Source organism: Pedobacter sp. Leaf216 (assembly GCF_001421515.1).
Classification (GTDB): domain Bacteria; phylum Bacteroidota; class Bacteroidia; order Sphingobacteriales; family Sphingobacteriaceae; genus Pedobacter.
This window is the reverse complement of the sequence record NZ_LMKM01000019.1, coordinates 1-49,114: the sequence shown is the minus strand read 5'-3', so window position 1 is coordinate 49,114 and position 49,114 is coordinate 1. Positions and strand designations below refer to the sequence as shown.

Annotated in this window: 37 protein-coding genes and 1 tRNA gene; 17 read left to right on the top strand and 21 right to left on the bottom strand. The window is 38.8% G+C overall.

Features of this window, described 5'->3' with window-relative positions; translation table 11 throughout:
* Window positions 1-397: 397 nt before the first annotated feature.
* The 6 genes from nhaA to ASE74_RS14885 all read right to left on the bottom strand — a co-directional run bounded on the left by nhaA (window position 398) and on the right by ASE74_RS14885 (window position 12,621).
* Window positions 398-1,558, bottom strand: a complete 1,161-nt coding sequence (gene nhaA, locus ASE74_RS14920; protein WP_055910745.1) for a Na+/H+ antiporter NhaA — start codon at window positions 1,556-1,558, stop codon at window positions 398-400.
* A gap of 587 nt (window positions 1,559-2,145) precedes the next feature.
* Window positions 2,146-2,385, bottom strand: a complete 240-nt coding sequence (locus tag ASE74_RS24755; RefSeq protein ID WP_157255436.1) for a hypothetical protein — start codon at window positions 2,383-2,385, stop codon at window positions 2,146-2,148.
* 828 nt (window positions 2,386-3,213) lie between these two features.
* Entirely contained in the window at window positions 3,214-4,134 is a 921-nt protein-coding gene (locus ASE74_RS14910; protein ID WP_055910741.1) for a type IX secretion system membrane protein PorP/SprF, read from the bottom strand.
* 8 nt (window positions 4,135-4,142) lie between these two features.
* Window positions 4,143-9,917: a CehA/McbA family metallohydrolase gene (locus tag ASE74_RS14905; protein ID WP_055910739.1), complete on the bottom strand. Its 5,775-nt coding sequence runs from the start codon at window positions 9,915-9,917 to the stop codon at window positions 4,143-4,145.
* A gap of 591 nt (window positions 9,918-10,508) precedes the next feature.
* Window positions 10,509-10,694, bottom strand: coding sequence for a hypothetical protein (locus tag ASE74_RS25165; RefSeq protein WP_235526104.1), 186 nt, complete (start codon window positions 10,692-10,694; stop codon window positions 10,509-10,511).
* A 1,306-nt stretch (window positions 10,695-12,000) separates the two neighbouring features.
* A complete protein-coding gene (locus ASE74_RS14885; protein ID WP_055910747.1) occupies window positions 12,001-12,621 on the bottom strand; it encodes an L-threonylcarbamoyladenylate synthase in 621 nt (206 codons plus the stop codon).
* Window positions 12,622-12,746: 125 nt separating this feature from the next.
* Between ASE74_RS14885 and ASE74_RS14880 the strand changes: the two genes are divergently transcribed.
* From ASE74_RS14880 to ASE74_RS14870, 3 genes are read left to right on the top strand one after another with little or no spacing between them, the layout of a single operon-like run.
* Window positions 12,747-13,004: a type II toxin-antitoxin system Phd/YefM family antitoxin gene (locus ASE74_RS14880; RefSeq protein WP_055910731.1), complete on the top strand. Its 258-nt coding sequence runs from the start codon at window positions 12,747-12,749 to the stop codon at window positions 13,002-13,004.
* Window positions 12,997-13,251, top strand: a complete 255-nt coding sequence (locus ASE74_RS14875) for a Txe/YoeB family addiction module toxin (protein ID WP_055910729.1) — start codon at window positions 12,997-12,999, stop codon at window positions 13,249-13,251. The genes ASE74_RS14880 and ASE74_RS14875 overlap by 8 nt, the downstream gene beginning before the upstream one ends.
* A 10-nt stretch (window positions 13,252-13,261) precedes the next feature.
* Entirely contained in the window at window positions 13,262-14,923 is a 1,662-nt protein-coding gene (locus ASE74_RS14870; RefSeq protein WP_055910727.1) for an FMN-binding glutamate synthase family protein, read from the top strand.
* Window positions 14,924-15,483: 560 nt separating this feature from the next.
* Here ASE74_RS14870 and asnS read toward each other — a convergent pair.
* Entirely contained in the window at window positions 15,484-16,932 is a 1,449-nt protein-coding gene (asnS, locus tag ASE74_RS14860) for an asparagine--tRNA ligase (protein ID WP_055910722.1), read from the bottom strand.
* Between the two features lie 378 nt (window positions 16,933-17,310).
* Between asnS and ASE74_RS14855 the strand changes: the two genes are divergently transcribed.
* Entirely contained in the window at window positions 17,311-18,009 is a 699-nt protein-coding gene (locus ASE74_RS14855) for a hypothetical protein (RefSeq protein ID WP_235526103.1), read from the top strand.
* The gene (locus ASE74_RS14850; protein ID WP_055910718.1) at window positions 17,985-18,518 is read left to right on the top strand and encodes a hypothetical protein; all 534 of its coding nucleotides are present in this window, start codon (window positions 17,985-17,987) and stop codon (window positions 18,516-18,518) included. The genes ASE74_RS14855 and ASE74_RS14850 overlap by 25 nt, the downstream gene beginning before the upstream one ends.
* A 90-nt stretch (window positions 18,519-18,608) precedes the next feature.
* On the opposite strand, the gene ASE74_RS14845 is transcribed toward ASE74_RS14850, so the two are convergent.
* From ASE74_RS14845 to lpdA, 8 genes are all read right to left on the bottom strand, one after another.
* Window positions 18,609-19,604, bottom strand: a complete 996-nt coding sequence (locus tag ASE74_RS14845) for a transglutaminase family protein (RefSeq protein ID WP_055910716.1) — start codon at window positions 19,602-19,604, stop codon at window positions 18,609-18,611.
* A gap of 108 nt (window positions 19,605-19,712) precedes the next feature.
* Window positions 19,713-20,648, bottom strand: coding sequence for an alpha-E domain-containing protein (locus ASE74_RS14840; RefSeq protein ID WP_055910714.1), 936 nt, complete (start codon window positions 20,646-20,648; stop codon window positions 19,713-19,715).
* A 10-nt stretch (window positions 20,649-20,658) separates the two neighbouring features.
* Window positions 20,659-22,107 (bottom strand): circularly permuted type 2 ATP-grasp protein, encoded by a 1,449-nt coding sequence (locus ASE74_RS14835; protein ID WP_055910711.1) that lies wholly within the window; start codon window positions 22,105-22,107, stop codon window positions 20,659-20,661.
* Window positions 22,108-22,851: 744 nt separating this feature from the next.
* A complete protein-coding gene (locus ASE74_RS14830) occupies window positions 22,852-23,379 on the bottom strand; it encodes a ferritin (protein WP_055910709.1) in 528 nt (175 codons plus the stop codon).
* Between the two features lie 357 nt (window positions 23,380-23,736).
* Window positions 23,737-24,096: a hypothetical protein gene (locus ASE74_RS14825; protein ID WP_055910707.1), complete on the bottom strand. Its 360-nt coding sequence runs from the start codon at window positions 24,094-24,096 to the stop codon at window positions 23,737-23,739.
* Between the two features lie 105 nt (window positions 24,097-24,201).
* Entirely contained in the window at window positions 24,202-24,771 is a 570-nt protein-coding gene (locus ASE74_RS14820) for a GNAT family N-acetyltransferase (protein ID WP_055910705.1), read from the bottom strand.
* Entirely contained in the window at window positions 24,771-25,610 is an 840-nt protein-coding gene (locus ASE74_RS14815; RefSeq protein WP_055910703.1) for an MBL fold metallo-hydrolase, read from the bottom strand. Before ASE74_RS14815 ends, ASE74_RS14820 begins: the two co-directional genes overlap by 1 nt.
* A gap of 134 nt (window positions 25,611-25,744) precedes the next feature.
* The gene (gene lpdA, locus ASE74_RS14810; RefSeq protein WP_055910700.1) at window positions 25,745-27,133 is read right to left on the bottom strand and encodes a dihydrolipoyl dehydrogenase; all 1,389 of its coding nucleotides are present in this window, start codon (window positions 27,131-27,133) and stop codon (window positions 25,745-25,747) included.
* 694 nt (window positions 27,134-27,827) lie between these two features.
* Between lpdA and ASE74_RS14805 the strand changes: the two genes are divergently transcribed.
* The 3 genes from ASE74_RS14805 to ASE74_RS14795 all read left to right on the top strand — a co-directional run bounded on the left by ASE74_RS14805 (window position 27,828) and on the right by ASE74_RS14795 (window position 32,226).
* The gene (locus ASE74_RS14805) at window positions 27,828-31,184 is read left to right on the top strand and encodes a TonB-dependent receptor (protein WP_055910697.1); all 3,357 of its coding nucleotides are present in this window, start codon (window positions 27,828-27,830) and stop codon (window positions 31,182-31,184) included.
* A gap of 26 nt (window positions 31,185-31,210) precedes the next feature.
* A complete protein-coding gene (locus ASE74_RS14800) occupies window positions 31,211-31,798 on the top strand; it encodes a hypothetical protein (RefSeq protein ID WP_055910693.1) in 588 nt (195 codons plus the stop codon).
* Window positions 31,799-31,914: 116 nt separating this feature from the next.
* Window positions 31,915-32,226 carry a hypothetical protein gene (locus ASE74_RS14795; RefSeq protein WP_157255435.1) on the top strand — a complete coding sequence of 104 codons (312 nt, stop codon included), beginning with the start codon at window positions 31,915-31,917 and terminating at the stop codon, window positions 32,224-32,226.
* Between the two features lie 97 nt (window positions 32,227-32,323).
* Here the strand turns inward: ASE74_RS14795 and ASE74_RS14790 are convergent, their stop codons facing one another.
* The gene (locus tag ASE74_RS14790) at window positions 32,324-32,959 is read right to left on the bottom strand and encodes an acetyltransferase (RefSeq protein ID WP_055910686.1); all 636 of its coding nucleotides are present in this window, start codon (window positions 32,957-32,959) and stop codon (window positions 32,324-32,326) included.
* 215 nt (window positions 32,960-33,174) lie between these two features.
* Between ASE74_RS14790 and ASE74_RS14785 the strand changes: the two genes are divergently transcribed.
* A complete protein-coding gene (locus tag ASE74_RS14785; RefSeq protein WP_055910683.1) occupies window positions 33,175-33,456 on the top strand; it encodes a hypothetical protein in 282 nt (93 codons plus the stop codon).
* 63 nt (window positions 33,457-33,519) lie between these two features.
* Here the strand turns inward: ASE74_RS14785 and ASE74_RS14780 are convergent, their stop codons facing one another.
* Together ASE74_RS14780 and ASE74_RS14775 are read right to left on the bottom strand one after the other, a co-directional pair.
* Window positions 33,520-34,701 (bottom strand): AIR synthase-related protein, encoded by a 1,182-nt coding sequence (locus ASE74_RS14780; RefSeq protein WP_055910681.1) that lies wholly within the window; start codon window positions 34,699-34,701, stop codon window positions 33,520-33,522.
* 697 nt (window positions 34,702-35,398) lie between these two features.
* On the bottom strand, window positions 35,399-37,573 hold the full coding sequence (locus ASE74_RS14775) for a glutamine synthetase III (RefSeq protein WP_055910677.1): 2,175 nt from the start codon (window positions 37,571-37,573) through the stop codon (window positions 35,399-35,401).
* A 202-nt stretch (window positions 37,574-37,775) separates the two neighbouring features.
* On the opposite strand from ASE74_RS14775, the gene ASE74_RS14770 reads away from it, so the two are divergent.
* Window positions 37,776-38,621, top strand: a complete 846-nt coding sequence (locus tag ASE74_RS14770; protein ID WP_055910673.1) for an energy transducer TonB — start codon at window positions 37,776-37,778, stop codon at window positions 38,619-38,621.
* 11 nt (window positions 38,622-38,632) lie between these two features.
* Window positions 38,633-38,983, top strand: a complete 351-nt coding sequence (locus ASE74_RS14765) for a hypothetical protein (RefSeq protein ID WP_055910670.1) — start codon at window positions 38,633-38,635, stop codon at window positions 38,981-38,983.
* Between the two features lie 452 nt (window positions 38,984-39,435).
* Here ASE74_RS14765 and purL read toward each other — a convergent pair whose 3' ends face one another.
* A complete protein-coding gene (gene purL, locus ASE74_RS14760) occupies window positions 39,436-43,134 on the bottom strand; it encodes a phosphoribosylformylglycinamidine synthase (RefSeq protein WP_255352044.1) in 3,699 nt (1,232 codons plus the stop codon).
* Window positions 43,135-43,365: 231 nt separating this feature from the next.
* Between purL and ASE74_RS14755 the strand changes: the two genes are divergently transcribed.
* From ASE74_RS14755 to fbp, 5 genes are all read left to right on the top strand, one after another.
* Window positions 43,366-43,746 carry a VOC family protein gene (locus ASE74_RS14755; protein ID WP_055910664.1) on the top strand — a complete coding sequence of 127 codons (381 nt, stop codon included), beginning with the start codon at window positions 43,366-43,368 and terminating at the stop codon, window positions 43,744-43,746.
* Window positions 43,747-44,448 (top strand): tRNA1(Val) (adenine(37)-N6)-methyltransferase, encoded by a 702-nt coding sequence (locus tag ASE74_RS14750; protein ID WP_055910661.1) that lies wholly within the window; start codon window positions 43,747-43,749, stop codon window positions 44,446-44,448.
* Between the two features lie 83 nt (window positions 44,449-44,531).
* The gene (locus ASE74_RS14745) at window positions 44,532-46,343 is read left to right on the top strand and encodes a serine hydrolase (protein WP_055910658.1); all 1,812 of its coding nucleotides are present in this window, start codon (window positions 44,532-44,534) and stop codon (window positions 46,341-46,343) included.
* A 233-nt stretch (window positions 46,344-46,576) separates the two neighbouring features.
* Window positions 46,577-47,068, top strand: a complete 492-nt coding sequence (locus ASE74_RS14740) for a metallophosphoesterase (protein ID WP_055910655.1) — start codon at window positions 46,577-46,579, stop codon at window positions 47,066-47,068.
* Window positions 47,069-47,087: 19 nt separating this feature from the next.
* Window positions 47,088-48,167, top strand: a complete 1,080-nt coding sequence (fbp, locus tag ASE74_RS14735) for a class 1 fructose-bisphosphatase (protein WP_055910652.1) — start codon at window positions 47,088-47,090, stop codon at window positions 48,165-48,167.
* Here the strand turns inward: fbp and rnhA are convergent.
* Complete coding sequence (rnhA, locus tag ASE74_RS14730) at window positions 48,164-48,634, bottom strand: ribonuclease HI (RefSeq protein ID WP_055910649.1); 471 nt, start codon at window positions 48,632-48,634, stop codon at window positions 48,164-48,166. The two genes, fbp and rnhA, sit on opposite strands and share 4 nt — an antisense overlap.
* 174 nt (window positions 48,635-48,808) lie before the next feature.
* Between rnhA and ASE74_RS14725 the strand changes: the two genes are divergently transcribed.
* Window positions 48,809-48,882 (top strand) — tRNA-His (locus tag ASE74_RS14725).
* A gap of 120 nt (window positions 48,883-49,002) precedes the next feature.
* Here ASE74_RS14725 and ASE74_RS14720 read toward each other — a convergent pair.
* A partial coding sequence (locus tag ASE74_RS14720) for a transposase (protein ID WP_162235815.1) occupies window positions 49,003-49,114 on the bottom strand: 112 nt, incomplete at its 5' end.

The window sequence follows — 49,114 nt, the reverse complement described above, 5'->3', positions numbered from 1 at the left end:
GGCATAACTGAAAGGCTTGGAACTGATGTCGGATAAATTCGTTAAAGCTTTTTGGTCGCCAGCACAAGTTCCGCCGAAGGGGGCGGAAAGTGTGTGCTGCCTTAATGCAGCGATGGAGGGAAAGGTAATGATAAAGCTTTAACGTTTTCTCCTTCCATCATTTCCTATGCCGGATGAGCAGGGAGGAGATAGCGAGGTTCAAATAGCGAGGTGCAGGGAATACGCTAAATTCGTCATTGCGAGGCAGGGAATGAGCGAGCTGAAGCAATCTTTTTAGTAAGTTTCTAATACTGTCGTCATTCTCACGCATGCGGGAATCGTAATGCGGTTGCTGTTTTCGCTCCGCTCGGGCTTGCCTCGGTTCGCCGCATAAAATCGGTAAAGATCAGCCGCCATACTATTGTGAAACCTTCCTCACCGATTTCAGAAACACAAAACCCACTACTCCCGAAAGGATTGAAGCGGTTAAAATGGCAAACTTCGCTTCCGAAACATGCAATGAATCACTAAAAGAAAGCAGGGCTATAAAAATCGACATGGTGAAACCGATTCCAGCGAGGATGCCTAAACCTAAAACATGTTTCCAGCCTGCGCCTGTAGGGAGGTTGGCCCATTTCAATTTTACGGCTAACCAACTAAAAAGGGTTACGCCAATGGTTTTACCTGCAAATAAACCTATAATAATGCCCAGGCCAAGTGGAGAAACAAGCCCGGTAAGCATTTCTTTTTGGAAAGTGATATTGGTGTTTGCCAGTGCGAAAACAGGCATAATGATGTAGTTTACGGGAGTGGTTAAAAAATGTTCGAGTTTTTCTAATGGCGATTCTACATCTGTTTCGTTAGTAGGAATAGTGAATGCCAGTAGTACCCCTGCAATGGTGGCATGGATGCCGGAGTGGTGGATGAAATACCAAAGGAAAGCACCAGGGATAAGGTAGAACACTAGTTTTTTTACGCCGAAATAATTCATCAGGCTTAACAAGATTAAGATCCCTCCGGCCATGGCAAGGTACTCGAAATGAATTTGTTTGGTATAGAAAATGGCGATGACTAAAATGGCACCTAAATCATCCACAATAGCCAAAGCAGCAAGGAATATTTTTAAACTGGTTGGCACGCTTTTACCTAACATCGCAATTATAGCGAGGGCAAAGGCGATATCGGTAGCCATGGGGATGCCCCAGCCTCCGGCGGTTTCGTAACCTTTATTAAACAGGGAATAAATAATTGCTGGTACAAGCATTCCGCCCAGGGCGGCAATTACAGGGAGTGCAGCACTTTTTATGGATGACAGCTCTCCTTCTATAAGTTCGCGTTTAATTTCTAAGCCGACAAGGAGGAAGAATATGGCCATTAGGGCGTCGTTTATCCAGGCGAGGATGCTGTAATTAAGGGAGTCAAATCCTAATCTGGTTTCTAAAAAGGCTTCGAAACTTTCTTTTGAAGCGGTATTTGCAATGAGTAGGGAGATGGCAACGCAAATGAGCAATAGGAAACCGCCCACTTGTCCGGAGCGGAAGAAACGTTGAAATACTTCTAAATTAATGATTTTAGGCATAATGGTAAAAATAGTAAAATGAAGGGGGATAGAGGGGATGTTTTTTGTTTTTTTTGAAGAGGAGAGTGGGGTTGTGAGGGATGGGGAGTTGTAATGCCATCGCTTTATTTTCGCTTCGCTCAGTCTTGCCTCGGTTAGCCGCCACCGAGGGGGCTCTTACCTTTTTCTTGATAAAAAGGTAACCAAAAATCAAGGCTTGGAACTGATGTCGGATAAATTCGTTAAAGCTTTTTGGTCGTCAGCACAAGTTCCGCCGAAGGGGGCGGAAAGTGTGTGCTGCCTCAATGCAACGATGGAAGGAAAGATAACGATAAAGCTTTAACGTTTTATCCTTCCATCATTTCCTATGCCGGATGAGCAGGGAGGAGATAGCATAATTCAAACAGCGAGGTGCAAATAGAATGATGCAGGTAATGCGTTAAATCCGTCATTGCGAGGCTGGGGAGAGCGAGCCGAAGCAATCTTTGTTGTAAATCCCTATTACGGTCGTCATTCTCCCGCATTCTGAAATCGTAATGCGGTCGCTTCGCTCGGGCTTGCCTCGGTTACCGATATGAAATCGGTACAGGTTAGCCACCGAAGGGCTTTTACTTTTGGCTTGGCCCAAAAGTAACAAACCTGAGCGCAGCGAAAGCATGACTACCTATAAAAACAACAAACAATAAGGCATAACTGAAAGGCTTGGAACTGATGTCGGATAAATTCGTTAAAGCTTTTTGGTCGTCAGCACAAGTTCCGCCGAAGGGGGCGGAAAGTGTCTGCTGCCTTAATTCAGTGATGAAAGAAAAAGGTAACGATAAAGCTTTAACGTTTTCTCCTTCCATCATTTCCTATGCCGGATTGCAGGGAGGAGATAGCGAGGTGCAAATAGAATGATGCAGGGAATGCGTTAAATTCGTCATTGCGAGGCTGGGGAGAGCGAGCCGAAGCAATCTTTTTAGTTTTAACACACGGTCATCATTCTCGCGCATGCGGGAATCGTAATGCGGTTGCTGTGTTTTCGCTTCGCTCAGTCTTGCCTCGGTTCGCCGCCACCGAGGGGCTCTTACCTTTTTCTTGATAAAAAGGTAACGAAAAATCAAGGCTTGGAACTGATGTCGGATAAATTCGTTAAAGCTTTTTAGTCGTCAGCACAAGTTCCGCCGAAGGGGGCGGAAAGTGTGTGCTGCCTTAATGTAGTGATAGAGGAAAAGGTAACGATAAAGCTTTAACGTTTTCTCCTTCCATCATTTCCTATGCCGGATAGCAGGGAGGAGATAGCGAGAAGCAAATAGCGGGATGCAGGGAATGTGTTAAATCCGTCATTGCTGAGGCTGGGGAAGAGCGAGCGGAAGCAATCTTTGTAGTAAGTTTAACACGGCCGTCATTCTCGCGCATGCGGGAATCTTAATGCGGTCGCTATGTTTTACAAATATGTTTGCCCTACGCTTAAAGAGGTCGTCATGCTGATCCGATAAGCTATCGGATTCAGTCCAGTATCTTTCATGCAATTTAAAACGCTCAGGGGCCAACTAGTATCATCACCGATTTACGAAAAGCTTTTATAGGCATTGAGCGAGGAAATGCGGAAGGTAAAAACTCATCCAAAACAAAAAGCCATCCCGATATTAGATTCGGGATGGCTTTAATACGCCAGGATGACGTAAGAGGAATATTTATGGTTTCTTACCAATATTTACCCTGATGTTTACTTCAAAATCGCCATCGGTATAACCACTAATTGCAGAGGTTGCGGTATTGTAATAAGCCATGAAATATAGGGTAGATTTATAGTTCATCCCGAAACCTACAGTGGCGTTTTGTGTATTGTGGTACATCGCCATCAGGTATAATTTATCGTTGGCAAAGTTGGCATTTAAACCGGCATCCCATAGGTTATCGAAGTTTTTAATGCCCCTGAATACGCCTTTAGGTTCGATACTGATTCCGTTGATGCCTGAGCCTAAAGCAAATTTGTAGCTTACTGCTGAATAAAAAGTAGGCTTGTCGGCATAATTTAAATCATCTTTTCTGAAAACGGAACGCATATTCGGCACGGCTCCTTCAACAGTTAATCCCCTGGATGTATAGGAAATTCCGAAATCGCCATCAAGATAATAGCCCCTGTCGTTAAAACGGGCAATTGATGGATCGTTGATGTCGCTGTTTCTTACACTGCTTAAATCGAGTTTATCCTGACTTGCACCAAAAGAGATTCCGAAATTTAATTTCTGGTCTTCGTTGCTCAAGGGCAGGTGGTAGGCAAAGGTTCCTACGGCTTTGGTACGCTGGATACCGCCCGATTTCTCGTTGTAAATGTTTATTCCCCAGCCTACTTTGTTTGCCTGCTGATCTAAAGTTACGCTTTGTGTGATGGGGGCACCGGGAATGTTAGACCATTGCTTGCGGAAACTTCCGTTGATGTTAAAACCTTCGTTTATACCGGCCATTGATGGGTTAACGAGGTAACGGTTTTGGAAATATTGTGCATTTAGTGGAAGGATCTGCGCTTTTACCGAACCTAAAAATAATGTGCTTGCAGCAAATAGAAACGTTACGCGACGCATTTGCTTTATGTTTTTTGTAATTGCTCTCATGTCTGTAATTAGTCTCTAATGATGTTGATGTAACCTTTAAAATTGCCGATACCATTACCTAAATCAATAATGTAATAGTAGGTGCCTTCGCTTAACGGACTACCATTTATGGTTCCGTCCCAATCGTTGGCATAAGTGTGTTTGGTGTACAGCATCCGGCCGGCCTTATCGAATATTTTTAAGGTATTGTTTGGGTAATAATCGATGTTTTTCACAATAAACTTATCGTTGTATCCATCTCCATTAGGGGTAACTACGGTACTGGCTTCCAGTTTATAATCATCTATTACGGTAACCGCAATGGTTTGATCGCTCACACAACCGCTTGCATTGGTAACGGTTACCCTGTACGATCCACTTTGTTTCGGGCGGATGGTTAATGCTGAAGTGCTTTGTCCGCTGATGATTTCTGAGCCCGACCAGCTGTACTGCGTACCGCCTGTTGCTGTTAAAATGATGGCATCTCCTTTGGAAATTGATAATCCTTTATTGCTGCTGATGGAAACCACTGGTAAAGCATTTACGGTTACTGTTGCTGTTCCGGTTTGTAACTGGCTGGCATAAGCATCGGCCACGCTTACCAATGTATAAGTAAAGGTGCCTGTAGTATTGGTGGGCACGCTAAGGGTAGCAATGGTTGTGTTTGTGGTTACTGTACGGTTAGCACCTCCGTTAATGGCGTAGGTAAAAGTGTAAGGTGCTGTACCTACTGCGCCTGTAAAGGTGATGTTTGGGGTATTGCCAAAATTACATACGGATGTGCTGCCAGATATGGTTGCCACTGGTAAAGGGCGGATTAATACTGTTGCGGTACCGGTTTGTGGCTGGCTACAGTTTACATCGGCCACGCTTACTAAGTTATAAGTAAATGTACCCACTGTTGTTGTAGGTGCTGTAACGGTTGCAGTATTACCGGTAGAGGTTACTGTTCGGTTTGTACCATTATTAATGTTGTAGGTAAAGGTGTATGGTGCGGTTCCGTTGGCTCCGGTAAAGGTAATGGTTGGTGCGGGTGCCAGGTTTGGTACTGCTGTAGTGCCTGCAATGCTTGCGGTTGCCAGTGTGCGTACGGTTACGGTAGCTGTACCACTTTGGTTTTGGGCTGCATTTACATCGGCAACACTTACGAGGTTGTAATTAAAGGTGCCCGCAACGTTGGCTGGTGCCGATACCGTTACTGTGGTATTGGTACCTGTAGTGCTGATGGTTTTATTTGCCCCGCCATTAATGTTATAGGTAAATACGTAAGGCCCTGTGCCGTTACCGCCTGTAAATGTAATGTTTGGTGCGGTACCGTTTAAGCACAATGCGGTAGTGCCCGAAATACTGGCTACCGGAATCGGGTTAATTTTAACTGTTGTTGAAACATTTTGTGCCTGTGTACTGTAAGCATCGGTAATGCTGGTAACGGTATATACAAAGGTACCCACCACATTTGTTGGCACATTTACCGTGGCTGTATTGGTGTTTGTGGTTAGGGTTTGGTTTGCGCCGCCATTAATGTTGTATGTAAAGGTAAAAGGGGCATTGCCTGTAGTTGCTGTAAAGGTTATTACAGGGGCTATTGTATTTACTGGCACAGCGATGTTGCCGCTTATTGCAGCAACAGGTTTTGGATAAATACGGAGGTTTGCTGGCGTGTAATTAATGGTGTAGTTGGTATTTAAAGCCAATGTGCCTTGTTGAATGGCATAATCGCCAGCGGTTTCGCCCGGCAAGCGGGTTAAGCTGCCTGTAAAAACATCGGTGCCGATTAAGGCCGGAGCAGATACGTATGTTAATGCAGGTTCGGTTGTTGCTTCTACCTTGGTTTTGGCATCGGCTTTTACGGCAATGGTTTTTGGCGCAATGGTTAATAGCTGTTGTTTAGCAACTGCGGGATTAAAAAAAGTATCGCCAGCCTGATTGGCGGTAATGGTAACGGTACCTGCTTTAACAATATGGATGTCGTTATTGCTGATGGTGGCAATATTGGTATCACTACTGGTATATTCGATATTGATGGTGTTGTTATCGCTTGTGGCACCTGCAACCAGGTCGGGATCGCCATAGGTAGCGGTTCTTGTTGCTGTGAAAGTGATGTTCTGGTCTTTTTTTACCGTGGCATCATCCCGTGTATACCAAATGGGTGATGTAATGATGCGGCTGCCATCTGTTTCTAAAATATCGGCATAATAATACCCTGTGGCTAAATTTGCCAATCCATTATCGGTATAGGTTAAACCTGGTGTTGCGCTTGTTGTTAACTCAACCGGGTTGGTGCCGCTTCCTGGTGTGCCGAATAAAATTTTAATACTCGCTATGGCACTGGTTGTAATGGAACTTACCGAAATCTGCGGTGCTCCGGCTGTTTTAAATATGCTGCCTACGGGCTGTTTGTTAATGGTAAAAATTACTTTGGCAGCCGAATCTTCTGAGGCATAAAACCGCATTTTTTTAATGGCATCCAATAAATCATTTTCGGTAAGGGCAGGGGCCAATACCACTAAACGGGCACGGGTATGTTTACCAAAGGTTAAATTGTGGTTATCGTGGTCGATGGTTGCACCCAGGTGATACCCTTTGGCGAGCATGCGGTTATAGTAACTTAAATAACTCATTGAGCTGGCAGGATCGGAATAGGTTACATTTGTAGAAAAGGCGGGGCCGCTTTCTAAAGCTGATCCTACTATGGCACTATCGGCACTTAAATCGTAAGTTGCAGAGATGTTGTTGTAATCGGTTGTGTTGGGGTGGGCCAAGGTTGCAATGGCATTTAATCCATGTCTGTTTATAATTCTAAATAAACCTGCAGGCCCTGTATAGGTGCTTTTTGGTACATAGATCTGGTTTTCGCCTGATTCCCATCCGATCAGTGAATCGATACCATATACGATTACGTGTCCGCCGCCACTAATTACGCCCCACTCCATGCCGTGCAAGGCAACAAAATTGGAAGTGGTTGCTTTTTTAGCGGCATCGATGCCTGGCTGCCAGTTGGCTAGCGACATGCCGGCCTGGGTATGGTTGTGTTCTGATATGCCCAGGAAATCCAGATTCATTGCTGTTTTGGCAAATGCATAATCATCTTCGGGTTTTTTGGTTAAATCATCTTTGTTACCGTCTGAATAACTGCTGTGGCTGTGTAAGTTGCCGTAGTAAAAGTTCAGTTTGTTTACATCGAGGATTCCTGTTTTAAAGTTTCCTAAAAGGGGTTGTGCAGTTAAGTATAACGGGCCACCGCTACATGCACTGTTTAGCGCGTAGGTAAAGAAATAGTAATTGGTGTTCTGTGTTAATCCATTTCTGATAAATGATGTTCCGGTTCCTCTTTTTACCACGATACCACCACCAAGCTGATCGCCAACATTGTAAACGGTTTGGTTTACGGGTGCTGCGGTTAGGGTGTTGCTGGTGCTCATTACCACCAAATATTCGTCGGCCGCATTTGGTGCTGTAAAACTTGCCTGTATAAAATTGTAGTTAGATGAGGTTACACTAAAGTTTGTGGGTTGTGCGGTTGGGGTTGCACAGGGCAATAAGGTTTTAGTGGTTTGTGCTGCAGTTAAAATATTGGTGGTTAAATATTTGGGGCCGCCCGTGCATGAAAGGTTATTTAAAGGAACAATAAAATAGTTGTAGGTGGTAGAACTGCTTAAAGCATTATCGGTAAAGGTATTGCTTACAATTTTGTTGATTACTGTACCACCTCCAAAAGCAGAACCAATGGCGTATGCTGTACCATCAACTGGTAATGTGCTTAATGTAGCACTTTTGCTCCTGATGATGAGGTATTCGTTTGCATCAGCCGATTTGGTGAAGGTTGCGGTAATGCTTCCGGTAGTTACCGAGCTGAATGTTAGTGCTGTTGCAGGGCTGGTTGGCGCTGCACAGGTTGGTAGGTTTGGTGGGAAATGTACGCCCAAACGGTCGGCATCATCATCATCAATGGCGTTTTGAACGGTAGCCAGTGGTGTTCTGGTCCAATCATCAGCTATAAAAGTTGGACTTGGTGCGGTTACATTGAGGCTTCTTACATAAGAAACGTCTTTAGCGTTCACCCCTTGTCCGAATGCATCGATAATGTTGTTGTTGGCATCTAAAAGTGCTACTCCATCGTTACCATTAAAGTTGATAACGGTATTGCTGATGAGTATGGCATTTGCCTGTGTTAGGTAAGGAACTTCGGTGGTATTGCCTGAGTTGCCCAAAAGTACCGACCCCAATGCTGGAATGGTGAAATTTAAGTTTACCGTTTGTGAGGGTGCTCCGGTTATGTTGATGTTACCTGCATCGCCCGAGATATTGTATAAAGCTAATTTTAATTGTGGTGATGCGGTATTGATAGGGGCATTGGTGAGGTTGGTTAATTCGATCCATTTGTTTACCGATGCGCCTTCGTAATATTGACTGATGATTACTGGCGAACTCACCAACGGAGGGTTAGCTGTGGTGGCATCAACCGTGGCCACAGTGTTTTGCAGGTTGCCGGCATTATCTTGTGCCACTACATATAAGGTGTAAGCGGTGCCGATGTTTAACCCTGAAATTGTTGTGCTTGCATCGGTATTGGCCGTGTTGGTAAATGAGCCTGATTTTAAGGCTGCAGAGCCACTGCCATCTTGTGCAGCTTTAATTTGTGCAGGTGTTGGGGCTGTTCCTCCCGTAAGAGATAACACATAATAGGTGGCGCCTGCCTCGTTTATGTTGTTTGCAAATGCTACTGAAGTTGTGGTAACGGTTGTTGTTTTTGGGTAGGTTGCTGCGGTAATGGGTGGGGTTACATCGCCAGCAACGCCTGTACCACTTACGGCAACATTGATGGTAGTTGCGCCAGTGCTGGTAATTTGAACATTGCTTGCCGATGGGCCCGCAACTGTTGGGCTATACCTTACATAAACGGTTGGCGCTGCTGTAACTTCGGCAACACTATAAACAATAGCTGTACTAAAGGTGCTATTATCTTTCGATATTGTGAATGGTGATGTGGTGGTAACGTTGGTACTTGCTGTGGTATTACTGCCGCTAAGTGTAAAACTCTGTGCTGTTGAATTTGTTGCTATACTTTGGTTGCCAAATGCCAAACTGGTTGGTGATGCTGCCAATGCAGGGGTGGCAGAGCCACCGCCAGAGATAAAGCTTAAGTTGAAATTATCAATAGCGGTTGATGGCCTGTTGCCTGAACCTGTTGTGGTATTTAAAGATACTATGCGGATCCAAATGGTATTTGCATTGTTATCTAATGCATTTCCGAAATCTACATTTACCACATTATTTGTAAATAAATTGTTTCCGGTTGTTAATGTGCCTGTAGTGGTTGCTGCTGTAAAGGTTGATGGTGCAGCACCTATCCCATAATCAATACGCCAGGTTGCCGTACGTGGAGAGGTAGCATCAACAGATTGTAGGTTGAAACTTAACTTAAAACCTGTTTTCCCTGTGGTATTGGCCAATTGAAAAACAAATGCTCCACTGCCATCTCCAAGCGCAGCGGTTTGTCTTAAGCCTAAAGCCCTGTCGGTTGCAGCAGTTTGTGCTACTGGTGTTGCTGTGGCCCCTGCAGTAGCCGATGCAAAATTTTTAAATGCACCTGTACCATTGTTCCATGCGGTAGCTGTATTTGTAAATGGAGAAATTGTACCCAGTGCTGTGGCTGTGGCATTAACTCTGGTAGAAAAACCAGCTGGTAAAGCTGTTCCGATACCATCGAAGGTTTCTACATATGGAGAAATGCCAAGCGTAACTTGCGCCAGTAATCTGCCTGTTATGAGAAATAATAGGGAAAAGAGTAAAAGTTTTTTCATATAAGTTTTTTAGGGATATGAAATGATGAATGATTTTTATAATAAGTTGTTTAAGCGGGTGTAGGGTAATTGCTTAAGGTTGTTGGGAACGATGCCGAAAGGATGTAAATAACTAGGAGTAACGTTTTACCATAAGTGGATAATAAGGATATTGATTGGAGAATTTTGATTATTCGGTAAAAGTAATGCACTCAAAAATAATATATACAGTATACCAAACTGCCTGAAGGAACAAATTTGCCCTACAAATGCTTTTTTTAACTGAAATGCAGTTTTATTGGAGTAATTGTAGCGCCATATTAGATGATTAGGTTACGAAAATAAGTGCTGGGTATTAATTTAATATTATAGTTGTATTAATTTTACTTGTTGTTCGGTTAAAAGCTTGGGCAATAAACTTTTAATGTTATAAAAGTATGTATTTCTTTGGTATTTAGATTGGATGTTGATAAAATTCGTTGTTGTGAAGTGGTGAGAGTGAGTTGAAGCAATATTTTTAATTTTTAACACACGGTCGTCATTTTCGAGAATGCGGGAATCGTAATGTTTTCGCTTAGCTCGGGCTTGCCTCGGTTAGCCACCGAAGGGCTCTTACTTTTGGCTTGGCCCAAAAGTAACAAAAGTCCAAGGCTTGGAACTGATGTTGGATAAATTCGTTAAAGCTTTTTTGTCGTCAGCACAAGTTCCGCCGAAGGGGGCGGAAAGTTTGTGCTGCCTCAATGCAGCGATAGAGGAAAAAGGTAACGATAAAGCTTCAACGTTTTCTCCTTCCATCATTTCCTATGCCGGAGAGCAGGGAGGAAATAGCATAATTCAAATAGCGAGATACAAATAGCATGATGCACGGAATGCGTTAAATTCGTCATTGCGAAGCTGGGGGAGAGCGAGCTGAAGCAATCTTTCTGGTAATGTTTCTAACACGGTCGTCATTCTCGCGCATGCGGGGATCGTAATGCTGTCGCTATGTTTTCGCTCCGCTCGGGCTTGCCTCGGTTACCGATATGAAATCGGTACAGGTCAGCCACCGAAGGGCTCTTACTTTTGGCTTGGCCCAAAAGTAACAAAAGCCCAAGGCTTGGAACTGATGTCGGATAAATTCGTTAAAGCTTTTTTGTCGTCAGCACAAGTTCCGCCGAAGGGGGCGGAAAGTGTGTGCTGCCTCAATTCAGTTATAGAGGAAAAGGTAACGATAAAGCTTTAACGTTTTATCCTTCCAAGGGGGCGGAAAGTGTGTGCTGCCTCAATTCAGTTATAGAGGAAAAGGTAACGATAAAGCTTTAACGTTTTATCCTTCCATCATTTCCTATGCCGGAGAGCAGGGAGGAGATAGCATAATTCAAATAGCGAGATACAAATAGCATGGTGCACGGAATGCGTTAAATCCGTCATTGCGAAGCTGGGGGAGAGCGAGCTGAAGCAATCTTTCTGGTAATGTTTCTAATACTGTCGTCATTCTCGCGCATGCGGGAATCGTAATGCTTTCGCTCCGCTCGGGCTTGCCTCGGTTCACCGCCACCGAGGAGGCTCTTACCTTTTTCTTGATAAAAAGGTAACCAAAAATCAAGGCTTGCATCCTTTCTTGTAAAAACCTATGGAAATCTTAATTGCGGCAGTATCTAGGCTCTCCCCCCACTTTTCCATACGCACCTGCTTGATCCTGCCTTGGTTTGTGTGAAGGGAATGGAAGTGCAAAGATTTCCATGGTTTTTCCTGCGAAAATCTGCTATGCCAGATAGCAGGGCGTAAATGGCGAAGCGCAGATTCTAGCATCCGTAAATTAATTCTTTTTAAACTATGAGGGAACGCATAAAATCGTCATCTCGACCGTAGTGGAGAGATCTTTGGATTTGCTATCACCATAAATTCGTTATTGCTGGGGAAGAGAGAGCCGAATCAATCTTTTTAGTAGGGATTTTTAACCCGGCCGTCATACTCGTGCATGCAGGAACCGCGTAGTGTTTAGCGTAGCTAATTTTAATGTGGTCGCTTAAATTTAAACTAAATCTTTTAATTTGGCCTGTTTCAAGCATTAACAGATAAAATGATAGCGCGATTGCGAAGCTATAATCACCCTAAACGACAACTACAAATATTCTTCTATATTTCCTTTTCCTTCACGGATGATGTCGAATTCTCCGGTAGTACAATCGATAACTGTAGAAGCCTCATTATCACCATAACCCCCATCAATGACTAAGTCTACCAAATCTTCATATTTTTCATGTATCAATTCAGGATCGGTAGAATATTCGATCACATCATCATCATCTTTTATTGAGGTAGAGAGTATAGGGTTGCCTAATTCTTTTACAATACAACGTGCAATGTTATTGTCGGGCACACGGATACCCACTGTTTTTTTGTTCGAACTTAATAATTTGGGTACATTGTTGTTCGCATTAAAAATAAAGGTAAACGGCCCTGGTAAGGCTTTTTTTAATACCCTAAATGTGGTATTATCAATAGGTTTAATGTAATCGGAAATGTGCTTTAAATCATGGCATATAAAAGAGAAGTTTGCTTTTTCTGGCTTGATGCCTCTTATACGGCAGATTTTTTCGATTGCTTTAGGGTTCGTAATGTCGCAGCCCAAACCATAAATGGTATCCGTAGGGTAAATGATTAAACCACCCTTTTTTAGCACTTCAACAACTTGTTCAATGGCTCTTTCGTTGGGGTTTTCTGGATAAATCTTAATAAGCATAGCGTAAAAATAACAAATTAATGCGTTTGTTGTTTGAATAACATTAATCATAAACATTCTAAATGTGTACAAATAATTGTACAGCTTTTTTATTATCTTTAATTTTGAAGATTATTAACAAGTAAATGGAAATCACAAATTATACCTCATTCAGGCAGAGCTTAAAGTCTTATTTAGATAAGGTTTTTACGAACCACACTCCCTTATTTGTTACCCGGGCAAAAGGAGAAGATGTTGTTGTGCTATCTAAAGCAGATTATGATAGTATGCAGGAAACTTTTTATTTGCTAAAAAGCCCAAAGAATGCAATTAGGCTTGAGCAGGGACTAAAAGATTATGAGAATGGTTTAGCCAAAAAGCAAGACTTGATCGATAATGATTAAATTGTTTCTTAATGGTGCTTGGGAGGATTATCTCCACTGGAAATCGGTGAATAAATCGATCCTCAAGAAAATAAATGCACTGGTAAAAGAAATCGAACACACACCTTTTGAAGGTACCGGAAAACCCGAACCACTAAAACATACATATTCTGGATGGTGGTCGAGGAGGATTAATTTAGAACATAGACTTGTTTACAAAGTAGAAGATAACAAAATTATCCTCTTACAGTGCAGGTATCATACTTAACAATAACAACATGAGAAAAGCTTTCGTAGCAATTGCTGCATTTCTAATTGCCCTAACCATTATGTTAGGCTTATATCACCCTTTTTTATGGTGGACATTCATTTTTACAGGTCCTTTTGTAATCCTTGGGGTTTACGATTTATATCAACCCAAACACAGTATAGTAAGAAATTATCCTGTTTTTGGTAGGTTAAGGTACTTTATGGAAGAATTAAGGCCCAAAGTTTACCAATATTTTGTAGAAAGTGATACCAACGGAACGCCTTATAACAGGTTAAACCGTTCGCTTATTTATCAACGTGCTAAAAAAGACAATGATACCATCCCTTTCGGAACGCAGTTAAATGTTTACGATAATGGGTATGAATGGTTAAGTCATAGTATTGCAGCCATTTCGCACCACGAATTAAATCTTGATCCTCGTGTTACAGTAGGTGGTCCTGATTGTAAAAAACCTTATTCTGCCAGTATTTATAATATTTCGGCAATGAGTTTTGGTTCATTAAGTCAGAATGCCATTTTAGCTTTAAATGGTGGGGCTAAATTGGGCAATTTTGCTCACAATACGGGTGAAGGTGGAATCAGCGATTATCACCGTCAGCCGGGTGGCGATTTAATCTGGCAAATTGGTACCGGTTATTTCGGTTGCCGTAATGCGGATGGTACTTTCAATTATGATGCTTATGCAGAAAGGGCTCAAACTGATCAGGTGAAAATGATCGAAATTAAACTTTCACAAGGTGCAAAACCAGGTCATGGGGGAATGTTGCCAGCTAAAAAGGTAACGCCAGAAGTGGCCAGAATCCGTTTGGTACCCGAAGGTAAAGATGTATTGTCGCCACCTGCACACTCTGCCTTTAACACCCCTATCGGTTTAATCGAATTTGTTAAAAAGCTAAGGGATTTATCGGGTGGCAAGCCCGTAGGATTTAAATTGTGTATCGGGAGAAAGAGCGAGTTTTATGCCATCTGTAAAGCCATGGTAGAAACCGGAATTTATCCTGATTTTATTACCGTTGATGGTGGTGAGGGTGGTACAGGTGCAGCACCACAGGAGTTTTCCAATTCAGTTGGTATGCCGCTGCGCGAAGGTGTGGCTTTTGTATATGATGTTTTAAACGGTTTCGATTTAAAGAAACACATTAAAATTATCGCATCAGGAAAAGTAGCAACAGGTTTTGATCTGGTTAAAAATATAGCATTGGGTGCCGATATGTGTAATGCCGCCCGTGGAATGATGTTTGCCCTGGGCTGTATCCAGGCTTTGGAATGTAATAGCAATACTTGCCCAACAGGTGTGGCCACACAAGATCAGAGTTTAATGAAAGGGCTTGTGGTTGAAGATAAAACCGTTCGTGTTAAAAATTTCCATAACCTTACCGTAGCCAGTGCTGTGGAGTTGTTGGGTGCTGCGGGTTTAAGAGAAACGCATCAGCTAAGCAGGGCTTATATCAATAGGAGGGTGAGTCCGAGTGTTATGCAAAGTTATTTAGAGAGTTTTCCATACATTCCTGCAGGGAGTTTGTTGCAAACGCCTTATCCTACCCGATACGAATTGGGCATGGCTTTGAGTACTTCGGCCAGCTTTGCGCCAACAGATTATAAAGTTTCGGCAGTTGATTATGCACATGCCAATCCATATAGCGATACCATGCATGATGATGGGCGTTAAGGGGACTTCCGAAGTTTGAAAGGCTTAAGCGTAGGCAGAACTTCGTAAGTTTAGCGCATGGCTAAATCAATAGTTTTTTGGAAAGCGGGGTTAGTGGTGCTTGGGGTTGTTCAGTCCTGCTTTCATTACAAGTCCGCTCACGATGAAAAATCGTGATTGCGTGCTTTTCATTCCAATCAGGTTTAGTTGGCAGAGATAGGAAAACTATTAATGGGTTTAAACACCAAACGTTCCTACGGAACGAAACCGCTAATTTTGCAATTGGCGGTTCTACCCATGAGGCGTCCCGATGGGACGATTGGTGATTTTAAAATTTTCCTTTGCCGTCCCATCGGGACGTTTCGTGGGTAGAAAAAAAAATGGAATGTTTTTTTTTCGTTCCGTAGGGATGTTTGGTGTTTTTTGCAACAATAAAGGATTCCTTCAGAAATATTTGCATAAAAAAAAAGAAGTCAAGTTTTTAAAACTTGACTTCTTTGATATAGGGCTATTTGTTTACCCTAAACCCTAAACCCTAAACCCTAAACCCTAAACCCTAAACCCTAAACCCTAAACCTCTTCTAAAACTCTGCGTTTTTAGGGAATCTTGGGAAAGCAATTACATCACGGATGTTGGTCATTCCGGTTACAAACAATACTAAACGTTCGAAACCTAAACCAAACCCTGCATGTGGAGCAGATCCAAAACGGCGGGTATCTAAATACCACCAAAGCTCATCTTGCGGAATATTTAAATCTTCCATGCGTTTGGTTAATCGGTCTAAACGCTCTTCACGTTGCGATCCGCCAATCATTTCGCCAATGCCCGGAAACAAGATATCCATAGCAGCAACAGTTTGTCTGCCTTCAGCATCTGGCTCATTTTGGCGCATGTAGAATGATTTAATATCTGCAGGGTAATCAGTTAAAATTACCGGTTTTTTAAAGTGTTTTTCTACCAGGTAACGTTCGTGCTCGCTTTGTAAATCAGCACCCCATTCATCAATCAGGTATTTAAACTGTTTCTTTTGGTTCGGCTTAGAAGATTTTAAAATCCTGATCGCCTCTGTATACGTTAAACGCTCAAAATCGTTTGCAAGGCAGAAATCCAATTTCTCCAATAAGGTAAATTCGCTGCGCTCGTTCTGCGGTTTTTGCTTATCCTCTTCTGCTAAACGGGTGTTCAAAAATTCCAGTTCATCCTTGCAGTTGTCTAAAGCATATTTAATTACATACTTCATCATATCCTCTGCAAGTTGCATGTTGTCTTCTAAATCTGCAAAAGCAACTTCAGGCTCAATCATCCAGAATTCTGCCAAATGGCGTGTGGTATTCGAGTTTTCTGCCCTGAAGGTTGGTCCGAAAGTATAAATCTGTCCGAATGCCATTGCCGCTAACTCACCTTCCAACTGGCCCGATACCGTTAAATTGGTAGCACGGGCAAAGAAATCCTGCGAAAAATCTACTTTACCATCTTCTGTACGTGGTGTATTGTCGAAATCTAAAGTGGTAACCTTAAACATTTCTCCGGCACCTTCTGCATCGCTTGCTGTAATTACAGGGGTATGCATGTATACAAAACCACGTTCGTTATAAAACTGGTGGATTGCAAAAGCGAGTGCATGGCGCACCTTGAAAACAGCATTAAAAGTATTGGTGCGGAAACGCAGGTGTGCAATTTCGCGTAAAAACTCTAAACTGTGTTTTTTGGGTTGTAATGGAAACTTTTCAGGATCACTATCGCCCAATATTTCTACGCTTGTTGCTTTAATTTCAACGGATTGACCTTTACCTAACGATTCGATCAGTTTTCCTGTTGCAGAAATTGCCGCGCCTGTTGTTATTCTTTTTAACAGCTCATCAGGTAAATTATTAAAATCGATCACTACTTGGATATTGCCCATGCAAGATCCATCATTTAATGCAATAAACTGATTATTACGGAAAGTTCTAACCCATCCCATAACCGTTACTTCTGTGTCAAATGCTGTCGACTTTAATAAATCTTTAATTTGCTGTCTCTTAATCATATTGTTATTTGTAAAAGGCGCAAATTTAGAAAAAAAAACGTATCAGTCAGCAGTTTTCAATGTACAGTTTTCAGTTTTTTAAGTTATAACTGTATTCCCAACTGCGAACTTAAAACCAACAACGCCAAACTACTGCTGTTGTTTGATGTTAATTCTAATCTTTAACAGATTTTAATATTAAATTAATTTTGCCATAATAAAGTTATATTTAACTTAATTTTTAGTTGATTATTGTTTTAACGCCTGATATCCCTCATGAATACATTTGATATAGATAAACAAACTTTAGCAGACCTGAATATATTTGAGGCATATGGTGTAAATAAAAGTATTTTCTCTTTATTCAATTTCACTTCAACGATTAAAGGCAACGATAAATTGATCGAAATTTTTAAATCAGCCACCACTGATATTAAGATCCTTAATGAACGGCAGGAATTGATAAAATATCTGTCTAATTATTCGGGTGCATTAAATTTTGACCGTACCAATATGGATTTTGTTGAGAGCTATCTGTTACAAAATTCTAAAATCAAATCTTACTCCAGGATATCGGCATTAACTAAAGCTGCTAACTATTTTTTTTATCCAAATCAGGCGTACTACCTAAAAGAGAAAGGTGTTGGGGAGATTGTATTTTTACTTAAAAAGCTCGCTGAAATGTTTGCTGGCCTGAGTGATGAAGTTAAGCCTGCATTGGTTAAAGCATTTGATGAGGTTATATGTACATTATTTAAGCATCAACTGGTTAAAGAAGTTGTTGAGCGTAGTGAAAGTAAGATTACAATATTCGAACTAGAGCAACTGGATCTTATATTAAGAGGCATTGAATTAAAAACCGTTAAGCTGTTTTTAGATTTAACCTATCAGGTAGATGCGTATTTTGCGGTAGTAAAAGCGGCTCGGAAATACAACTTCACGCTGCCTCATCTAAACTTAAAAGAACGTAATCTCATTATTAAAGGGGTATTCCATCCTTTTTTAAATCAACCTACGCGAATGATATTGAATTTGAAGTGGAAAAGAACGTATGCTTTCTTACAGGAAGTAATATGGCTGGGAAATCGACCTTTCTGAAATCAGTTGGCATTTCCATCTATCTGGCGCATTTAGGACTTCCTGTTCCTGCAGAATATATGGAGACCGGCATATGGCAGGGGTTGGTGTCGACAATAAACCTGCCCGATAACTTAAACGAAGGCTACAGTCATTTTTACAATGAAGTTTTAAGGGTAAAACATGTTGCAGAGAAAATTAAAGTCTCGAAAAATATTTTTGTGATTTTTGATGAACTCTTTAGGGGTACAAATGTAAAGGATGCATATGATGGATCTTTATCTATCATTAAATCATTTTCCAAAATAAATGACTGTTGTTTTATGATTTCAACGCATATTATAGAAGTTGCCGAAATGTTAAAAGAAAACAAAAACATCATGTTCAAATACCTGTTTACCAAAATGATAAACAATAAACCAACCTTTACATACCAGCTTATGGATGGAATTACCGATGAGCGTATAGGAATGTGGATTATTGAAAATGAAGGAATTGCTGAAATCCTAAACAGCAGAGATTTGAATTAGATCTCTACTGTTTTATTCTGAACTGTAAATTACCAACTGTATACTGAAAATTGTTAACTGAAAATTGTCAACTCTTAACTGGACAACTGCCTACTGCTGTTGTTGTTGCTGTTGCTGATGAATGGCCTCCATATACTGCTGATAGCTGTTTTTTGTTCTGGTGGTGGTTATCGTTCCCGAAGGTTTAGGATAGTTTACTTCTTTGGGTTGGAAATAAGTTTCATTATCATTAAAATCTTCATCGTTGTAGCCTACCGATACATTAACTTCCATAATATGTTCGAAACCGCCTTTGTAAACGCCTTTTACTGGCGAGCAATCGGTAAAATTCCGGCCTACGGCTAAGCGTACATGGTTTTCATTGGCTATACAATTGTTCGTAGGGTCCAGACCAAGCCAGCCATATTCGGGCAAATAGGCTTCGGCCCATGCATGGGTTGCGCCTTCTCCACGCATGCCATCTCTATTCGGACAAATGTATCCACTTACATACCTTGCAGGAATACCTGTTAAACGCAACATCGCTGTTAATACGTGTGCAAAATCCTGACAAACGCCGGCCCTTAGTTTCAAAATCTCGTCAATAGTGGTATCTACAGCGGTTACACCTTTAATGTACTCGAAATTACTAAAAACATCTGAACAATATTTTATTGCAGTTTGGTATGGCGTATCTTCCTGCTGTTTGATATTTAATGCGGTTTCTTTAAGCTGGATAATGCCTTCGAAACTTTCCTGACGTAAATAATCAATATAGGGTACTTCGTATTTAAGGGCATTCAGGCTGTTCCATTGTTCGCTGCTAAACATATCATCCTGGGGCAGTGGTTTTGCAAAGGTTTCTACACTTACTTTAGAAAAGATTTTAAGTTGGGTATGCGGTTCGTTTTGCGTAAACGTGCCTACTTCATTGCCGTAATAATCGATAAAGATTTCAATTTCCGGACTTCCGGAGATATTCAGGTCATGTTTTATCACTTTTTGATAATCATCTTTAATTGGAAATAAAATGATCTGGTTGGCACTATCACGTACCGGCAGTTCGTATTTGTAATTAGTGATATGTTTGATTTTGAAAATTGGCATAAGGCTATTGTTATGTTTAACCGCAGATAAAATGGATGCGTACAGATTTTTAAGTATAAGGGATATCTGTGTTAATCAGCGTTCATCTGCGGTTAATATTTATAATTTTTATGAGTTTGCGAAATAGTATTCGTTCAACAGATTTCCGATACCAAAAAGTTCTGCCCTTATTTCTGTAAGGTAATGGTGCAGCTGCTCTTCGTCCATAGTGTTTACCGAACTATAGGTAATCATACTTTTTAGCCTACCTATTTTAAACGATAGGTTATTGTAGTGGTCGATATTGCTTTCGCTTTTTAGGCGGTTAAAATACCTTTCAATATTGTGCATGGCATACAATGCCGACCTTGGAAAATCGTTATTGAGCATTACCAGTTCGATGATGTTTTTTGCATCGAAACCCTGCCGGTATGTTTTTAAATACAATTCGTAACCACCTAATGAGAGTAGCAGGTGTTTCCAGTAGGCAATATCTGTGAGCAGATCCGGGTTGCTGCTAATGGAACTGAATTTAATATCTAAAATGTCTATCGATTGTATACTCCTTTCCAGGTGCTTGCCGATTTTCATAAAACTTCTGCTTTCGCCACGTTCCATTACGCTATCTGCTGTACCATGGTATAACATTACCTGCTTAATTAAAACATCCAATGCGGTAATCGGGTCGTCCTGTTGTACATACCAGAGTAATTTTTCGTCTTTTACTGCATGGTAATATTCATTTAAACATTGCCATAAATCTTTTGGAATATGTTCCTGAACGCTTCTGGCATTTTCGCGGGCAAGGGTAACGATGTTTAAAATCGAATTCGGGTTATCCCGGTTGAGCAAAAGGTATTCAATTACGGCACGACTATCATGCTGGATATTTAACAGTTCATTTTCATCATCAGAGGAAAAAATTCTGATTACAGGCTTCCAGGTAAATTCCTGTATGGTATCTTGTGAGGAAGCGTAATTTATTTTTAACATGCGCAGCATACCGTCGCTGCGCTCAACATATCTACTTAGCCAATATAAGCTTGAAGCAACTCTACTTAACATATTTCGTATTTTAAGAAGTTAAAACCCATGTATCTTTACTGCCTCCGCCCTGGGAGCTGTTTACCACCAGTGATCCTTCTTTTAAGGCCACCCTGGTTAATCCGCCCGGCACAATTGAAATGCCATCTGGTCCGTTCAGTGCAAAAGGGCGTAGGTCTATTCTTCGTGGTGCCAGCTTTCCATTGATAAAACATGGGGCCGAAGATAGGCTGATGGTGGGTTGAGCAATAAAATTGCGTGGATCTTTCAATACTTCAATTTTGTATTCTTCAGTTTCCTGTTCGCTCGCTTCATGGCCCATTAACATGCCATAACCACCGCTACCATTTGTTTTTTTAATTACCATGGTATTGATGTTTGCAAACACGTAATCGAGTTCGTCCTGATTGCTGAGCTGATATGTGGGTACGTTTTTTAAAATAGGTTCTTCGTTTAGGTAATACCTGATCATATCGGGCACATAGGTATAAACCGCTTTATCATCCGCCACGCCATTTCCTACCGCATTTATAATGGCTACATTGCCTTTTCGGTAAGCGCCCATCAAACCTGCAACGCCAAGCACACTGTTTGGATTAAATACTAACGGATCAATATAATCATCATCTACACGCCTGTAAATTACATCTACCTGCTGCAAACCTGTGGTGGTTTTCATAAATACTTTCTGATCTTTAACCACAAGATCTCGACCTTCTACCAGTTCTACTCCCATTAAACGGGCCAATGTAGTATGTTCGTAATAGGCAGAATTATACATTCCCGGGCTTAAAAGCACAATTGTTGGATTTGAAACGGCCCTTGGTGAGAGAGACATTAAATTTTTGTACAAAAGGGAAGGGTATTCGGTTACGCTTCTTACGCCGCATTGTGGAATCAGATCTGGAAATAACCTTTTGGTAATTTCCCGGTTCTCGAGCATGTAACTTACACCCGATGGCGTTCGGAGGTTATCTTCAAGTACGTAAAAGGTTCCATCGTGGTCTCTTATTAAGTCTATACCCGCAATATGGATATAAATATCATGCAATACATTTACATTGTGCATCTCCCGAAGAAAATGTGGACATGAATAAATTACATTTATAGGTACAATTTTGTCTTTTAAGATAAATTGATTGCTATAAACATCTTTTAGGAAAAGATTTAACGCTTTTAAACGTTGTTTTATGCCTTTTTCTATAAAATTCCATTCTGTTGAAGTAATTATTCTAGGAATGATATCAAAAGGAAATATTTTTTCTATTCCTTCGCCACTATCGTACACCGTAAAGGTAATACCTTGACTCATGAATAGTTTTTTTGCGAGTTCTTCTTTTTTGTTTAGGTTTTCGAGAGACTCTTTAGAGAAATTTCTGATAAAATTTGAATAGTGATCTCGGTAATTATCTCCATTCAGAAACATTTCATCGTAAGTTTTGGGATGATTAAAGTAATTTTTTATAAAATCTTCTATCATTTTGCTTAAATATTTCTTTAAAGTATGATTTTATACCTAAAAAACTAGTATTTAATGTTAAATAATTGATGTTTATATATTTTTTATCTAATAATTTAAATTTTTATAGCTGAATTTTAGAGTTTTATGTGTTTTTATATAAAATATTTCAATTTTTTAATCAAAATGTTTGCTAGTATGGATAAAGTTTGTACTTTTGTAATGCTCGTTAATTATTATTATATATTTGGTTTAAAAAAAGCGCTGGTAACGGCGCTTTTTTTATAAAGCTTTCAAGACTTATTCATAATCAACATAAACCAAACAACCTAAACTAAGGAAGCCCCAGCAAAACTGGGGCTTTTCTTTTTATGATCTTTTTTTGTTCAGGTCTAATCGCTTTAGATTTGTATCTTTTTTTGCGTGATCAGCGGGAAGCGACGTAACGTTTTCCCGCAGATTTAAAAAAATCAAAAACACAGATTAAGCAGGTTGCTAATTTGGGGGTGAGAATTATTTAGCGCGATAAAATCGATGTTCCCACGCTTCCCCGTTTCAAACGAGGAGGATATTTAAGGTGGGTTCGGGCTTTTTGGGTGAGCAAACTTTCATGTTTGCGAGCCTATATATAAAGATAGCTTCATCCAATCAAAAATTGGCTTCGCATCCGATAGCTATCGGATGATGATCGCTATCTGGATTCTGCTCATAAAAAAAGCTATCCTGGTTTTATCCGGGATAGCTTCAATATATGTTTTGTTGTTGTTATGCTTCTGAATAACTGATTTTGTTAACGTGTTTATCAATTTCCCATCTTCCTGTACCTTCTTCACCTATTACTTCGAACAATTCTAAAGCTCTGCGTGCTTTATATTCTTCTTCGCGTTGTTCTTTTAAGAACCAGTTTAAGAATTCCATGGTTACAAAATCCTGTTCTTTATGGCATCTTGCAGCTAAGTTTTTAAAGCTTTGGGTAATCGCAATTTCTGCTTCCAAGGCATCTTCAAAAACTTCTCTAAACCCGGCAAACTCAGTTTTAATGCCGTTTACTTCTGGAGATATTGCATTTCCGCCCATATCTAAAACGTATTTGAACAATTTTAACTGATGAACTCTTTCTTCTTCTGATTGCTTTAAAAAGTAATCAGCTGAGTAGTCGAATCCGTTTTGGTCACACCAAGATGACATTGATAAATATAGTGATGAAGAATGAGCTTCTTTTTTAATTTGCTGATTTAATAATGTTTCTATATCCTGAGATATTAAACATTTGATACGCATTAGATCTTTCATGTTTCTGTGCTTTTATAACAATACAAATGTAAATGGAATTTGTTCTCCATTATAATTTATTTGCAATATGAAATTAGTCTAAATTGCTGATAATAAGTTATTTGTAATGAGTTTAAATAAGAGCAGCAGCGTAAGAAAAAGGGTGGGAGATATTGCAATAACGCGAAACGGATACTGGTTGAGGATCAGTGAGGTAAAGGTTATTTTTCGGTTGACATTGTTCAGCTGGAAGTTTTCAGTTAGCAGTAATCAGTCTGATAAAGCAGAAAGCAATTAACCTTTTTAAAAAAATCAGCGATGAACCCGCATTTCGATTGCAAAAGTTAACCAATAAAAAATTTCATCGACTACCTAAAATTAATAAACCAGTCTGTATAGGCAATCGCTGATGAGGTGATTGAGTTTAAACATGGTGAAAGTACCTTGAAGTAAATCTTTTAATGCAATAATTTCTAATGCACTTAACAGGTAGATGTGTTCACAACCATTAAACGTAACCAGTTCGAAGTCGGCTTTGTGGGTATTTAAAAGGAGCGCTTCAATATCAATCTGCTCTACAACCTTTTTTAATTTTTGAAGTGAAAGGCAATTGAAGCGGGCAAACTTACCGCCAAAATCTACATAAAAGCAATTTAATTTATCTGATTGATAAATAGAACCATGGGTATTTGAGAATACGTTAACCAGTTCGTTAATATCGATACATGCTTTTTCCATCGGTTACAAAAATTGGCATTATTTAGATTAAATACAAATAAAAATGGAAATAAATCTGATGATCAATTATTTTAGGAACATAGTGTTCTATAAAAGTTAGATAATTTAGAAATACTTTTTGGCCTTAAAAACCATATGATGATACCATTCATCCATAAAGTGTTTTTCATTCTCGATAACGAAGCCCATTTTTTTATATAACTTCAATGCATTCGCATTATTTTGTTCTACCAGCAGGCCTATAGTATTGTGACCAAGTTTTTTGCCCCAATTTATACCAGCTTCGATCAGTTGTGTTCCAATTCCTTTTCCCTGGGCGATAGGGTGAACACTAATGCTGTCAAGGTAAAACTCTCCATCTTGCGTTTCTGCATCCTGATTGAGGCTATTTGCACCGTAATGTTCTTCAATATATGCTAAAAAAGGTTTTCGAAGCTTTTCCAGATTTCCACCATCATAGGCATTTAATGAGCCGATGACTTTGCCATCCTCTTCATAAACCAAAATGTTTTCATAACTGTATTGGTTGTTTAACTGCTGAAAAAAGTGTTTAAAAATCTTATTGATAGTAGTCTGATCTTCAACATGAGTTAATTTTTTAGCCAACATACCCATTGCCTGAATAATCAACGACACAACTTGTTCAACATCGTGGGGCCTGGCTGGTCTGATCATTAAATATCGCTTAGGTTAAAAGTTTCGGATACACGGATTCCTTTTTCAGTTCTTTGCAGGGTGCAACATTCATTAATAGGATCATGTTCTAAATACAATATGTAATTATTGTTTACGGCTTCTTCTAAAAAAGCTTGTTTTTCTGTAAGGGTTTTTAAAGGAAACATGTCATAAGCCATTACATAGGGTAGGGGAAGGTGTCCAACTGATGGCAAAAGGTCGGCCATATACACAATGGTTTTTCCCTTGTAATTGATTTTGGGTAACATCATGGCATCGGTATGTCCATAAGCAAAACTGATATTAATATCTTTTTGCCATTCGATATTTTCATGTTCGGTTATAAATTTTAGCTGACCGCTTTCCTGAATTGGGAGGATATTTTCTTTTAGAAAAGAAGCTTTTTCTCTTGCGTTAGGTTCTACCGCCCACTGCCAATGTTTTTCGTTAGTCCAATAGGTCGCATTTTTAAAGGTGGGCGTTAGTTTTTCATTTTCTCTTATCACTGCTCCGCCTACATGATCGAAATGTAGGTGTGTAAGAAAAACATCTGTAATATCAGTTTTTCCGAAGCCTAGTTGTGCCAGCGATTTCTCCAATGAGTCATTACCATGCAGATAGTAGTGACTGAAAAACTTTTCATCTTGTTTATTTCCTATGCCTGTATCAACCAAAATCAACTGGTTACCTTCTTCGATCAATAAACAGCGCATGGCCCATGTACAAAGGTTATTGCTATCGGCCGGATTGGTTTTTTGCCAGATGACCTTAGGTACAACGCCGAACATGGCACCGCCATCTAATTTAAAAAATCCTGTATTTATGGTGTGAAGTTTCATTTAGGGTCAAAGTTTAGAAAAAATAATCTCTAAAAATACAAAACCCTTTAGGATTAGCTAAAGGGTTTATGTAATAATATTGGTTTTATTTACGGCTTTAGCCTTATGCTTTCTACCTTTTAAACCTTATACCTCTATAAGTGGATCACTTCACCGTAAGCATCAGCAGCTGCCTCCATAATGGCTTCGCTCATGGTAGGGTGAGGGTGAACAGATTTAATCATTTCATGTCCGGTAGTTTCTAATTTACGGGCCACTACAATTTCAGCAATCATTTCGGTAACGTTTGTTCCGATCATGTGTGCGCCTAATAATTCTCCGTATTTAGCGTCGAAAATTAATTTTACGAAACCATCTTTAGCTCCTGCAGCACTTGCTTTACCTGAAGCTGAAAACGGAAATTTACCAATCTTTAATTCGTAACCAGCTGCTTTTGCTGCTTTTTCGGTATAACCTACTGAAGCGATTTCTGGCGTGCAATAGGTACAACCCGGGATATTGTTATAATCCAATGGCTCAACGTGTTGACCAGCAATTTTTTCAACACAGATAATACCTTCTGCTGAAGCAACGTGAGCAAGGGCTTGTCCGCCAACTACATCACCGATTGCATAATAACCTTTAACCGATGTATTGTAAAACTCATCAGTAACAATTTTACCTTTTTCAGTTTTAATTCCGGTTTCTTCTAAACCAATGTTTTCGATATTGGCAACAATACCAGCTGCAGAAAGTACAATGTCAGCTTCGATGGTTTGCATACCTGAAGCCGTTTTAACAGAAACTTTACATCCTGCTCCGCTGGTATCAACGGCTTCAACACTTGCTGAAGTCATTACATCAATACCTACTTTTTTCAAGCTGCGCAATAATTGTTTAGAAACGTCTTCATCCTCAACAGGAACTACATTATCCATAAACTCTACGATGGTTACTTTGGTACCCATTGTAGCATAGAAATAGGCAAACTCTACACCTATAGCACCAGAACCTACTACAACCATACTTTTTGGCAATTCAGGAAGTACCATGGCCTGGCGGTAACCGATAATTTTTTTACCATCCTGTTTCAGGTTTGGTAATTCTCTTGAACGTGCACCTGTAGCAATGATGATATTTTTTGCACTCAGTTCTTGTTGCGAACCATCTGCACCTTTAACTTCTAGTTTGTTTCCTGGCTTTACTTTACCAGTACCCATGATTACGTCAATCTTATTTTTTTTCATCAAAAACTGAACGCCTTTGCTCATGCCGTCTGCCACACCACGACTACGCTTTACCACAGCTGCAAAATCTGCAGTTGCACCAGCAGTAGTAATTCCGTAATCGGCTGCATGATTAATATATTCGAAAACCTGTGCGCTTTTTAAAAGTGCTTTAGTAGGGATACAGCCCCAGTTTAAACAAATACCACCTAATGATTCGCGCTCAACGATTGCAACTTTTAGTCCCAATTGAGAAGCTCTGATTGCAGCTACGTAACCACCTGGGCCGCTGCCTAAAACAATAACATCGTAATTCATCTGTTTTTTCTAGTTTATTTTTTATCTCATAAAAAGCACTTGAATAATGAATAGCATTATTTAAGTTTCATTCTATTTAAAGAGATTTATCTTTTATTTTTTTTATAAACCGTAATCTTCTGGTGAAGGAGTCTCTGTTGAACAGATTAGTCTCGTGTTTCTAGTTGCCTACATCCACATTACAAATGTTAGCGGATGTTAATCCTCAAACAATCGCTCAAAACTAAAAAAAAAATGTCAATTGGCTAGACCTATATTAAGATAGCTGGTAAAATTTACAATGAGTGAATATTGGTGCTGCAAATTTACGTTTGGATGTTAATCATAATAAGGTGTGATTTAATGAAAAACATAATGAATATTCTACTATAGGGGAAATTATGCTAGTGTTTTTGCTTAAAAGCTTATTGTTAATAGGCATAATTGGAAAAATACCAACATTAAGAGGTGTTTAATGTGTAAATTATAATCAACTGTGTATTTCGTTATTAAAAATTTGGATTTTTTATCAATGTATTGATAAAGTGAAAGTTATAAAGGTGCTAATATGTGTTAAATGTTGAAAAGTTTTGCCGGACTTAATAATTATTTAACATTGAATGTTAAAATGTGTTAAATTTTATTGGGTACATTTGCGGCATAATATCCCTATTAGATTATTATTCAACAACAAAAAACATTTAAAAAACAAAGTATGAAGAAATCTTTACTTTTAAGATTAGTGCTTGTTATTGTTGCGTTTGTAGGTCTTACCTTAAGTGTTAATGCACAGGTAACCACATCGTCGATGACAGGAACAATTAAGGACGACAAAGGTGCCCTGCCTGGTGCAAGTGTTAAAGCTACACACACACCAACTGGTACTGTTTATTCTGTATCTACAAACGGTGACGGCCGTTTTACAATTGGTGGGATGCGTGTTGGTGGCCCATACACTATTGAAGTAAGTTTTGTGGGTTACAGGCCTGAAAAACAAACTGATATTAGTTTAAAATTAGGAGAACCTTATCTTTTAAATTTAACACTTGTTGATAATAGTTCAACACTTGCTGAAGTTAAAGTGGTAGGTCAAAGCAGCAATGCAATCATGAATTCCAATAAAAGTGGTGCAAACACTGTCGTTACAAGACAGCAAATTCAATCTTTACCAACAATCACACGTAGTATTAATGATTTAACGAGATTAACTCCACAAGCTTCAGGTACTCAAGGTGCAATTGGTGGCGGTAACTACCGTTCCAATAACTTTACTGTAGATGGTGCTAACTTTAACAATCAATTTGGTATTGGTCAGAATATTCCGGCTGGTGGTTCTCCAATTTCGATTGATGCGTTGGAGCAGGTATCAATCAATGTAACGCCATATGATGTTCGTCAATCGGGCTTCACAGGGGGTTCAGTAACTGCGGTAACCCGTTCTGGTGCTAATACATTTTCTGGAAATGCCTTTTATACCATGCGTGGGGAAGAGCAACAAGGAAATAGGATTGGTGAAACGTATAGAATTCCTACATTACAAAAGCTTGATGAAAAAAATTATGGATTTAGTTTAGGAGGGCCAATTGTTAAAGATAAATTATTCTTTTTTGTTAACTACGAAAAAAAACATACTATTGAACCAGGTAATAACAGGATTGCGGCTACTCCGGGTTTACCATATAATAGTGGAGTATCAACAGTTGCACCAGCAAATGCTTCTGATCTTGACCAACTAAAATCTACTTTAATTTCTAGATACGGATATGATCCAGGTCTTTATCAAGGATATTCAAATATAAGTGATAACGAAAAGATGTTTGCCCGTTTAGACTGGAACATTACAAAAAATCACCGTTTTAGTGTTCGTTATAATCAGGTAGAGAGCACATCACCAAGTTCTGCAAGTACATCGGTAACTGGTTCTGGTGTGACTGGTAATTTAGGTTATGGAAATAATAGATCGGGAACTGCTACGAATGCAGGTTTGAATTTCTCAAACTCAAACTACTATCAGGCAGCAAATTTATATTCTGCTGTGGCTGAGCTAAACTCAAATTTCGGAAGTAAAGTTACTAACGTTTTACGTGCAACTTATTCACATCAAAATGATCCAAGGACTTCAGATAGTGCTCCATTTCCATTAGTAGATATTTTAAATAATACCCAAAGCGGAACATCTGCTGGTAGTGTTTTAACCACTTTTGGTTATGAGCCATTTACTTACGGAAATTTAAGAGATGTTAAAGGATATACTTATAGCGACGATTTAAGTTTAGCGCTAGGTAAACATAATATTACTTTGGGTGTACAAGCAGAGTTTAGCACAACTAAAAATGGCTTCCAACGTTTTGGAACTGGTTTTTATACTTTTGCATCTTATGCTGATTTTTATAATAATGCTAAGCCATTACAATATTCAATAACTTACCCTTTAACTGCAGACGGTTCACAAGCTTATCCTAGCTTTAAATTTGCTCAATATTCGGCTTATTTACAAGATGAGTTCACAATATCTGACCGTTTAAAAGTGACAGCTGGTATTCGTTTCGAGCGTGCTACATTCCCTGATGTGTCTGAAATAAAAACCCATCCTTTGGTTGCTGCACAAACTTTTGCAAACGGAGAAAAAATTGATACTGGAGTTTTACCAGAAGCTAAACTGACTTATTCTCCACGTTTTGGCTTCAATTGGGATGTGTTAGGAGACCGCTCTTTACAAGTTCGTGGTGGTTCTGGAATCTTTACAGGTCGTGTTCCTTTTGTATGGATTGTTTCACAATCAGGTGATGCTGGATTATTACAGTTTACTCAGGTATATTCTGGACAAGCTAATACTCCATTCTTTAATCCAAGTATTGCTCCAAACCTAACTTCATCTACTATACCTGCTGCTGGAACGAGCATTCCAGGAACGATCAGTGCATTATCTCGTAACCTAAAATTCCCGCAAACTTGGAAATCAAGTTTAGCGGTTGATTTTAAATTACCTGGTGGCATTGTGGCAACATTAGAAGGTGTTTATGGCAAAGATCTTAATGTAGCTATAGGTCAAAATGTAAATCTGCAAACTCCAACAGCGTTAAATATACCAGGTTATCCAGATAACAGACCATTTTACGGAAGTACTGTAAATGCTAGACAAGTTGTAAATATGACAGCAGCCGGAATTCCAAGTCCAACTGGTACCTCAGCTTTAAACGTTGTTGAAATGACAAATGCAAAAGGTGGTTATAACTGGCAAGCTACTGCGCAGTTGACAAAACAATTTCAGGGCGGCTTATCTGCAATGATCGCTTATACCCGTTCTGACCAACGTAACTATGGTGATGGAAGTGGTGATCAGCTGTTAAACTTATGGTCTATTCCTTTTACATCTACTAATGCAAATAATCCGACATTAAGTTATTCTCAAAACTTAACTCCAGATCGTATTGTTGCCAATCTTTCTTATAGAAAAGAATATTTTAAGAATTTAGCTACTGCGTTTTCATTATTTTATTCTGGTTCACAGCAAGGAAGATATTCATATAGCTATAGTGCCGATTTCAACCGTGATGGACAGACTAACGATTTAATCTACATTCCACGCGATGCATCTGAAATAAATTTTGTAAATATCCCTACTGGAACAACAGGATATGGAAGAGCATACTCTGCACAAGAGCAAAGTGATGTTTTCATGAATTATATTAATAATGATCCATATTTAAGTAAACATAGAGGTGAGTATGCCGAACGTAATGGAGCATTGTTGCCATGGAGAAATCAATTTGATTTTAGATTAACTCAAGAAGTTTTCAGAAACTATGGTAAATCTAAAAATTCATTTCAATTTACTGTTGATATATTCAATGTGGGTAATCTGTTAAATCGTAAATGGGGTAACATAAATTTTGCTAATAATGCAGCCATTTTGGTCCCTCAAAATGTATCATCAATCAGTGCAACTACAAAACCTACGTTTAGATTAGCTAACGCTCAAAACGATGTTGTGAGAGAATCATTCGGTACTTCACAAACAATTTCATCAACCTATTATATGCAGTTTGGTGTGCGTTATAATTTTAACTAAAACTGTAAATTTTTAAATTGATTAAAATGAAAAATATATTATCAAAAGTTATGGTTGCAGCAAGCGTAGTTGTTCTTTCAATGAGTGCTTGTAAAAAAGATCCTAACGCAGAAAAAGAGGTATCTGGTACGGGTGGTACAACTATAGAATTGGCTAAAGGTAATGCTATATCAGCTACAGGTACTGTAGGTACAAGTGTGGTAACGCTTAATTACATTGTTGGGGAAAAACTTTTCCCTTCAAAAGTGATTCCTAAATTAACTGTATATTATTTAGCCAATACACAAACGAGTGCAACTGCTGTTAGTAGTTCTGTAAGGACAGTTCTTTATTCAGCATCAAATGTATCGCTTGCTGCTACGCCAACACCTTCTGCTAGCGCACCTGTGGTTACAGCAATCGGTGCATATGGAAATGCCTCAAATGTTATTTGGGGTCTTACATATACATTTAATTTAAATCAGATTGGAAAAGGCCTCTTTACGGTTAGTAATGGAACTGCATCTCAATCAAGAGGTACAAGTATTATTATTGTCGCTCAAGATGCTTCTAATGTTACACTTGCAGAATACACTTTTGCACTTTCTGAATTTGGCTTAAGAGCTGCATTATAGATACTGAAAGTAACAAAAAAAGCCTTGATATATACTATATCAGGGCTTTTTTTGTTATTCAGCTGTTTGTAGCGTTTATAATTTCCAATACGTTATTATTGTAAATCTAAATGAATATGAAAAACCTAATCTATTCAACAATCTTATTTATATGCTTTACTTCTTGTAAAAAGCTTACGGTAAAAGAAGAAAAAACATTTTATGAAATTAATGTACTCAAGCCTGATGGGTACCTTACAAGCGCAATACGCGTTACACTCATGGTAGACAGCAAGGCAGATATTGTGCCTGGTGGCGATGTAGCATATAGAGGTACTTACAAAATCAAAGGTAAAAAGCTTACTGTTACTTCAGGAAAAGAATATGAATTTGAAATCACCTCAGAAACAGAAATTAAGTATGGTGAACGGATTTTGAGGTTACAATAGTTTATCGATACTTATTATTTTTTACAAATCCCCGGCCATTAAAACCGGGGATCTTTTATTTATATCAACTTCTAAAGTATTCATTATTTCAGATTCCTCAATATATTGTTTTTTTAACCTTCGCAGGTACCCCTGCTACCATCACATTTTCTGGAACATTATGGGTTACGCAAGCTCCGGCTGCAATATATGCTCCTTTACCAATGGTTATCCCTGGAATTACAGTTGCGCCCGCGCCAATAAAAGCACCTTCATTAATCATTACGTTACCGGCAATAGTAACACCCGGAGAAATGGTTACATAGTTTTCAAGTATGCAATCATGACTGATATTGGAGTTGGAATTTACAATGCAATGGTTGCCTATCTGCACATTTGCATTAATTACACAACCTGGAGCAATACAGTTGCCATAGCCGATCTTAATTGATGAACTGATGTAATTGTGTTGATGGATGATGTTAATAAACTGATAGCCCTTATTTTCTAATTGCTCAATAATTGTTTTCCTTTCATAATTACCAATTGCACCGATAAGAGTGATATTTGAAGAAGCAGGCTTGTTTTTTAAAAAATAGGATAGGGAAATTATTGGTTTGGCCAGGTTTGGATGGTTAACAGCATCAGCAACATTGGTAATGTATCCCGCTAATTCGTACGCTTTACTGCTATTAAAATACTCACTCAGCTCTGCAGCATGTTTGCCTGCACCCAGAAGATACACTTTAATCATGTGGTTAAAATTTGAAATCGCATATACTAATAACAAACAAATTTAGATGATGTGCTGAAAAAATATTAAAATGTATCGATAAAAATATAATTGTGAACGATTTTTATACTTATTGGATAACATTTGTATAGAATATTTCACAATTATTAAAACCATTTTTAGCTGAATGTGATTCTTATAATAGATCTATCCATTAATTATAAATACGATATACAATGAGCAGTTCGAAACAAACCCATGATCATGCTACTATAAAAGCATGGGCAGAAAAACACGATGGTGTGCCAGCAATTGTTGGTGATACCGCTAAAACTGATAAAGGTGGCGTTTTGAGAATACATTTTCCAAAACACAGCGACAGTTCTTCTGATTTAAAGGAAACAGACTGGGATACTTTTTTTAAAACCTTTGACGAGCATAAACTCGATTTCTTGTATCAGGATAAAAAAGCGGATGGGGAAGATAGCACTTTCCACAAATTTGTAACACGTGACTAGTCAATAAAAAAAGGCTGCTGAAATTTACGCTCAGCAGCCTTATATAAATCATTATGTTGTTTCTTAATTATAAACAAAAGTTCCTTGGTCACTTTCTATGGTTACCTGTTTCTGGCTGCCTTTTTCTACCCGACCGATAATCTTAGCGTCAATATTGAAGCTTTTTGAAATTTCGATAATACTTTCGGCAATCTCCTGAGGAACATAAAGTTCCATGCGATGGCCCATATTAAATACTTTGTACATTTCCTTCCAGTCGGTACCAGATTGTTCCTGTATCAGCTTAAATAGTGGTGGAATAGGGAATAAGTTGTCTTTAATAACATGGATATCATCATTGATGAAATGTAATACCTTGGTTTGTGCGCCACCACTGCAATGTACAATTCCATTAATTTGATTGCGGTAACTGGCTAAAATCTGTTTAATCACCGGTGCATAAGTACGGGTTGGAGATAGTACCAATTTTCCTACAGTGGTTTTGCCAAATCCTTCAATTTCGATTTCCTCTGTCAGCTGTTTTTTTCCTGAAAATACAAGATCAAATGGTACTGCGGGGTCAAAACTTTCAGGGTAGCTGTTGGCTACTGCTTTATCAAAAACATCATGCCGGGCAGAGGTTAAACCGTTCGATCCCATTCCGCCATTGTATTCAGTTTCGTATGTTGCCTGACCATAAGAAGCTAGGGCCACAATTACATCTCCGGGCTTAATGTTGTCGTTGCTAATAATGTCTTCACGTTTTAACCTGCAGGTTACTGTAGAATCAACAATTATTGTCCGCACTAAATCGCCCACATCGGCAGTTTCACCACCTGTAGAATATATGGAGATGCCTTGTTCTCTTAAGTCGGATAAAATTTCTTCAGTTCCGTTAATTACAGCAGCAATTACTTCACCAGGAATTAGGTTTTTGTTCCGTCCGATGGTTGAGGATAGTAAGATATTGTCTGTAGCACCCACACAGATTAAATCGTCGATGTTCATAATGATGGCATCTTGTGCAATGCCTTTCCATACCGAAATATCGCCGGTTTCTTTCCAGTAAACATAAGCTAAAGATGATTTGGTACCTGCACCATCAGCATGCATGATATTACAATATGCTTCATCAGCACCTAAAATATCGGGGATGATTTTGCAGAATGCTTTAGGGAAAATTCCTTTATCGATGTTTTTGATGGCATTGTGCACATCTTCTTTTGAGGCAGAAACGCCACGTTGATTGTACCTGTTATCACTCATGTTGGCGCAAAGATAAGGTTTTAACAGGAAGAACTAAAGCTAAATACTTAACGTTTTTTCAGGTAAAATGGTAAGGGTTTTTTGATATTTTACAGCTGAGTTTGTTTAACCACGAAGGCACAAAGTGTGAATTTAGGATGGTGGATTTTTCTTTTTGAATAAATGTTTGTTGTAGACCTTTCGGTTAGATCCTGAAACAAGTTCAGGAGGACGATATGGAGGGAGATTGCTTTCTAAATGATTACAAAGCTGAGCTTAATAAGGTTGTTTCACCACGAAGGCACGAAGTGTGAATTAAGGATGGTGGATTTTTCTTTTTGAATGAATGTTTGTTGTAGACCTTTCGGTTAGATCCTGAAACGAGTTCAGGAGGACGATATGGAGGAGGATTCCTTTCTAAATGATTACAAAGCTGAGCTTTTTAAGGTTGTTTTACCACGAAGGCACGAAGTGTGAATTTAGGATGGTGGGTTTTCTTTTTGAATGAATGTTTGTTGTAGACCTTTCGGTTAGATCCTGAAACAAGTTCAGGAGGACGATATGGAGGGAGATTCCTTTCTAAATGATTACAATTGAACGATTAACCAGTTTACAATTTTCGGGTTTTAAATGACCGGACAAATTGAGCCATTGAACCAATAAAAAGGGCGTAAAGTTAAACCTTACGCCCTATACCTTAAACCTTACGGCTTAAAATCTATTTCATGAATAATAATTCTCTGAATTTTGGTAAAGGCCAAACGCTATCGTCAACAATTTGCTCTAATTTATCAGCATGGTAACGGATAATGTCGAAGTAAGATTTAACTTTCTCATCGTAAGCAATCGCTTTTTCGCGGGTATCTTCGATTTTGTTGGTTACTTTACGTTCTTCTAACATGGCATCGATATTGGTTTTCACAATTTCTAAATGCTCTGATAATTTTTTTACGATATCGATAGAAACTTTGCTATCTACACCAATTGCTTTTAATCCTTGTACGTTTTCGATTAATGAGTTTTGGTAAGCAATTGCAGCTGGAATGATTGCAGTGTTAGCCACTTCACCCATAACACGTGCTTCGATCTGTAATTTTTTGTAGAAGTTTTCCAACATGATTTCATGGCGGGCATGAATTTCACGTGCACTGTAAATACCTGTTGTAGCAAATAACTCAGCAGATTTTTCAGTTAAATATGCATCTAAAGCTTTTGGAGTAGTTTTGATGTTTGATAAACCGCGTGTTGCAGCTTCATCTTCCCACTCCTGGCTGTAACCATTACCTTCAAAACGGATACCTTTAGATTCTTTGATGTATTTTTTGATCACTGTTAATAAAGCGATGTCTTTTTTATCGCCTTTTTTGATCAATTTATCAACCTCAACTTTAAATTTAACCAATTGCTCAGCCATAATTGCGTTTAAGATCGTCATTGGGGCAGAAGAGTTTGCTGAAGATCCAACAGCTCTAAGCTCGAATTTATTACCTGTAAATGCGAATGGCGAAGTACGGTTACGGTCGGTATTATCCAATAAAATCTGAGGGATTTTAGGAATACCTAACCAAAGTGCGTTGTCTTCTTTAATTTTTTTGCTGATGCGTGAGTGCTCAATCTCGTCTAATACATCGTTCAATTGAGAACCTAAGAAGATTGAGATAATTGCAGGTGGCGCTTCGTTTGCTCCTAAACGGTGATCGTTGCTTACCGATGCAATACTTGCACGTAATAAATCGGCATGCTCGCTAACGGCTTTAATTGTGTTAACAAAGAAAGCAAGGAACATTAAGTTGTTTTTAGGCGTTTTCCCTGGTGCCAATAAGTTTTTACCAGTATCGGTAATTAGCGACCAGTTGTTGTGTTTACCTGATCCATTGATACCTGCATATGGTTTTTCGTGTAACAATACACGGAAATGGTGACGACGGGCAACTTTCTCCATCAAATCCATCAACAATTGATTGTGATCGATAGCCAAGTTGATTTCTTCATAAATCGGCGCACACTCAAATTGTGATGGTGCAACCTCATTGTGACGGGTTTTTAATGGAATACCTAATTTTAAGGCTTCATTTTCGAAATCTACCATGTAGCTGAATACGCGCTCAGGGATAGAACCGAAATAATGATCTTCTAATTGCTGGCCTTTAGCAGACATGTGTCCGAATAAAGCACGGCCTGTTAATAATAAATCGGGACGAGCATTAAATAATGACTCATCAACCAGGAAATATTCTTGTTCGATACCTAAAGAAGCATTTACTTTAGTAATGCTTTTATCGAAATATTGGCAAACATCAACAGCAGCTTTATCAAGCGCAGCTAATGCTTTTAATAAAGGTGCTTTATAATCCAAGGCTTCACCGGTATAGGATACAAATACAGTAGGGATACAAAGTGTTTTACCTGCTTTACTTTCCATGATAAAAGCTGGAGAAGAAGGATCCCAGGCAGTATAACCACGCGCTTCGAAAGTATTACGGATACCACCGTTAGGGAAACTTGATGCATCTGGTTCTTGTTGAACTAGTGCACTACCAGCGAATTTCTCGATAGCTCCATCGCCACTTGGTTCAAAAAATGAATCATGTTTTTCAGCAGTTGTACCAGTTAATGGCTGGAACCAGTGCGTATAGTGCGTTGCGCCAGCGCTCATTGCCCACGCTTTCATAGCGGTTGCAATTTGGTTGGCATCGTCAGAATTAATTAACTCACCTTGGTTGATAGATGATATTAATTTTTCATACACGTCCTTAGATAAGAAATCTCTCATTTTTCTCTTATCAAATACATTAGCGCCAAAAAAGTCAGAAATTTTTGCTGATGGTGCTTTAACTTCTGGTGAAATTCTGTTTTGAGCCTCTTTTAATGCGATGGTTCTTAAGCTTTTCATTAATTTGTTATGTTTTTTGTCAAAAATAGTATATTTTATTAATTTTCGTAAAACAATCGTATTTTTTATGATAATTTTATTGAAAATGAAATAAAAAAATGTTTTTCAGATGAAAAATTTCATTTTTTGTAAAGAAAATAGATTTTTTAACGTTTTTATGGAATTGATGTTTTAGCTGCATCATGCTATAAAAACAAAAGCTATGTTCAACTCTTTAATTAACGTATACAAAACCGAGTGGCTCGATCTTGTATTTGCAAACCGCAACAAAAACTATGGTGCTTATCAATTAAGGTCTAAATCTTCATCGATTATGACCAGGGCATTATTCGCATCCGGAAGCCTGTTTATCTTGCTGTGTTTTTCGCCATTAATTTATGCTAAACTTTTTCCGAAAGAAATTATTGCAGATGTTCTTCCTCCAACGGTGGTTGATTTGAAAAATGTGATCCATCAGATGAAACCAAAAACTCCTGAACCAGAGAAAAAGGTTGAGCCTGCTAAGGCGGATCTGGTAAAGGTTAAAACTATAGCGATTCCATCACAAGTGGTGGTGGTTAATAAAACAGAGCTTCCGCCTCCGCCAACAGTTGATGACATAAAATTAGCAGTGATCAGCACTAAGACACAGGATGGTGTTGTAGCACCTAATGCTACCATTGCTGATGGTAAAGGAAGTGGAGATGGTACTGGAACGGCTAAAGAAGGTACTGGTGCGGGTGAAGATAAAGAGATTTATTTAGGAGCCGATGAATATCCGGAGTTCACTGGTGGTGCCAAAGCCTGGTCTAAATATATGGAGCGTAATTTAAGGTATCCTTACAAAGCGCAAGAGGAAAATGTTCAGGGTAAAGTATTTGTGAGCTTTGTAGTAGAGAAAGATGGCTCTATTACGGATGTAACGGTGGTTAAAGGAATTGGATTTGGTTGTGATGAAGAAGCAATAAAAGTAATTAAAAAATCTCCCCTCTGGAAACCAGGTAAAAACAAAGGTACAGCAGTACGAGTGAGGTATAATATGGCCATCAATTTTCAGATTTCTAATTAAAATACCCCTCCATGGAAAAATCCTATTTGATTTTGCTCTTTGTTTGTTTTATAAAACTCAATTTGAGTGCACAAGTTGTAAAACCTATTGATAGTGCGGAAATACACAGTACTAAACTTGCCCATGCAGATTTGAAAAACGGATGTGTTAAATTTTTAATCCGTGGGGGCATTATATCTTCATATACCAAAGGCCAGGAAGTGTTTGAAAAGAAGTATGGTATTGCCTATTATAGTTATGGCTGCGTAATGCCTGTTAATATTTCTATCAATGATTATAACAAAGTAGTTGCTTCTTTTATGGACCTTAAATATGGAACTGATTGGAGGAAAGAAGTGAGGAGTGATATTCAGGGGATTTAGCGGGTATGGAAGAGCTGAGAGAAAGTTCATGCTTGAGGGAAATCGATTTTATGATCTGTAGGATAGATGCTGAATCAAGTTCAGCAGGGCGACTTAACGATTGGTGTTAATCCTCAGGATGCCATTTCTTTAAAATTTAAAAAATGATTTTTCTATTAATGCTCTTATAGAAAAATGTGAGGTTGGGTAAATTGAAACGGTTTGGGCAAAAGCTCAAGCCGTTTTTTGTTTTCGCGGCTCGCCACCCCGAACTTGTTTTATTAGTAATTTTTATAGTTTCAAAGGTCTAATGGCCACTTCGTAGTTGGTCTGATTAGAATGATAGATGCTCAATCAAGTTCAGCATGACGATTTTAATAAACAAACTGCTCGAAATGATGAATGTTTGTAAATAAGAAATGGATGATGGTTTTTAATTCCATCATCCATTTCCTTTATTTAAATTTTATGATTTATCCTTTGTTTTCAATCCATTTGCGTGCATTAACAAAGGCTTCCATCCATGGCGACACTTCATCTTTACGGCCTTGTGGGTAATTTGCCCAGTGCCATTGGAACAATGAACGCTCAATATGTGGCATCATTACCAGGTGGCGGCCAGTTTCATCGCATAACATTGCGGTGTTGTAATCAGATCCGTTCGGGCTGGCCGGGTAACCTTCATATGCATATTTTGCTACGATTTTGTATTGATCTTCAGCATATGGTAATGAGAATCTTCCTTCTCCATGCGATACCCAAACACCTAAAGTGCTTCCGGCCAGTGTAGATAACATTACCGAATTGTTTTCTTGCAGGATTAATGAAGTAAAAATACTTTCGTGTTTGCCGCTTTTGTTGTGCAGCATCTTAGGTTTTTCTTCGTGGTTTTTATTAATTAAGCCCAACTCTACAAATAACTGGCAACCGTTACAAACGCCAACAGATAAGGTATCAGGGCGGGCAAAGAATTTCTCTAAAGCCACTCTTGCTTTCTCATTATATAAAAATGCACCAGCCCAACCTTTGGCAGATCCTAATACATCAGAGTTAGAAAAACCGCCAACAGCACCGATAAACTGAATATCTTCCAAAGTCTCTCTTCCTGTAATTAAATCGGTCATGTGTACATCTTTCACATCAAAACCGGCTAAATACATGGCATTTGCAAGTTCGCGTTCCGAGTTACTTCCTTTCTCCCGGATAATGGCCGCTTTCGGGCGTGGTTTGGTTGTATCGATAACAGGTTTCTTGCCATCAAATTGTGATGGGAAATTGTACTTTAATACCTGATTTTTATAATTGTTGTAACGTTCTTTCGCTAAACCGTTGCCCGTTTGTTTACTGTCAAGCAAGTATGAAGTTTTGAACCAAACATCACGTAAATGATCAATATCAAAACTGAAATTATCTGTTGCATTTTTAACTTCCAGTTTAGCTGCAGAGTTTACTTCACCAATTTTATGGAAAACAACTCCTGCTTGTGTTAAAGTTTCTTCAGCCGAAGCATCAGCCTGGAAAACAATACCAATATTTTCAGCAAATAATACTTTAATGCTATCAGTTTCTGCCAATGAAGATAAATCGATCGAAGCCCCTAAATCACGATCTGCAAAACACATTTCCAACAGGGTTGTAATTAAACCACCGCTACCAATGTCGTGTCCAGCCTGAATTTTATCTGCTTTAATTAATTGTTGTAAGGTATTAAATGCTGTTTTAAATTGATCTGCACCTTTAACATCAGGGGTTTCTGTACCAATTTTGTTTAAAATCTGTGCAAAAGATGAACCGCCTAATTTATAATTGTCGTTAGATAAGTTGATGTAATAAATTGATCCGCCGTTTTTCTGCAATACCGGTTCAACTACCTTAGTAATGTCATCACAATTGGCTCCTGCAGAAATAATTACGGTACCTGGCGCAATTACATCACCATCTTTGTATTTCTGTTTCATCGATAATGAATCTTTTCCGGTTGGGATGTTGATTCCTAAATCGATAGCGAAATCAGAACAAGCTTTCACTGCTGCATATAAACGGGCATCTTCTCCTTCATTTTTGCAGGCCCACATCCAATTGGCAGAAAGTGAAACACTTTTTAAGCCATCTTTTAGCGGTGCCCAAACAATATTCGAAAGCGATTCTGCAATGGCATTGCGGCTACCGGCAGCAGGATCTATTAAGGCAGAAAGTGGTGCATGGCCAACTGAAGTGGCAATACCTTCTTTACCCTGAAAATCTAACGCCATTACACCACAGTTGTTCAAAGGCAATTGTAATGGTCCTGCGGTTTGTTGTTTGGCAACGCGGCCACCTACACAGCGGTCTACTTTGTTGGTTAACCAATCTTTAGCTGCAACTGCTTCTAATTGAAGTACTTGCTCAAGGTAAGTATTTAACTCTGCTTGATTATATTCTATTGCTTCGTACTTACGATCGATGGTTTGATCGTCCATTACGATTTTTGGCGAACTGCCAAACATCGCAGCCAGTTCAAAATCCATTGGCTTTAAACCTGTTGTTGCAGATTTAAATGTAAAACGATGATCGCCGGTTACTTTACCTACGGTATACATAGGTGAACGTTCGCGATCGGCAATTTTTTGTAAAGTTTCGATATGGTCGTTGCCGATTACCAATCCCATTCTTTCCTGAGATTCGTTACCGATAATTTCTTTAGCCGAAAGGGTAGGATCGCCAACTGGCAATTTATCCAGGTCGATTAAACCACCTGTTTCTTCCACCAATTCTGATAAGCAGTTTAAGTGTCCACCGGCTCCGTGATCGTGGATAGAGATAATTGAATTGTGATCGCTTTCTACCATGCCGCGCACCGCATTTGCTGCACGTTTTTGCATTTCAGGGTTTGAACGCTGAATCGCATTTAATTCGATGCCGCTTCCATGTTGGCCGGTATCTGCAGATGAAACAGCTGCACCACCCATTCCGATTCTGTAATTTTCTCCACCAAGAATAACAATGTTATCGCCTTCTTTTGGTTTAAGTTTTTGTGCCTGGCTGGCTTTACCGTAACCGATACCACCTGCAAGCATGATCACTTTATCGAAACCAAGTTTCCTGCTGTTTTCTTCGTGCTCGAAGGTTAAAACCGAACCTGTAATAAGGGGTTGTCCGAATTTATTTCCAAAATCTGTAGCACCGTTTGATGCTTTGATCAGGATATCCATCGGAGTTTGATATAACCATGCTCTTTCTTCAACACCTTTTTCCCATGGGCGGTTATCTTCCAAACGCGAAAGCGCGGTCATGTAAACTGCCGTTCCCGCTAAAGGCAACGAACCTTGTCCGCCTGCTAATCGGTCTCTTATTTCGCCACCCGAACCAGTTGCTGCGCCATTAAAAGGCTCTACTGTTGTTGGGAAATTATGGGTTTCTGCTTTTAATGAAATTACAGAGTCAAAATCACTTGTAGTGTAATAATCAGGTAGATCGGCACGTTTAGGTGCAAATTGCTGCACTTTAGGGCCTTTAATAAAAGCTACGTTATCTTTATAAGCAGAAACAATATCGTTAGGGTTTTCTTCTGATGTTTTGCGGATTAATTTGAATAAAGAGGTAGGTTGTTCTACCCCGTCGATTACAAATTTACCATTGAAAATTTTATGGCGGCAATGTTCTGAGTTTACCTGAGAGAAGCCAAAAACCTCAGAATCGGTTAAAGGTCTTTCCAGTTTTTGCGCCAGGGTATTTAGGTATTCAACTTCTTCATCACTTAAAGAAAGCCCTTCCTGTTTGTTGTAAGCGGCAATATCGGTAATTTCTAAAATCGGCTCTGGTTTGATGTTGATGGTATAAACCTCTTGATCAAGCTTGCCGTATTTTTGAGAAAGCATTGGGTCGTAATCAGCAAAGTTTTCATCAACCTGCTTAAATTCTTCGATCCTGATGATGCCCTGCATGTCCATGTTTTGGGTAATCTCTACGGCGTTGGTACTCCAGGGAGTAATCATTGCTGCTCTTGGCCCAACGAAAAAGCCTGTTAGCGCTGTTTCTTGCGAGATTTTGGCACCGCCAAATAACCATTCAAGTTTAGTAATATCAGTGGTAGAAAGCGCTTTGTCTGTTTGTAAAACAAAAATCGCCTGCGATTGACTAAGGAAGAAATGAATCATGCTTTTTTTTTGAAGTTGCAAAAATAGCTTTTTTATATGAAAAAACTGGTGTGATTACAGGATTGAATGAGAGAATTTGAATGATTGAATGTCAAAATATAATGATCGAATTAGATAATTATTAAATGAGAGAATGGCTGATGAGAGAATGATTGAATTTTGAATGAGAGAATGTTGAAATAATTATTGGTTAATTCAATTAGAGAATGCGCATTTTTGTTGAACGCTAACTCACTCATTTACTCATTCAAAATTCAATCATTATTTATGCTTCGCATCCACCACACTGCCATTATCTGTTCAGATTATGAAAAATCGAAAGATTTTTATGTGAATAAATTGGGTTTTACCGTTTTGGCAGAGGTTTACCGGGCTGAAAGAAAGTCGTATAAATTAGATCTTGCCGTTAATGGCGTATATCAGATCGAGTTGTTTTCTTTTGAAAACCCTCCTGCAAGGCCATCACGACCAGAAGCGCAGGGTTTGCGCCATCTGGCTTTCGAAGTTGATGACATTGAAAAGGAGATTGCACGTTTAAATGATCATGGCATTATTACCGAGCCCATCCGTATTGATGAGTTCACTGATAAGCGGTTTACTTTTTTTGCCGATCCGGATGGATTACCTTTAGAATTGTATGAAAAATAGATGAGTATTTTCAAGTTCAAACAGTTCGAAGTCGACCAAACAGGTTGTGCCATGAAAATTAACACCGATGGTGTATTGCTTGGTGCAACTGTTAACCATCCGGCTCCAAAAAACATACTCGATATTGGTACAGGCACTGGCGTAATCGCCTTAATGATGGCGCAACGTTTTCCTGATGCAAATGTACATGCTGTAGAAATTGATGGACAGGCTGCGGAAACTGCCGGAAAAAATTTTGAGTTTTCAGCCTTCAGTAATCGTTTAACGGTTAGCCATATAGCCATTGAAGAATTTGAGTGCAACCAGGAATTTGATCTTATCGTTTCCAATCCACCTTTTTTTGTAAATGATTTAAAAAACGAAGAGATTAGAAAAGGGATCGCCAGGCATGCTGATGAAGACTTTTTTGCCGTATTAATTGAAAAAGCTGTTCATTTATTGAACGATACTGGCATGATTTGGTTGATTTTACCTATAAAACAGGCTGATGAAGTGATTGTTATTGCTGCTCAATATGGTTTATCCCTAACGGAAAGAGTTAATATTCATTCCGATGAAAATAAACCCACTTTTAGGCAGATTATTTGTTTAAAAAAAGGGGAAATGATTTTAAATGAACGGCATTTTTATATTTATCAATCTTTAAAAGCTCATACAGCTGAATATAAGCTTTTGCTAAAGGATTTTTTTCTCGCTTACTAAAGAAATAGTTCAATTTAATCATTTTCTGATATTATCCTCATAATCATTTGTAATTTAGGGCAAATTATCTCACCTGAATTAAAATGAAACGTATCCTAAATGTATTCTTGCTGTGCTTTATAGCACTGTCTGCTCTTGCTCAATCAAAAAAACAAAAAACAGTTGATCCTTTAAAAGGCATTGATACTTTATTAAACCGCATATTAAAAGATCAGAAAGTGGCCGGTTTTGCGGTAGCGGTGGTAAAAGGGGATCAGGTAATTTATAGCAAAGGTTTCGGTTATCGCGATCTCGAAAATAAAAAACCGGTAACACCAAATACACTTTTCGCCATAGGCTCGAGTACGAAAGCATTTACCTCTTCACTTATTGGTTTATTGCAAAAAGAGGGGAAACTGGCTTATGATGGTATTGCAACTTCTTATTTGCCACAATTGAAATTTTATAACGACAATATGAACAACCAGATAACGGTGCGGGATATGATGTGCCACCGCACAGGTTTATCCCGTTACGATTTGTCGTGGTATATATTTAATACCGCTAACCGTGATAGCATCATCCAAAGGGTGCGTTACATGGAGCCAACTGCTGGTATCCGTGAAAAATGGCAGTATAACAACTTTATGTTTTTAGCGCAGGGTATGATTGTTGAAAAGCTGACCGGAAAAACCTGGGAACAGAATATTAAAGAGAAATTTTTTGATCCTTTGGAAATGAGCCATTCCAATACTAATATTTTCGAATTCGAGAAAGATAGCGAAGCCTCCTTGCCTTATACCGTAAATAATAAAGGTGCTATAGAAAAGACTGATTATTTTAATATTGATGGAATGGGGCCAGCGGGAAGTATTAACAGCAGTGTAACTGACATGACGCATTGGCTAAAGGTTTGGATTAGCGGCGGTACTTATAATGGGAAAGAAATTTTACCTTCATCATATATCGGGGAAGCAGCAAGTTCTCAAATGGTTAGGAGTGAAGGTTTGCCTTCAGAAGATAAAGATATATACCTGGCTACTTATGGTTTTGGTTGGATGATCAATTCTTATCGTGGTCATTACATGGTAGAGCACGGTGGCAATATTAATGGATTTTCGGCTAGTGTATCCTTTTTTCCAACCGATGAATTAGGCATTGTGGTATTAACCAATCAAAATACTTCAAGCGTTCCGGAAATTGTATACAGCAGCATTGCCGATAGGGTTTTGGGGTTGAAAAATATTGATTGGAATGGTAGAGCCAACAAAGAAAAGGCAAAGGCTAAGGAGAGAGAGAAGGCAGTAAAGAAAACGGCAGAAAATGCCCGTGTTTTAAATACAAAACCTTCGCGTCCACTTAAAGATTATGATGGTTTGTTTGATAATCCTGCCTATGGTGTAATTGATATAACTTTCAAAAATGATTCGCTTTTTGCTAGGATGGGGAAGGAGAAACTATTGTTAAGGCACTATCATTACGATGTTTTCAGTATTAGTGATATTGATAAGAACGGTAAGATTGACACTGCAGAAAGTGATTTGCGTTTTAATTTTAGCAGCGGACAGGATGGTAAAATTGAAAGTGTGAATATTCCGCTGGAACGGGGAATGAAAGCTATTGTGTTTGCTTACAAAACCAAAACAGTTGATTTAAATGCTAACGCCTTAATGAGTTATACAGGCAGTTATGGAGAAAAAGGCATGAGTAAAGTATATTTAAAAGGAAAAGTTTTATTTGTTTCGGTACCCGGGCAACCGGAGTATGAAACGATATCGATAGGAAACGACACTTTTAACTTTAAAAATTTAAAGGGATTTAGTCTCAAATTTGAAAAGAAAGCGGGGATGGAGAAGGCTTCATCAGTTTCTTTTATTCAGCCTAATGGAACGTTTAAGCAATTAAGATACGATTAAATAAGCGCATTGAATGTTGAATAATCAACTAATCGCTTAGCTGGATTCAATTGCGGGCTAGAAATAGATAGGTTTAATAAATGATAATATCCTACAATTTAAAAAAGGAGCCTGATTTAAGTTTGCGTGAAATTTAGATTTAAAAAAGTTTGCTTTCCGAATTTTATAACTCCAAATAAATAATTTTTAGCTCAGGTAAATGTGTGAAAGGTGCTGGGTGTTAACTTTACAAAATGAAAAAAATAGGATTAATTTCTGATACACATGGTTTTTTAGATGATGCGGTTTTTAAGCACTTCGATGGTGTAGATGAGATTTGGCATGCGGGCGATTTTGGCCCTGGTGTAGCAGCGCCCCTGGCTGCGTTTAAACCATTGCGTGGCGTGTTTGGAAATATAGATGATGCCGGTATTAGAAATGAATTTCCTGAACAAAATCGATTTAGTTGTGAATCTGTTGATGTTTGGATGACGCATATTGGTGGTTACCCTGGCCGATACTCTTCTTTTGTAAAGCCGGAAATATACACTAACCCTCCAAAATTATTCATCACCGGGCACTCGCATATTTTAAAGGTGATGTTTGATGAAAAAATAAAATGTTTGCATATAAACCCTGGTGCAGCCGGAAAACAAGGCTGGCACAAAGTGAGAACCTTGATTAGATTTTGCATAACTGATGAAAATATTCATACCTTAGAAGTTATAGAGTTATCGGGTAGATAATGTAAAATATACACTAAGTATGGTTTGTGGCGTTAAAACACTAGGACAATTTATTATAGAAAAACAAGCAGATTTTCCATATGCAAAAGGTGAACTTTCGAGGTTACTCAGAGATATTGGCATAGCTGCAAAAATTGTAAACCGCGAAATTAACAAAGCCGGTTTAGTTGATATTCTTGGCGATATGGGAACCACCAATATTCAGGGTGAGGAACAAAAAAAACTTGATGTATATGCAGATGAGCAGTTTATTGCTGCCTTAACCAGTGGTGGCGAATGTTGTATTGTGGCTACCGAGGAGGAAGATGAAATTATCCATATTGAATCGCCTGTATCTCAAAACGCCAAATATATTGTGTGTATCGATCCGTTGGATGGCTCTTCCAACACAGATGTAAACGTTGCGGTAGGTACAATATTTTCAATTTACAGAAGGAAATCGGTTGAGGGCAGGGCCAGTATGGAAGATGTGCTTCAAAAAGGTACAGAACAGGTTGCCGCCGGGTATATAATTTATGGTTCATCTACCATGTTGGTGTATACAACTGGTAAAGGTGTTAACGGATTTACACTCGATCCATCAATCGGGGAGTTTTGCCTTTCGCATCCACAAATGAAAATACCTGAAACAGGGTATATGTATTCGGTAAACGAGGGAAATTACGTTCACTTTCCTGATGGGGTTAAAAAGTACATTAAATATTGTCAGGTAGAAGATGAAGCCACAAAACGTCCATATACATCACGCTATATCGGTTCAATGGTTGGCGATATCCATAGAAATTTAATAAAAGGCGGGATTTATATCTATCCAACCACTTCGCGTTCTCCAAATGGAAAATTAAGGTTGCTGTATGAGTGTAACCCGATGGCATATATTATTGAGCAGGCTGGGGGAAAGGCGAGTACAGGTTTTGATCGTATACTGGATATCATTCCTACTGAATTGCACCAAAGGGTTCCTATTTTTATAGGCTCAAAAAAAATGGTCGAAAAAGCAGAGGAGATGATGATGCTTTATACGGCAAAATCAATTTCCGTTGATGCCAATGTAAACGCTAAACTGGAAGATTTAAATGTTATCGGTGGAGTTGATTAAAGTTGTGCTTTACTTCTTTCCACTTCAAAAAAGGTATCAATAGCTAAATTTTGCTTGTCTTGCGAGGCGAAAACCGCTAAACGGTCGCAACGTTCATTCTCAGGGTGGTCGTTGTGGCCTTTTATCCAAATAAACTTTACTTTGTGGAGTTTGTATAATTCAAGAAATCTAAGCCAAAGATCTTTATTTTTTTTGTCTTTAAAATTTTTAGTCACCCACCCGAAAACCCATTTTTTTTCTACGGCATCTACCACATATTTCGAATCAGAATAAACGGTTACCTGTTGATTTAGGCTTTTTAATGCTTCCAATCCTTTAATTACAGCAAGCAGTTCCATGCGGTTGTTTGTAGTCATCCTAAAACCGCCACTTAATTCTTTATAATGCTGTCCTGCCCTTAAAATAGTGCCCCAACCTCCTGGTCCAGGGTTTCCGCTAGCTGCTCCGTCTGTATAAATTTCGATCATAAACGTTGTAAAGTTATGTTTTTAGCTTCAAAATAGCTTATTTTATCTGTTAGGGAAAAAATTTTTCAATTTCAAATAATTGAATGTTAAGGAATTAAAAATTTGCAGTAAAAACTTTGAAAAAAATATTTGCAAGAGATATTAAAAGTCGTACTTTTGTGACATCAAAAAACGGTGGCTGTAGCTCAGTTGGTTAGAGTATTGGTTTGTGGTGCCGAGGGTCGTGGGTTCGAGCCCCATCAGCCACCCTGAAGTTTTAAAGCAGTTCTGAAAAGAGCTGCTTTTTTTGTTTTTGGAGTAAATTTGGACACATTTTGGATCAAGCGGAAAAGTTGGGATCAAGCGGAAAAGTTGGGGGGAGTTAAACTTTAGGCATATATTTTCGATAATCTGAATAAGAAGAACTTAATATCCCTTACACCTCTCGATGTTGCTCTAAAGGCTTTGATCTTGGCATTGAAAGATTCTGCAGAAGCATTT

Bases quoted from the DNA above. Each gene is read 5' to 3' on its own strand.
- ASE74_RS24755 (WP_157255436.1), bottom strand. From the start codon at position 2,385: ATGATGGAAGGAGAAAACGTTAAAGCTTTATCGTTACCTTTTTCTTTC.
- ASE74_RS14740 (WP_055910655.1), top strand. From the start codon at position 46,577: ATGAAAAAAATAGGATTAATTTCTGATACACATGGTTTTTTAGATGAT.
- ASE74_RS14825 (WP_055910707.1), bottom strand. From the start codon at position 24,096: ATGGAAAAAGCATGTATCGATATTAACGAACTGGTTAACGTATTCTCA.
- ASE74_RS14790 (WP_055910686.1), bottom strand. From the start codon at position 32,959: ATGATTAAAGTGTATCTTCTGGGTGCAGGCAAACATGCTGCAGAGCTG.
- ASE74_RS14770 (WP_055910673.1), top strand. From the start codon at position 37,776: ATGTTCAACTCTTTAATTAACGTATACAAAACCGAGTGGCTCGATCTT.
- ASE74_RS14820 (WP_055910705.1), bottom strand. From the start codon at position 24,771: ATGATCAGACCAGCCAGGCCCCACGATGTTGAACAAGTTGTGTCGTTG.
- ASE74_RS14910 (WP_055910741.1), bottom strand. From the start codon at position 4,134: ATGAGAGCAATTACAAAAAACATAAAGCAAATGCGTCGCGTAACGTTT.
- rnhA (WP_055910649.1), bottom strand. From the start codon at position 48,634: ATGATCGAAATTTATACAGACGGAGCAGCTAGCGGAAACCCTGGACCA.
- ASE74_RS14805 (WP_055910697.1), top strand. From the start codon at position 27,828: ATGAAGAAATCTTTACTTTTAAGATTAGTGCTTGTTATTGTTGCGTTT.
- ASE74_RS25165 (WP_235526104.1), bottom strand. From the start codon at position 10,694: ATGATGGAAGGAGAAAACGTTGAAGCTTTATCGTTACCTTTTTCCTCT.
- nhaA (WP_055910745.1), bottom strand. From the start codon at position 1,558: ATGCCTAAAATCATTAATTTAGAAGTATTTCAACGTTTCTTCCGCTCC.
- ASE74_RS14880 (WP_055910731.1), top strand. From the start codon at position 12,747: ATGGAAATCACAAATTATACCTCATTCAGGCAGAGCTTAAAGTCTTAT.
- ASE74_RS14780 (WP_055910681.1), bottom strand. From the start codon at position 34,701: ATGAGTGATAACAGGTACAATCAACGTGGCGTTTCTGCCTCAAAAGAA.
- ASE74_RS14785 (WP_055910683.1), top strand. From the start codon at position 33,175: ATGAGCAGTTCGAAACAAACCCATGATCATGCTACTATAAAAGCATGG.
- ASE74_RS14755 (WP_055910664.1), top strand. From the start codon at position 43,366: ATGCTTCGCATCCACCACACTGCCATTATCTGTTCAGATTATGAAAAA.
- ASE74_RS14845 (WP_055910716.1), bottom strand. From the start codon at position 19,604: ATGCCAATTTTCAAAATCAAACATATCACTAATTACAAATACGAACTG.
- ASE74_RS14835 (WP_055910711.1), bottom strand. From the start codon at position 22,107: ATGATAGAAGATTTTATAAAAAATTACTTTAATCATCCCAAAACTTAC.
- ASE74_RS14745 (WP_055910658.1), top strand. From the start codon at position 44,532: ATGAAACGTATCCTAAATGTATTCTTGCTGTGCTTTATAGCACTGTCT.
- ASE74_RS14815 (WP_055910703.1), bottom strand. From the start codon at position 25,610: ATGAAACTTCACACCATAAATACAGGATTTTTTAAATTAGATGGCGGT.
- ASE74_RS14765 (WP_055910670.1), top strand. From the start codon at position 38,633: ATGGAAAAATCCTATTTGATTTTGCTCTTTGTTTGTTTTATAAAACTC.
- fbp (WP_055910652.1), top strand. From the start codon at position 47,088: ATGGTTTGTGGCGTTAAAACACTAGGACAATTTATTATAGAAAAACAA.
- ASE74_RS14800 (WP_055910693.1), top strand. From the start codon at position 31,211: ATGAAAAATATATTATCAAAAGTTATGGTTGCAGCAAGCGTAGTTGTT.
- ASE74_RS14840 (WP_055910714.1), bottom strand. From the start codon at position 20,648: ATGTTAAGTAGAGTTGCTTCAAGCTTATATTGGCTAAGTAGATATGTT.
- ASE74_RS14795 (WP_157255435.1), top strand. From the start codon at position 31,915: ATGAAAAACCTAATCTATTCAACAATCTTATTTATATGCTTTACTTCT.
- lpdA (WP_055910700.1), bottom strand. From the start codon at position 27,133: ATGAATTACGATGTTATTGTTTTAGGCAGCGGCCCAGGTGGTTACGTA.
- ASE74_RS14905 (WP_055910739.1), bottom strand. From the start codon at position 9,917: ATGAAAAAACTTTTACTCTTTTCCCTATTATTTCTCATAACAGGCAGA.
- ASE74_RS14875 (WP_055910729.1), top strand. From the start codon at position 12,997: ATGATTAAATTGTTTCTTAATGGTGCTTGGGAGGATTATCTCCACTGG.
- ASE74_RS14850 (WP_055910718.1), top strand. From the start codon at position 17,985: ATGGCTGGGAAATCGACCTTTCTGAAATCAGTTGGCATTTCCATCTAT.
- ASE74_RS14775 (WP_055910677.1), bottom strand. From the start codon at position 37,573: ATGAAAAGCTTAAGAACCATCGCATTAAAAGAGGCTCAAAACAGAATT.
- ASE74_RS14885 (WP_055910747.1), bottom strand. From the start codon at position 12,621: ATGCTTATTAAGATTTATCCAGAAAACCCCAACGAAAGAGCCATTGAA.
- asnS (WP_055910722.1), bottom strand. From the start codon at position 16,932: ATGATTAAGAGACAGCAAATTAAAGATTTATTAAAGTCGACAGCATTT.
- ASE74_RS14870 (WP_055910727.1), top strand. From the start codon at position 13,262: ATGAGAAAAGCTTTCGTAGCAATTGCTGCATTTCTAATTGCCCTAACC.
- ASE74_RS14830 (WP_055910709.1), bottom strand. From the start codon at position 23,379: ATGAAAGATCTAATGCGTATCAAATGTTTAATATCTCAGGATATAGAA.
- ASE74_RS14750 (WP_055910661.1), top strand. From the start codon at position 43,747: ATGAGTATTTTCAAGTTCAAACAGTTCGAAGTCGACCAAACAGGTTGT.